General features: G+C 54.3%; 64 protein-coding genes, 1 tRNA gene and 1 riboswitch (2 of these 66 only partly in view). Of the genes, 25 read left to right on the top strand and 40 right to left on the bottom strand.

The genetic code is table 11. The features are described 5' to 3' along the window. The 4 genes from Q8W24_RS07800 to rutR form a co-directional block, all read right to left on the bottom strand. Positions 1–818: the 5' portion of a BMP family ABC transporter substrate-binding protein gene (locus Q8W24_RS07800; protein WP_303434705.1), read on the bottom strand. It extends 277 nt beyond the left edge of the window; the window shows 818 of its 1,095 coding nt (coding positions 1–818); it begins with the start codon at positions 816–818; the stop codon falls past the left edge of the window. Between the two features lie 57 nt (positions 819–875). Then, a complete protein-coding gene (locus Q8W24_RS07805) occupies positions 876–1,262 on the bottom strand; it encodes a VOC family protein (RefSeq protein ID WP_303434704.1) in 387 nt (128 codons plus the stop codon). A gap of 1 nt (position 1,263) precedes the next feature. Further along, the gene (locus Q8W24_RS07810; protein WP_303434703.1) at positions 1,264–2,271 is read right to left on the bottom strand and encodes an isopenicillin N synthase family oxygenase; all 1,008 of its coding nucleotides are present in this window, start codon (positions 2,269–2,271) and stop codon (positions 1,264–1,266) included. 599 nt (positions 2,272–2,870) lie between these two features. After that, the gene (rutR, locus tag Q8W24_RS07815) at positions 2,871–3,566 is read right to left on the bottom strand and encodes an HTH-type transcriptional regulator RutR (RefSeq protein ID WP_303434702.1); all 696 of its coding nucleotides are present in this window, start codon (positions 3,564–3,566) and stop codon (positions 2,871–2,873) included. Between the two features lie 281 nt (positions 3,567–3,847). On the opposite strand from rutR, the gene rutA reads away from it, so the two are divergent. From rutA to Q8W24_RS07845, 6 genes are read left to right on the top strand one after another with little or no spacing between them, the layout of a single operon-like run. Beyond that, positions 3,848–4,939 (top strand): pyrimidine utilization protein A, encoded by a 1,092-nt coding sequence (rutA, locus tag Q8W24_RS07820; RefSeq protein WP_303434701.1) that lies wholly within the window; start codon positions 3,848–3,850, stop codon positions 4,937–4,939. Beyond that, positions 4,936–5,691, top strand: coding sequence for a pyrimidine utilization protein B (gene rutB, locus Q8W24_RS07825; protein ID WP_305474960.1), 756 nt, complete (start codon positions 4,936–4,938; stop codon positions 5,689–5,691). Before rutA ends, rutB begins: the two co-directional genes overlap by 4 nt. Beyond that, positions 5,688–6,071, top strand: a complete 384-nt coding sequence (gene rutC, locus Q8W24_RS07830; RefSeq protein WP_303434699.1) for a pyrimidine utilization protein C — start codon at positions 5,688–5,690, stop codon at positions 6,069–6,071. The genes rutB and rutC overlap by 4 nt, the downstream gene beginning before the upstream one ends. 15 nt (positions 6,072–6,086) lie before the next feature. Beyond that, positions 6,087–6,884 carry a pyrimidine utilization protein D gene (rutD, locus tag Q8W24_RS07835; protein ID WP_303434698.1) on the top strand — a complete coding sequence of 266 codons (798 nt, stop codon included), beginning with the start codon at positions 6,087–6,089 and terminating at the stop codon, positions 6,882–6,884. Positions 6,885–6,895: 11 nt separating this feature from the next. Beyond that, positions 6,896–7,486: a malonic semialdehyde reductase gene (locus tag Q8W24_RS07840; protein WP_305474962.1), complete on the top strand. Its 591-nt coding sequence runs from the start codon at positions 6,896–6,898 to the stop codon at positions 7,484–7,486. Positions 7,487–7,497: 11 nt separating this feature from the next. Next, positions 7,498–8,019 carry a flavin reductase gene (locus Q8W24_RS07845; protein WP_303434696.1) on the top strand — a complete coding sequence of 174 codons (522 nt, stop codon included), beginning with the start codon at positions 7,498–7,500 and terminating at the stop codon, positions 8,017–8,019. Positions 8,020–8,102: 83 nt separating this feature from the next. On the opposite strand, the gene hemW is transcribed toward Q8W24_RS07845, so the two are convergent. From hemW to Q8W24_RS07935, 18 genes are all read right to left on the bottom strand, one after another. Next, the gene (hemW, locus tag Q8W24_RS07850) at positions 8,103–9,248 is read right to left on the bottom strand and encodes a radical SAM family heme chaperone HemW (RefSeq protein WP_305474964.1); all 1,146 of its coding nucleotides are present in this window, start codon (positions 9,246–9,248) and stop codon (positions 8,103–8,105) included. A gap of 2 nt (positions 9,249–9,250) precedes the next feature. After that, positions 9,251–9,724, bottom strand: a complete 474-nt coding sequence (locus tag Q8W24_RS07855; protein WP_305474965.1) for a hypothetical protein — start codon at positions 9,722–9,724, stop codon at positions 9,251–9,253. Between the two features lie 96 nt (positions 9,725–9,820). After that, positions 9,821–10,429, bottom strand: coding sequence for an RdgB/HAM1 family non-canonical purine NTP pyrophosphatase (gene rdgB, locus Q8W24_RS07860; protein WP_305474966.1), 609 nt, complete (start codon positions 10,427–10,429; stop codon positions 9,821–9,823). Positions 10,430–10,516: 87 nt separating this feature from the next. Continuing rightward, positions 10,517–10,963, bottom strand: coding sequence for a DUF4426 domain-containing protein (locus Q8W24_RS07865; protein ID WP_303434692.1), 447 nt, complete (start codon positions 10,961–10,963; stop codon positions 10,517–10,519). Then, on the bottom strand, positions 10,963–11,559 hold the full coding sequence (metW, locus tag Q8W24_RS07870; RefSeq protein WP_303434714.1) for a methionine biosynthesis protein MetW: 597 nt from the start codon (positions 11,557–11,559) through the stop codon (positions 10,963–10,965). The genes Q8W24_RS07865 and metW overlap by 1 nt, the downstream gene beginning before the upstream one ends. A 20-nt stretch (positions 11,560–11,579) precedes the next feature. Further along, positions 11,580–12,734, bottom strand: coding sequence for a homoserine O-acetyltransferase (locus Q8W24_RS07875; RefSeq protein WP_303434691.1), 1,155 nt, complete (start codon positions 12,732–12,734; stop codon positions 11,580–11,582). Between the two features lie 64 nt (positions 12,735–12,798). Then, positions 12,799–13,560, bottom strand: coding sequence for a twin-arginine translocase subunit TatC (tatC, locus tag Q8W24_RS07880; RefSeq protein WP_305415467.1), 762 nt, complete (start codon positions 13,558–13,560; stop codon positions 12,799–12,801). Beyond that, positions 13,557–14,012, bottom strand: a complete 456-nt coding sequence (gene tatB, locus Q8W24_RS07885) for a Sec-independent protein translocase protein TatB (protein ID WP_305474968.1) — start codon at positions 14,010–14,012, stop codon at positions 13,557–13,559. The genes tatC and tatB overlap by 4 nt, the downstream gene beginning before the upstream one ends. Continuing rightward, positions 14,012–14,266, bottom strand: coding sequence for a Sec-independent protein translocase subunit TatA (gene tatA / locus Q8W24_RS07890; RefSeq protein WP_303434688.1), 255 nt, complete (start codon positions 14,264–14,266; stop codon positions 14,012–14,014). Before tatA ends, tatB begins: the two co-directional genes overlap by 1 nt. 21 nt (positions 14,267–14,287) lie before the next feature. Continuing rightward, positions 14,288–14,620, bottom strand: a complete 333-nt coding sequence (locus tag Q8W24_RS07895) for a histidine triad nucleotide-binding protein (RefSeq protein ID WP_303434687.1) — start codon at positions 14,618–14,620, stop codon at positions 14,288–14,290. A gap of 36 nt (positions 14,621–14,656) precedes the next feature. After that, positions 14,657–14,989 carry a phosphoribosyl-ATP diphosphatase gene (locus tag Q8W24_RS07900; protein ID WP_303434686.1) on the bottom strand — a complete coding sequence of 111 codons (333 nt, stop codon included), beginning with the start codon at positions 14,987–14,989 and terminating at the stop codon, positions 14,657–14,659. 41 nt (positions 14,990–15,030) lie between these two features. After that, positions 15,031–15,414 carry a phosphoribosyl-AMP cyclohydrolase gene (gene hisI, locus Q8W24_RS07905; protein ID WP_303434685.1) on the bottom strand — a complete coding sequence of 128 codons (384 nt, stop codon included), beginning with the start codon at positions 15,412–15,414 and terminating at the stop codon, positions 15,031–15,033. A gap of 127 nt (positions 15,415–15,541) precedes the next feature. Continuing rightward, positions 15,542–17,179 (bottom strand): ubiquinone biosynthesis regulatory protein kinase UbiB, encoded by a 1,638-nt coding sequence (gene ubiB, locus Q8W24_RS07910; RefSeq protein ID WP_305474970.1) that lies wholly within the window; start codon positions 17,177–17,179, stop codon positions 15,542–15,544. A gap of 3 nt (positions 17,180–17,182) precedes the next feature. Then, positions 17,183–17,845 (bottom strand): SCP2 domain-containing protein, encoded by a 663-nt coding sequence (locus Q8W24_RS07915; protein ID WP_305474971.1) that lies wholly within the window; start codon positions 17,843–17,845, stop codon positions 17,183–17,185. Continuing rightward, positions 17,845–18,606, bottom strand: coding sequence for a bifunctional demethylmenaquinone methyltransferase/2-methoxy-6-polyprenyl-1,4-benzoquinol methylase UbiE (ubiE, locus tag Q8W24_RS07920; RefSeq protein ID WP_303434682.1), 762 nt, complete (start codon positions 18,604–18,606; stop codon positions 17,845–17,847). The genes Q8W24_RS07915 and ubiE overlap by 1 nt, the downstream gene beginning before the upstream one ends. Positions 18,607–18,798: 192 nt before the next feature. Further along, positions 18,799–19,389 carry a YggT family protein gene (locus tag Q8W24_RS07925; protein WP_303434681.1) on the bottom strand — a complete coding sequence of 197 codons (591 nt, stop codon included), beginning with the start codon at positions 19,387–19,389 and terminating at the stop codon, positions 18,799–18,801. Positions 19,390–19,477: 88 nt separating this feature from the next. Further along, entirely contained in the window at positions 19,478–20,296 is an 819-nt protein-coding gene (gene proC / locus Q8W24_RS07930; RefSeq protein WP_303434680.1) for a pyrroline-5-carboxylate reductase, read from the bottom strand. Continuing rightward, a complete protein-coding gene (locus Q8W24_RS07935) occupies positions 20,293–21,036 on the bottom strand; it encodes a YggS family pyridoxal phosphate-dependent enzyme (RefSeq protein ID WP_305474974.1) in 744 nt (247 codons plus the stop codon). Before Q8W24_RS07935 ends, proC begins: the two co-directional genes overlap by 4 nt. A gap of 149 nt (positions 21,037–21,185) precedes the next feature. Between Q8W24_RS07935 and Q8W24_RS07940 the strand changes: the two genes are divergently transcribed. Both Q8W24_RS07940 and Q8W24_RS07945 read left to right on the top strand, forming a co-directional pair. Beyond that, on the top strand, positions 21,186–22,220 hold the full coding sequence (locus Q8W24_RS07940) for a type IV pilus twitching motility protein PilT (RefSeq protein ID WP_303434678.1): 1,035 nt from the start codon (positions 21,186–21,188) through the stop codon (positions 22,218–22,220). A 34-nt stretch (positions 22,221–22,254) separates the two neighbouring features. Then, complete coding sequence (locus Q8W24_RS07945; protein ID WP_303434677.1) at positions 22,255–23,370, top strand: PilT/PilU family type 4a pilus ATPase; 1,116 nt, start codon at positions 22,255–22,257, stop codon at positions 23,368–23,370. 6 nt (positions 23,371–23,376) lie between these two features. Here Q8W24_RS07945 and Q8W24_RS07950 read toward each other — a convergent pair whose 3' ends face one another. The 9 genes from Q8W24_RS07950 to pyk all read right to left on the bottom strand — a co-directional run bounded on the left by Q8W24_RS07950 (position 23,377) and on the right by pyk (position 30,093). Next, a complete protein-coding gene (locus Q8W24_RS07950) occupies positions 23,377–24,195 on the bottom strand; it encodes a class III extradiol ring-cleavage dioxygenase (RefSeq protein WP_303434676.1) in 819 nt (272 codons plus the stop codon). Between the two features lie 75 nt (positions 24,196–24,270). Then, on the bottom strand, positions 24,271–24,732 hold the full coding sequence (locus Q8W24_RS07955) for an isoprenylcysteine carboxylmethyltransferase family protein (RefSeq protein WP_303434675.1): 462 nt from the start codon (positions 24,730–24,732) through the stop codon (positions 24,271–24,273). Between the two features lie 75 nt (positions 24,733–24,807). Then, positions 24,808–25,305, bottom strand: a complete 498-nt coding sequence (gene moaE / locus Q8W24_RS07960) for a molybdopterin synthase catalytic subunit MoaE (protein ID WP_303434674.1) — start codon at positions 25,303–25,305, stop codon at positions 24,808–24,810. Between the two features lies 1 nt (position 25,306). Further along, a complete protein-coding gene (locus Q8W24_RS07965; RefSeq protein ID WP_303434673.1) occupies positions 25,307–25,558 on the bottom strand; it encodes a MoaD/ThiS family protein in 252 nt (83 codons plus the stop codon). Continuing rightward, positions 25,555–26,070: a cyclic pyranopterin monophosphate synthase MoaC gene (gene moaC / locus Q8W24_RS07970; protein ID WP_305451781.1), complete on the bottom strand. Its 516-nt coding sequence runs from the start codon at positions 26,068–26,070 to the stop codon at positions 25,555–25,557. Before moaC ends, Q8W24_RS07965 begins: the two co-directional genes overlap by 4 nt. A 21-nt stretch (positions 26,071–26,091) precedes the next feature. Beyond that, positions 26,092–26,637 (bottom strand): molybdenum cofactor biosynthesis protein B, encoded by a 546-nt coding sequence (gene moaB / locus Q8W24_RS07975; protein WP_303434671.1) that lies wholly within the window; start codon positions 26,635–26,637, stop codon positions 26,092–26,094. Positions 26,638–26,642: 5 nt separating this feature from the next. Next, positions 26,643–27,269 (bottom strand): molybdenum cofactor guanylyltransferase, encoded by a 627-nt coding sequence (locus tag Q8W24_RS07980; protein WP_303434670.1) that lies wholly within the window; start codon positions 27,267–27,269, stop codon positions 26,643–26,645. Between the two features lie 30 nt (positions 27,270–27,299). Further along, positions 27,300–28,289 carry a GTP 3',8-cyclase MoaA gene (gene moaA, locus Q8W24_RS07985; RefSeq protein WP_305474976.1) on the bottom strand — a complete coding sequence of 330 codons (990 nt, stop codon included), beginning with the start codon at positions 28,287–28,289 and terminating at the stop codon, positions 27,300–27,302. Then, positions 28,277–28,450, bottom strand: a riboswitch (molybdenum cofactor riboswitch). (Overlaps the previous gene by 13 nt.) A 206-nt stretch (positions 28,451–28,656) precedes the next feature. After that, positions 28,657–30,093, bottom strand: coding sequence for a pyruvate kinase (pyk, locus tag Q8W24_RS07990; RefSeq protein ID WP_303434520.1), 1,437 nt, complete (start codon positions 30,091–30,093; stop codon positions 28,657–28,659). A 519-nt stretch (positions 30,094–30,612) separates the two neighbouring features. Here pyk and Q8W24_RS07995 point away from each other — a divergent pair. The 5 genes from Q8W24_RS07995 (at position 30,613) to Q8W24_RS08015 (ending at position 34,864) form a co-directional block, all read left to right on the top strand. Further along, entirely contained in the window at positions 30,613–31,971 is a 1,359-nt protein-coding gene (locus Q8W24_RS07995; protein WP_303434519.1) for an ammonium transporter, read from the top strand. 79 nt (positions 31,972–32,050) lie between these two features. After that, positions 32,051–32,221 carry a hypothetical protein gene (locus Q8W24_RS08000; protein WP_303434518.1) on the top strand — a complete coding sequence of 57 codons (171 nt, stop codon included), beginning with the start codon at positions 32,051–32,053 and terminating at the stop codon, positions 32,219–32,221. Between the two features lie 171 nt (positions 32,222–32,392). Further along, positions 32,393–33,784 (top strand): ethanolamine ammonia-lyase subunit EutB, encoded by a 1,392-nt coding sequence (locus Q8W24_RS08005; protein ID WP_305451779.1) that lies wholly within the window; start codon positions 32,393–32,395, stop codon positions 33,782–33,784. 1 nt (position 33,785) lies between these two features. Beyond that, positions 33,786–34,628, top strand: a complete 843-nt coding sequence (eutC, locus tag Q8W24_RS08010; RefSeq protein ID WP_305415460.1) for an ethanolamine ammonia-lyase subunit EutC — start codon at positions 33,786–33,788, stop codon at positions 34,626–34,628. A gap of 35 nt (positions 34,629–34,663) precedes the next feature. Next, on the top strand, positions 34,664–34,864 hold the full coding sequence (locus Q8W24_RS08015; protein ID WP_303434515.1) for a hypothetical protein: 201 nt from the start codon (positions 34,664–34,666) through the stop codon (positions 34,862–34,864). On the opposite strand, the gene Q8W24_RS08020 is transcribed toward Q8W24_RS08015, so the two are convergent. Then, positions 34,837–35,088, bottom strand: a complete 252-nt coding sequence (locus tag Q8W24_RS08020; protein WP_303434514.1) for an accessory factor UbiK family protein — start codon at positions 35,086–35,088, stop codon at positions 34,837–34,839. The two genes, Q8W24_RS08015 and Q8W24_RS08020, sit on opposite strands and share 28 nt — an antisense overlap. Before the next feature lie 326 nt (positions 35,089–35,414). Here Q8W24_RS08020 and Q8W24_RS08025 point away from each other — a divergent pair, with 326 nt between their 5' ends. The 3 genes from Q8W24_RS08025 (at position 35,415) to Q8W24_RS08035 (ending at position 37,807) form a co-directional block, all read left to right on the top strand. Further along, positions 35,415–36,077 carry a TorF family putative porin gene (locus tag Q8W24_RS08025; protein WP_303434513.1) on the top strand — a complete coding sequence of 221 codons (663 nt, stop codon included), beginning with the start codon at positions 35,415–35,417 and terminating at the stop codon, positions 36,075–36,077. Positions 36,078–36,145: 68 nt separating this feature from the next. Continuing rightward, the gene (gene glnK, locus Q8W24_RS08030) at positions 36,146–36,484 is read left to right on the top strand and encodes a P-II family nitrogen regulator (RefSeq protein WP_303434512.1); all 339 of its coding nucleotides are present in this window, start codon (positions 36,146–36,148) and stop codon (positions 36,482–36,484) included. A gap of 54 nt (positions 36,485–36,538) precedes the next feature. Continuing rightward, positions 36,539–37,807, top strand: a complete 1,269-nt coding sequence (locus Q8W24_RS08035) for an ammonium transporter (RefSeq protein WP_305415458.1) — start codon at positions 36,539–36,541, stop codon at positions 37,805–37,807. Positions 37,808–37,952: 145 nt separating this feature from the next. On the opposite strand, the gene Q8W24_RS08040 is transcribed toward Q8W24_RS08035, so the two are convergent. Together Q8W24_RS08040 and Q8W24_RS08045 are read right to left on the bottom strand one after the other, a co-directional pair. Further along, entirely contained in the window at positions 37,953–38,144 is a 192-nt protein-coding gene (locus Q8W24_RS08040) for a PA3496 family putative envelope integrity protein (RefSeq protein ID WP_303434510.1), read from the bottom strand. 123 nt (positions 38,145–38,267) lie between these two features. Beyond that, the gene (locus Q8W24_RS08045) at positions 38,268–39,155 is read right to left on the bottom strand and encodes a MurR/RpiR family transcriptional regulator (protein ID WP_303434509.1); all 888 of its coding nucleotides are present in this window, start codon (positions 39,153–39,155) and stop codon (positions 38,268–38,270) included. 147 nt (positions 39,156–39,302) lie between these two features. Here Q8W24_RS08045 and uvrD point away from each other — a divergent pair, with 147 nt between their 5' ends. Next, positions 39,303–41,480 carry a DNA helicase II gene (gene uvrD, locus Q8W24_RS08050; RefSeq protein WP_303434508.1) on the top strand — a complete coding sequence of 726 codons (2,178 nt, stop codon included), beginning with the start codon at positions 39,303–39,305 and terminating at the stop codon, positions 41,478–41,480. 95 nt (positions 41,481–41,575) lie between these two features. On the opposite strand, the gene Q8W24_RS08055 is transcribed toward uvrD, so the two are convergent. Next, positions 41,576–41,977, bottom strand: coding sequence for an acyl-CoA thioesterase (locus Q8W24_RS08055; protein WP_303434507.1), 402 nt, complete (start codon positions 41,975–41,977; stop codon positions 41,576–41,578). 301 nt (positions 41,978–42,278) lie between these two features. Between Q8W24_RS08055 and Q8W24_RS08060 the strand changes: the two genes are divergently transcribed. The 7 genes from Q8W24_RS08060 to Q8W24_RS08090 all read left to right on the top strand — a co-directional run bounded on the left by Q8W24_RS08060 (position 42,279) and on the right by Q8W24_RS08090 (position 48,611). After that, a complete protein-coding gene (locus tag Q8W24_RS08060; RefSeq protein WP_303434506.1) occupies positions 42,279–43,319 on the top strand; it encodes a substrate-binding domain-containing protein in 1,041 nt (346 codons plus the stop codon). Positions 43,320–43,417: 98 nt separating this feature from the next. After that, entirely contained in the window at positions 43,418–44,791 is a 1,374-nt protein-coding gene (gene pstC, locus Q8W24_RS08065) for a phosphate ABC transporter permease subunit PstC (protein WP_305474978.1), read from the top strand. Beyond that, complete coding sequence (gene pstA, locus Q8W24_RS08070; RefSeq protein ID WP_305415456.1) at positions 44,784–46,061, top strand: phosphate ABC transporter permease PstA; 1,278 nt, start codon at positions 44,784–44,786, stop codon at positions 46,059–46,061. Before pstC ends, pstA begins: the two co-directional genes overlap by 8 nt. Positions 46,062–46,087: 26 nt before the next feature. Next, positions 46,088–46,891 carry a phosphate ABC transporter ATP-binding protein PstB gene (gene pstB / locus Q8W24_RS08075; protein WP_303434503.1) on the top strand — a complete coding sequence of 268 codons (804 nt, stop codon included), beginning with the start codon at positions 46,088–46,090 and terminating at the stop codon, positions 46,889–46,891. 13 nt (positions 46,892–46,904) lie between these two features. Next, the gene (gene phoU, locus Q8W24_RS08080) at positions 46,905–47,666 is read left to right on the top strand and encodes a phosphate signaling complex protein PhoU (protein ID WP_368501403.1); all 762 of its coding nucleotides are present in this window, start codon (positions 46,905–46,907) and stop codon (positions 47,664–47,666) included. A gap of 105 nt (positions 47,667–47,771) precedes the next feature. Further along, positions 47,772–47,847: transfer RNA gene (locus Q8W24_RS08085), tRNA-Thr, on the top strand. Positions 47,848–48,290: 443 nt separating this feature from the next. Then, complete coding sequence (locus Q8W24_RS08090) at positions 48,291–48,611, top strand: DUF3392 family protein (RefSeq protein ID WP_305474979.1); 321 nt, start codon at positions 48,291–48,293, stop codon at positions 48,609–48,611. A gap of 739 nt (positions 48,612–49,350) precedes the next feature. Here Q8W24_RS08090 and trmH read toward each other — a convergent pair. Next, positions 49,351–50,058, bottom strand: coding sequence for a tRNA (guanosine(18)-2'-O)-methyltransferase TrmH (gene trmH, locus Q8W24_RS08095; protein WP_303434501.1), 708 nt, complete (start codon positions 50,056–50,058; stop codon positions 49,351–49,353). 74 nt (positions 50,059–50,132) lie between these two features. Between trmH and cysZ the strand changes: the two genes are divergently transcribed. Continuing rightward, the gene (gene cysZ / locus Q8W24_RS08100) at positions 50,133–50,852 is read left to right on the top strand and encodes a sulfate transporter CysZ (RefSeq protein ID WP_305474981.1); all 720 of its coding nucleotides are present in this window, start codon (positions 50,133–50,135) and stop codon (positions 50,850–50,852) included. Position 50,853: 1 nt separating this feature from the next. Here the strand turns inward: cysZ and phoR are convergent, their stop codons facing one another. From phoR to Q8W24_RS08120, 4 genes are all read right to left on the bottom strand, one after another. After that, positions 50,854–52,140 carry a phosphate regulon sensor histidine kinase PhoR gene (gene phoR / locus Q8W24_RS08105; RefSeq protein WP_305474983.1) on the bottom strand — a complete coding sequence of 429 codons (1,287 nt, stop codon included), beginning with the start codon at positions 52,138–52,140 and terminating at the stop codon, positions 50,854–50,856. A gap of 30 nt (positions 52,141–52,170) precedes the next feature. Continuing rightward, positions 52,171–52,869, bottom strand: a complete 699-nt coding sequence (phoB, locus tag Q8W24_RS08110) for a phosphate regulon transcriptional regulator PhoB (protein ID WP_303434498.1) — start codon at positions 52,867–52,869, stop codon at positions 52,171–52,173. A 107-nt stretch (positions 52,870–52,976) separates the two neighbouring features. Beyond that, positions 52,977–53,873, bottom strand: coding sequence for a 4-hydroxybenzoate octaprenyltransferase (gene ubiA, locus Q8W24_RS08115; RefSeq protein ID WP_303434497.1), 897 nt, complete (start codon positions 53,871–53,873; stop codon positions 52,977–52,979). 2 nt (positions 53,874–53,875) lie between these two features. After that, a protein-coding gene (locus Q8W24_RS08120) for a chorismate lyase (protein WP_305474984.1) crosses the window boundary here: on the bottom strand, positions 53,876–54,451 show its 3' portion. The gene runs 9 nt beyond the window's last position; 576 of the gene's 585 nt are visible here — the last part of the coding sequence; its start codon lies off the right edge, out of view — the gene reads right to left on this strand; the stop codon is at positions 53,876–53,878.

Consider the following 54,451-nt stretch of genomic DNA (forward strand, 5'->3'; position numbering starts at 1 on the left):
ATGATTTTTTTCAGTTCAGGGGCAAGGAAACGATCCCAGACCCAAACCGAAGAACACACGGTCGCTTTCGGGGCAAACTCGCTCATATCACGGTGGTGACCGGTGCCATAGACGCCACGTTCTTGTGCGACGATCTGTGGGGTCGGGCTGTCCACGTGCTGGCCAATTACATCAGCACCCTGGTCAATCAGCGCTGTTGCCGCTGCGCGTTCCTTGACCGGGTCGTTCCAGGCTCCGGTGTAGATAACGGTGACGGTGGCGTCCGGGTTGATTTGCTGGGCACCCATGGCGAAGGCGTTAACGGTCCAGTTAACCTGGCCAAACGGGTTGGCGGCAACAAATCCGAGCTTGCCGGTCGGTGAAGCGGCACCGGCTGCCATGCCACACAGGTACTGGCTTTCGTAGGTACGGCCGTAGAAGGATTCAAGGTTGTCTGAATTGGTGGTACCGGAACCGTTCAGGAATGCGACATCCGGGTACTTGTCGGCCAGTTCCTTGAAGGTATCGGAGTAACCAAAGGCGGTACCGATAATGATGTTGGAGCCACGCTGGATCAGACGCTCAACGGTGGGTTTGATCGCGGAGGCTGTTTCCGGGACGCTTTCCACGTACTGGATTTTCTGGTCGATATCGTCTTCCAGACGCTGGCGTGCTTCGTCGAAGGCCTGAGTCCAGCCGCCATCGTTACGCGGGCTGATATACAGCATGGCGATTTTCGCCGGGCCTTTCAGGGTAAAACCAGCATCTTCCGCTGACACGGAGGTCGTCATGGCGCATGCGGCCAGGGCACATAATGTGCCCGTGAGCAGTTTCTTCATTGTCACAATCCTTCTTGCGGTGAGTCGTTGGAGGTCGTGCGGTAGGTAGAGCCCTGCTTAAAGCATGTGGTTGATACGGAAGACATTGCCTTCCGGGTCAAGCAAAACGGCCTGATACCAGTTGTAGTACGTGGTATAGGGAGCCTTGATCATGGTCGCGCCTGCAGCACAGGCGATCGGTACCATACGGTCGACCTCTTCGGGACTGTCGACGTCGATGTTCAGTAAAAACTTGCAGCCGGAGGTGTCGGCGTACTCGCTCAGGTGCAGCAGTTCGTAGGCATCCAGCGCATTGAAGCCGATGCAGCAGCTGCCGGCATCGATGCCGCGAAATATCGGCGAGCGGATGGCTTCCACTTCCGGGAAGTCGAAGACGCGCTGATAAAAGCCACTCAGGGCGACGATGTCTTTGGCGAATACGTTGACGTAAGAAAGTGTGCTCATATCAGGCTACCTTGTTGCCGCCAAAGGTGGTTTGGCGGACGAATTTGGATTGCAGATGGTCGCCGGAGCTAACCGGGGCGTAGCGAGGTTCTTCGCCTTCTGGCACACAGCTGGGCAAGCACTCCACCATGACGTCGTAGTTCGGCTGGTGGAAGAACACCAGTGACTGGCGTTGCTGGTCGCCGTCGACGTCTTCCGGAGGATTCACCACCCGGTGCAGGGTTGAGATCCATTGGTCGTTGGTCCACTGCATCATCAGGTCGCCAATGTTGACGACAAAACCGTCTTCCACATAAGGCACATCGACCCATTCGCCTTCGCGGTTGCAAACTTGCAGACCACCCTGGGCGCTGTCGGGTTTGACGATGGTGAGGCTGCCATAATCGGAGTGAGCACCGGCCCGTAACTGACCTTCTTCGATGCCTTCTTTCAGATGCGGATAACGCAGGCTGCGGAACATGCTGATGTGCTTGTCGATCTTGTCGTCGAAAAAGGTCTCTGGCATTTCCAGTGACAGGGCAAAAATACGCATCACGCTGCGGGCCAGGTCGCCCATGGCAGCAAAATATTCCGCGTACGCTTCCTCAAATCCAGGCAGCGTTGTCGGCCAGACATTGGGGGCAAAATGCGGCCCGGCCATGGCTTCGGAGTAATAAGGTTCATCCGGCACATTCAATGGCCCGATGGAGAAGGATTCTTTCAGGTCGCCCGGAGCGGCTTCTTCCATGGAGTACGACAGGCTCTCTTCTGCTACCGCGCTGTAGCCGCGCACCATGTCGGGACGGGGACGGTTGGCTTTGCGTTTTTCTTCCATGGGCAGGTCGAAGAAGCGGCTGGTCAGTTTGCTGACCCGCTCGATCAGCTCTGCAGGGATCTGGTGTTGGGTAATGACCAGGAAACCAATATCCCGGCAAGCCTGATTCACGGCCTTGGCCACGCTGGCCTTGCCTTCGGCCGTGCCATCAAAATAAGGGCCAAGATCGATGATAGGAACATATTGAAGCGTCATACGATTGCATCCTCCGACTGAAATTCAGGTACTGATTTGATCAGTTACCTGATCTGAAGAATCCGCAGGCGATACCAATCGCCCACCGTTTCCGAACAAAGAAACAAAAGCAGCAACTATGCCAATAAGAAATTTATGTTAGATAACAATGATTTATGTCTTTTTTGATACTTAGTTTTTATCAAATGGTCTGAATTAGAGCACTCGGTTTGTGCGGGAGGCCCGAAAACAGGGCGAGATAATCGTGACTTTGGCAGGAGTTCAGAAGATCGGGATAAATAACCATTTAAAAATAAAGGTTAATGGGTAAAAAACAGCCAGTGGGAATAATAGAAAGGCATTGTGACACCGGTATTATGGGCATGGATGCCTTGGAATTGGCAGCACAAACGGCCATGAAAATAACCAGCAAGACACAGTTGCCACTTTGATCCATGTCATTGATTTATAAAAAGTTATCTATTAAGCAATAAGGAAAAACAGCCAAGGCAGGAGCGCAGTGACAGCATGCTGTCTGACCCATACGGGTTTTGGGTCAGACTCTGCACCGTGATTGGACAGGGCAAGGATAAAAGGAGACAGCGGGATCTTGGCTGGTCTCAGGGGCGTGGACAGATCCCTTGCAGCACCAGCATTTTGAGATTGGCGAGGGTTTCCGCAAAAAAGTCGGGATCATCCAGGGTGTGACCCGCCACGGCTTCTACCTGTACGCGGAAGTCGGCGTAATGCTGTGTGGTTGCCCACAGGGAAAAAATCAGATGATGCGGTTCTATCGGGGCCAGTTTGCCCGCTTCTATCCAGGCATTAATCACCGCGACCCGGGATTCGACGGTGTCCCGCAGGGAAGAGCTCAGCTCATTCAGCAATAGAGGGGCACCTTGAATCATTTCCAGACAAAACAGGCGGGACTCTGCCGGATGATCCCGTGACAGCTCCAGCTTGACCTGAAGATAGGCGCCAATGGCTTCCACCGGGTCCTGTTCGATGTGGAACTCCTGCAAGGGCCGCAACCAGATATCCATCAACTGACGCAATACATTCAGGTACAGGTCTTCTTTGGAGGCGAAGTAATACAGTAGGTTGGTTTTGGATACATCGGCCTGGCTGGCCACTTTATCGAGGCTGGTACCGTGCAGGCCATAGCGTGAAAACACATCCAGGGCAGCGTCCATAATAGCGGCTCGTTTGGTTTCCATCAGGCGTTTGCGCCTGCTCAAGGTTGCTTCACTCGGGACCCGGCTACGGGCTTTCGGCTTCTTTGCGGGCGTTGCCGTCCGCTGTATCTGCTTGTTCACTCTGCTTACCGTTTGTTCCTTGGTTGCCGCATTCTACCCCATTGTGCTGCCTGCAGCTCAAGCGCTTGATTTGTGCCCCAATTCGGACCGGAGCGCACAAACCAAGTGCTCTAAATCAGACTATTTGGTCTGAACTAAAACACAAAAAATAACTAAGTAATTGATATATATCAACAATATCAAAATGGCACACTTGATGCTTTGGTCTTATTACAGCCAAGCCGCAAAGCAACATAACAGGCGCCAAGGCAAATCTATTACCAAACCCTGAGGGCAGAGCAATGAATGTAGGCATCTTCATACCTATCGGCAACAACGGTTGGCTGATCTCCAAGAACGCTCCGCAGTACATGCCAACGTTTGACCTGAACAAGACCATCGTCCAGCGCGCCGAGCATTATGGCTTTGAATTTGCTCTGTCGATGATCAAGTTGCGCGGCTTCGGTGGCGAGACCGAATTCTGGGAACACAACATGGAATCGTTCACGCTGATGGCCGGTCTGGCTGCCGTCACCGACAAGATCCAGCTGTTTGCTACCGCCGCAACCCTGACCATTCCGCCAGCCATTGTGGCACGTATGGCCTCAACGATTGATTCCATTTCCCACGGCCGCTTTGGCGTTAACCTAGTTACTGGCTGGCAGAAGCCGGAGTACTCGCAAATGGGGTTGTGGCCTGGTGATGAGTTCTTCGCCAATCGTTACGACTACCTCAGTGAATACGCCACGGTATTGCGCGACCTGTGGACAACCGGCACGTGCGATATGAAAGGCGAGTACTTCCAGATGGACGACTGCCGCGTCAGCCCCAAACCCCAGGCCGACATGAAAATTATCTGCGCTGGCCAGAGTGAAGCGGGAATGGCCTTTACCGCCAAATACGCCGACTACAACTTCTGTTTTGGTAAAGGGGTCAACACGCCAAAAGCCTTTGCTCCAACGGTTGAGCGACTGGAAAAAGCCACCGCCGACAGTGGCCGGGATGTGACCTCCGTGGCGCTGTTTATGGTGATTGCTGCGGATACCGACGACGAAGCCCGCGCCCGTTGGGAATCCTATAAAGACGGTGTCGACGAAGAAGCCGTTGCCTGGCTTGGTCAGCAAGGGGCCGCCGATACCAAATCCAAAGGCGATACCAATATTCGCCAGATGGCCGACCCGACGTCTGCGGTCAATATCAACATGGGCACGCTGGTGGGTTCGTTTGCAACCGTCGCCGGCATGCTCGATGAAATTGCTGAAATCCCCGCCACCAGTGGTGTGATGCTGACGTTTGATGATTTTGTTCAGGGCATCGAAGATTTTGGCCAGAAGATTCAGCCATTAATGAAAAGCCGCAAACACGTTGTGGATATGTTGGAGAATGCGTCATGAGCAGTATTGATAATCCGGTTGTGGGTTATGCCCCCGACCAGCAAGGTGATGTCAGCATGGTGCTGCTCGCCAGCCCGGAATCGTTGGCAATCAATGTCAAAGAAACGGCGCTGATTGTGGTCGATATGCAGAACGCCTATTCCACCAAGGGCGGTTATCTCGACCTGGCCGGTTTTGATGTGTCGACCACCGGGCCGGTGATTGAATCCATCACCAAAGCCATCAAGGCCGCTCGTGCGGCGGGTGTGCAAGTGGTGTTCTTCCAGAACGGCTGGGATGCGGAATACACCGAAGCCGGCGGCCCTGGCTCGCCTAACTGGCACAAGTCCAACGCTCTGAAAGCGATCCGCAAGAACCCGGAACTGATGGGCACGTTGCTGGCCAAGGGCACCTGGGATTACGATCTGGTGGATGAACTCAAGCCTCTGCCCGGCGATCTGGTGATACCCAAACCACGTTACAGCGGCTTCTTTAATACCGCTCTCGACAGCATGTTGCGCAGCCGCGGCATCCGTAATCTGGTGTTTACCGGGATCGCCACCAATGTCTGTGTGGAATCAACCCTGCGCGACGGCTTTTTCCTCGAATACTTTGGCGTTGTACTGGCCGATGCCACCCATCAGGCCGGGCCGGACTACGTCCAGCAAGCCGCCCTGTACAACATTGAAACCTTTTTTGGCTGGGTCAGCACTGTCGATGACTTCTGCACCACCCTGGCCGCCTCTACCCCAACCCAAGGAGCAACCGCATGAGCAAGCAAACAGTCCTTCCTGCCGGTACCGGCAAACCGTTAGCACCGTACGTTCCTGGCTCCATGGCCGATGGCGTGTTGTACGTATCCGGCACCTTGCCGTTTGATAAAGACAACAACGTCGTACACGTCGGGGATGCCACTGCGCAAACCCGTCACGTGCTGGAAACCATCAAGGGTGTGGTGGAAGAAGCGGGGGGCACCATGGATGACGTCACCTTCAATATGATCATGATCCGTGACTGGAGTGACTACCCGGCGGTTAACGAAGTCTACGCATCGTACTTTCCGGGTGAAAAACCGGCGCGTTACTGCATCCAGTGTGGTCTGGTAAAACCGGATGCCCTGATCGAAATCGCCAGCATCGCGCATGTTGGCTAACCGATGAGCAATGTCATGCATATTGAAATTCATGGCCGGCAAGACGCCGATGCCCCGACGCTGGTTTTCAGCTCGGGGCTAGGTGGCGCTGCCCATTTTTGGGCACCGCAGCTGAGCAGCCTGGGCAAAGACTTCCGCATTGTCCTCTATGATCAACTCGGCACCGGGCATAGCCCGGCCGAATTGCCTGAAGGTTACGCAATTGGCGATATGGCCAATGAGCTGCAACGCCTGTTAGCCGAGTATCACATTGGCGACTACCATCTGGTGGGGCATGCGCTGGGCGGTTTGGTTGGTCTGGAACTGGCACTGCAAAAAGCCCCCGGACTCAAAAGCCTGACGCTGATGAACGCCTGGGCCAAGGCCAGTCCTCACACCGCTCGCTGCTTCTCGGTACGCAAGCAGCTGTTGGCGGGTGCCGGTGCGGCTGCCTATATCGAAGCCCAGGCGCTGTTTCTTTATCCGCCGACCTGGATTGCCGAACATATCGAGCATCTGGAAGTGGAAGAATGCAAACAGCTGGCAGGGTTTCCTCCGGTCGAGAACCTGCTACGACGCATTCAGGCGCTGCTGACGTTTAACCCGGGAGAAGCATTGGCCAAGGTTGAACAGCCCACTTTACTGCTCGCCAACAGTGATGATTCGCTGGTGCCCTGGACCTGCTCCCAGGAGCTGCAACGGGTACTGCCCAACGCCACTCTGAAAGTCTTTGATTACGGCGGCCATGCTTCCAGCATCACCTGCGCCGAGACCATTAATACAACGCTGGCCGATTTTATTCACAGTGTTGCACCTACTACTCCAGCGGCCTGAGCGAGGGCTTTATGAACGAACCACTTGATCCTGGCGCTCTGGCGCAATTGTTTACCGAAGCCCGCAGCCACAACGGCTGGCAGGACCAGCCTGTGCCAGACAGCCTGCTGGAGCAGCTGTACGACCTGGTCAAAATGGGCCCGACCTCTGCCAACTGCAGCCCGGCACGTTTTGTGTTTGTCCGTACCGCAGCAGGCAAGGAGCGTCTGAAACCTTGCCTGTCATCCGGCAACCTCGACAAAACCATGACCGCGCCCGTTACCGTCATTGTTGCTTACGACAGCGAATTCTACGACGAGCTGCCAGCACTCTTTCCCCATGGTGACGCCCGCAGCTGGTTTACCGGCACGCCAGAACTGATTTACGAAACCGCTTTCCGTAACAGCTCGATGCAAGCGGCCTACCTGGTGTTTGCCGCCCGCAGCCTGGGTCTGGATACCGGGCCGATGTCCGGCTTTGATAACGCCGCCCTGGATCAGGAGTTTTTCAGTGACGGTCAGTGGAAGTCGAACCTGTTGATCAACCTGGGCTACGGCGACAGCAGCAAGGTCTACGACCGTCTGCCGCGTCTGGACCTTTCCAAAGCCTGTCTGTTTTCCTGAAGGAGCCTGCTATGTTGGCCGTCAAAACCCCAGAAACCGCGCCGCAGACTGTTAGCCGCGACGTATTCCGTAGCGCCATGTCGATATTGGCTGCCGCCGTTAACGTCGTGACCACCGAAGGCCCGGATGGCCGTGCGGGTTTTACCGCAACCGCGGTGTGCAGTGTCTCGGATGAACCCGCCAGCTTGCTGGTATGCCTGAACCGCAATGCCTCGGTCTACCCGGCATTTCGCGACAGCGATTACTTGTGTGTGAATACCCTGAGCGCCGATCAACAGGCGTTGTCGAATACCTTTGGTGGCAAATCCCCCATGGCCGAACGTTTTGCGGCAGCGCAGTGGAGCACCGACGTTACCGGCTCACCAATGCTGGACGGCGCGCTGGTCAACTTCGACTGCCGCATCAGCAATCGTGTTGCCGCTGGCAGTCACGATATCCTGATCTGTGAGATTGTCGGTATTCGCCAGCAGGAAAGTGGTGATGGCCTGATTTATTTCCAGCGTGGTTATTGCAACGCCACACCGTTGGGTTAAAGCGCGGATACGCAATACGGCCATAACCGTGGGGATGTTCTCTGCGGTTGTCCGTATGAACAGGACACGCGCCACGGACGGCCCTAGAGAAATAACCCCAGTAATTCATTCAGGTACTGTTGGCCGCGTTCGGTGGCCCGGATGTCTTGTCCTACTTCCAGCAGCCCCATGGCTTTGGCTTTGGCGATGGGGTCGGCAACGCTGGCCAGTGTTTGGCCGGTACGTTGCTCAAAGCATGCGACGCTGATGCCCTGGCGCAGTCGCAGGGCATTCATCAGGCATTCCAGCCCCATGTCGTGGGCGGCAATTGGCTGGCTACCGGCAAGGAATGGCTTGTCGGGGTTGAGGTAATCACTGGGCTGGCGGGTTTTCCAGCGCCGGGCGCTGTGGATCTGGCCTCGGCTGTCGAGCCAGCTGACTTTGCCGTGCGCACCGGCACCAATGCCGAGGTAGTCGCCAAACTGCCAGTAGTTGAGGTTATGCCGCGCTTGTTTTCCGGGTTGGGCAAAGGCGGAAATTTCATAGTGGGCAAATCCGGCGTCGGCCAGGCGTTGTTGGCCGGCGTCCTGAATATCCCAGAGGGTATCGTCTTCGGGCAGCACTGGCGGGCGTTTGTAAAATTCGGTGTTGGGTTCGATGGTGAGCTGATACCAGGAGAGATGTGGCGGGTCAAAGCTCAGGGCGGTGTTGAGGTCGTCCATGGCGTCGACTAACGACTGTCCGGGAAGGCCATGCATCAGGTCGAGGTTGAGGTTGTCGAACCCGGCAGTCCGGGCAGCCGTGATGGCGGCTTTGGCCTGGTCGCTGTCGTGGATGCGGCCGAGTTTCTGCAAGTGCAGGTCGTTAAAGCTCTGGATGCCCATCGACAGGCGGTTGATGCCGAGTGCACGGTAGGCGGCAAAACGGTCGGCTTCGAAGGTGCCAGGGTTGGCTTCCAGCGTGATTTCGATATCGTCGGCAAACGTTAGCCGTTGGCGCAAGCCGTTGAACAAGCTGGCGTAAGCCTGCGCCGATAACAGGCTGGGGGTGCCTCCACCAATAAAAATGGTCTGGATGACACGCCCATGGCGGTGTTCCAGCTCGCTGTCGAGGTCATTTAACAGCGCTGCCACATAGTCTGTTTCCGGTAATTCGGTGCTGGCTGTGTGCGAGTTGAAGTCGCAGTACGGACATTTGCGAATGCACCAGGGCACATGGATGTACAGACTGAGTGGCGGCAGCTGGCGCATGCTCAGTTCCAGTTGTTGTCGTGGTGCTCGCCGTGGTGTTCACCTTCATGATGCTCACCGTGATGTTCACCTTCATGGTGCTCGTGGTGCTCACCGTCATGACCCTGTTCATGGCCACCTTCGTGTTCACCTTCACCTTCGCCTGCGTGTTCGCCATCGGAGTATTCACTGGCGTTTTCGTCGTCTACTGCCTCGTTTTCTTTGGCGGGCAGCAGTTCTGCAACCGCGACATCAAGAGTCTGCAGCAAGGCCTGAACCTGGGCTTCCATTTGGTGTTGCTGGTGGGAAAGGCGGGTTTGCTCCTTGTCCAGTTCATCGTTCTGTTGCATCAATTCGGTATTTTTTTGCTCGGCAGCGGCCAGAGCTTGCTGGGTTTGTTCCAGGTCTTCCTGCAGTTGCAGGTTTTCCAGTTGCAGGTTTTCCAGGGTTTGAATGGTCTGGGTGATCTTTTGCTGTAACTGCTCAAGTATTTCCACGATGTGCTCCTTTTCTCGATTAACAATGCACCACATGGTGTGCAGAAAACCCCTCACCGCATAACAACAGAGTGTGACGGGGTAAAACAATAATAGTCAGGGTTGCCAGCGTTGCAGCAGTTGCCGCATGGCCTGGCCCCGGTGTGACAGGGCATTCTTACGGGCCTTGTCGAGATCCGCCGCGGCACATTGCTCCGCCGCGACATAAAACAGGGGATCGTAACCAAAGCCGTTGCTGCCGGATGGCGAGGTTAATATGGTGCCTTCCCAGTGGCCTTGAAAGACTTGGGGGGTCGGATCTTCGCCATGGCGCATGTAGACCAGTACACATTGGAATCGTGCCGTGCGCTGTGCTGCCGGAACGTCGGCCAGGCGTTGTAATAGCAGGTGATTGTTGTCGTGATCGCCGCTACCTGCCTGGTTCATGCTGGCAAACCGGGCGGAATAAATACCTGGCTGCCCTTGCAGGGCATCTACTTCGAGACCGGAGTCGTCGGCCAAGGCGGGCAAGCCGGTGATGGTCGCGGCGTGGCGGGCTTTGAGAATGGCGTTTTCGACAAAGCTGAGGCCGGTTTCGTCCGCGTCGCTGACACCAAGGTCACTCTGGGGGATAAGAGTGATGTGGCGGTCGGCAAAGTGGCTGTCGAACAGCTGGGAAAATTCCCGTAATTTGCCAGCGTTGCCGCTGGCGAGAACGATTTTCATAGCAGAGCCTTATGGCGCATCGCAAGGTATCCGGGCATACCGGGCCGCGTTGGCGTTACCCGGTGTGCTGCTGGCGACACGGGTGGATTATTCTTCTTCGTAAAAACGTTGGCTGAAACGGACATCGAAGTGCTTGTTGATGCCATCGGGGGCAACGTCGAGCCGGATTCGATAGGTTTCTTCTTCATCAAAGCGGAACGTCGCAATGTAATAGACGGCGTTGGTTTCCTTGATTTCCTTGAACTGCAGTTCGTTTTCCTGGCCGATCAGGTTTTTTAATGTGCCTTGAATCTGTGCTGTCACTGGCTTGGGCAGGACGTCATCGCCGGGGTTGTTCAGTACCGAAATACTGAGGAATCCCAAGCTGCGCGAGCGTTCTATGCCATAGGCGCTGGCCACGTCTTCACTGAGGAAGCTGCTGGTCAGGCCGATGTAGTGGACTTCATAGTCGCCAAATACCTTTTTTTGTTCACCGCGATCGGCCAGGGCCGTCAGGCTCAATAGCATCAGACAGGTGGTTAGTAGTGCTTTCATCAGCGTCTCCGGGTCAGGTGATAGATGGCAATTTCTCCTAACAGTGCAGGCCAGAAGTTGATCGACCAGTGTTCCTGGTGGTGATCATCCAGCACGGTTTTACGGAGAATCCGAATGTGTTTTTCCGCACACAGTGCTTCAAAGTCGGCCACGGTACACAGGTGAATATTGGGAGTGTTGTACCAGGCATGGGGCAAGGTTTCCGACATTGGCATCCGGCCCTTGAGCGCCAGGTATAGCCGGGTGCGCCAGTGGCCAAAATTGGGGAAGGTGACAATGGCTTCATCACCGATGCGCAGCATTTCGTCGAGCAGGGCATCGGGCCGTTCAACCGCTTGTAACGCCTGGGTCATGATGACGGTATCAATGCTGTTGTCTTTGTAATTACTCAAGCCTTCGTTCAGGTCCTGCTCGATCACGTTGATGCCATTGGCAATGCAGGCGGAGATATTGTCCGGGTTGATCTCCAGCCCATAACCTCGCACGTTTTTGTGCTCTTGCAGGTAGTGTAACAGTTGGCCTTCGCCACAACCGAGATCCAGTACCTGACTGTTGGGTTGCACCCACTGCTGGATAATGGACAGATCGGCTCGCAGGTTGGCCAAAGATGTCTGACTCATGAGTGTTTCTCCACGTCGTTGGCAATGCGGCCCATATAGGCGCGGAGGACCTGGTGGTAGCGGGCGCTGGGCAGCAGGAAGGCATCGTGGCCACCGTCGGAATCAATGCAGGCGTAGCTGACGTTCTTGTCGGCTTCGATCAGGGCGTTGACGATTTCTTCGGAGCGCTCCGGGGCAAAACGCCAGTCGCTGGTAAAGGAGACGACCAGGAAGTGGCAGTGCGCCTGACTCAGGCATTTGACCAGGTCGTTATCGTAATCGCCGGCGGGGTCGAAGTAGTCGAGAGCCTTGGTCATCAACATATAGGTGTTGGCATCAAAGCGGGTGCTGAATTTCTCGCCCTGGTAATGCAGGTAACTTTCGACCTGAAACTCTGGGCTGAAGCTGTAGTTCAGCTTGCCTTCCCGTAGCTCGCGACCAAACTTCTGCCGCATGGCGTCATCCGACAGATAGGTCAGATGGCCCAGCATCCGCGCCTGGGTGAGGCCGACTTTGGGAATGGTGTTGTGTTCCAGATAGTTGCCGTCGTGGAAGTCCGGGTCTTTGGCTATGGCCTGACGGGCGACTTCGTTAAAGGCAATGTTCTGTGCCGACAGTTTGGAGGCTGAGGCAATCACTACGGCGTGACGTAACCGTTCCGGGAATTGAATCGACCAGCGGATAACCTGCATGCCGCCGAGGCTGCCACCGACAACGGCAGCCCATTGCTGGATTCCCAGATGGTCGGCCAGTTGCGCCTGACTGGCAACCCAGTCACGCACGGCAACAATCGGGAAGTCGGGGCCATAGGGCTTGCCGGTTTCCGGGTTTGGGCTGACAGGGCCGGTGGAACCGGAGCAGCCACCCAGATTGTTCAGTGAAACAATAAAAAACTGGCTGGTATCGATCGGTTTGCCCGGCCCGATGGCGTTGTCCCACCAGCCGGGTTTGGCATCATCCATATGATGATAACCGGCAGCATGATGGTCGCCGCTGAGGGCATGACACAGCAGTATGGCGTTGGAACGTTCGGCGTTGAGTTCGCCGTAGGTTTCATAAACGAGGTCGTATTCTGGCAGCACGCGACCACTACGAAGTGTCAGTGGTACATCGGAATGAAATTGCTGGGGAGTAACCAGACCGACGGAATCGTCAGGGATAACTTCCGGCATGGTGGGCGTATTCCTGGAGTATAGAAGCTGGGTAAAAGGCGAGTGTAGCAGTAATCGCGGGGAATCACAGGGTGTCTGTGGCGTCCTGCGGCTCGTCTTCATCGACGGGTTGGCGGATCAGGCGAGCGGCCAGTATTCCCCCTTCAAACAGGGCGTACATGGGCAGCGCCAGAATGGTTTGAGAGATAATGTCGGGAGGTGTCACCAGCATGCCGACAACAAAACAGCCAAGGAAAATATACGGCCGTTTTTCACTCAGGGAGGCAACGGTGGTGATGCCGCTCAAGACCATCAGAAAGGTGGCCACGGGTATCTCGAAGGCAAAACCAAAGGCAAAAAAGATCTTCAGAATAAAGTCGAGTACGTTGGCGATGTCGGGCATAAACGAAATGCCATCCGGCCCGGCCATGGTGAAAAAACCAAACGCCAGCGGCAGGACCACGTAGTAGGCAAACAGAATGCCGGTGTAAAACAGGATGGTGCTGGACAGCAACAGCGGTACGGCAAAGCGCTTTTCATTTTGATACAGGCCCGGTGAGATAAACCCCCAGAGCTGGTGCAGCATAAAGGGCATGGCGATCAGTACCGCCAGTACCAGTGTCAGCTTGAACGGCACCAGAAAGGGTGAGGCAACGCCGATGGCGATCATTTGTCCCTGGGTTTCAGGGAGCAGGACCGAGAGCGGCTGAACCAGTATCAGGTACAGGTCGTTGGCAAAATAGAACATGCCAAGAAACAGTGCCAATACCACCAGCACCGACTTCAGCAAGCGGTTGCGCAGTTCGACCAGATGGGCAATAAGGGGTTGTTCCTGATCCTGGCTCATGATTCGGGCTTGATGTCCTTGGCAGGTGGTGTCGGTATATCGGGCAATATACGGGGTTGGTCGCCGGTACCAGACGGGTATTCAGGGTCGATGGCTGCCGGTGATACGGCTTCCCGGCTGTCGATGGCTGGTCTGGCTGTGGTTGCTGCTGCGGTCGCCGGTTCTGCCACAGGGGGCTGGCCGTGGTCTGTACCCTTTGCGCTGTCCCGCACGGCGGCTGGCCGACGGTCGTCGTCATCGAGAAACGTGGCGTAGGGGTCCTTGAGTTTTTCCCGCAGTTCATCGGCCCGTACCTGGCGCTCCAGTTCATCCTGGAAGCCACTCATGGTACGGCGCACACGGCCAATCATCAGGCCAACGGTACGGGCTGCCTTGGGCAGACGCTCCGGGCCAAGCACCAACAAACCAAGGACGCCGACAACCACAAGCTCCAGAAAGCCGATATCAAACATCAGTGCTTGTCTTTCTGCTCGCTGAAGTCAGCATCTTTTTCCACGCTGCCAGACTGGTCAGACATCAGCGGTTTGGGTTTGGCCGGGGCGGCAGCGTCGTCGTCCTTGTCGGCACCTTCGTTCATTGCACTTTTGAAGTTTTTGATGGCTCCGCCAAGATCACCGCCCATATTGCGCAGTTTCTTGGTGCCAAAAATCACGATCACGATGACCAGGATGATAACCAATTGCCAGATGCTGATACCGCCAAGCATAAGTGTGTCCTCGTTGAGTGCTCAGAATCCGGGCAGCGCAGAGCCGCCCAGAATATGAAAATGCATATGAAATACTTCTTGTCCGCCTTCGACACCGGTATTGGTGATGGTGCGATAGCCGGTCAGGTTCTGGGTGGCGGCAATACGCGGAATAGTCAGCATCAATTTGCCCATCAAGGCGCTGTCTGTGTCGTTGAGGTCGTTGAGATTGACGATATGGCGTTTGGGAATCACCAGCAAGTGAGTCTCTGCCTTGGGGGCAATATCGTGGAACGCCAGAAAATCATCGTCTTCGTAGACCTTGTTGGCCGGAATCTCGCCTGCCACTATTTTGCAAAAAATACAGTCAGTCATCTTGATGTCCTTACGGATAAACGTATGGCAGCGGGGTTATTGGTCGCCGCGTGACGCTTTTTCTTCCAGCCCGGACATATTGAAGCGACGGGCCAGTTCGTTAATCACGGCTTCCGGGCGTTCACCCAGATGCGCCAGCGCTACCAGGCTGTGAAACCAGAGGTCGGCGGTTTCGTAGATAACGTCCTGGTTATCACCACTGCGCTCGGCGTCCTTGGCGGCGATAATGGTTTCGGTGGCTTCTTCGCCCACTTTTTCCAGAATCTTGTTCAGGCCCTTGGTGTACAGACTGGCCACGTAAGAGGAATCTGCCGACGCGCCTTTGCGTTCGTCGAGGATGTCACCCAGGGAGGAGAGAATATCACTCATTTTTATAACAGCTCTGTGAATTATGGAAGATCAGACCCGATCTAGTAGATTTCTTGCGGATCTTTTAATACCGGGTCAACTGCGACCCATTCGCCGTCCTGCCACACTTGATAAAAGCAGCTTTCGCGGCCGGTGTGACAGGCAATGCCGCCTAATTGTTCGACCTGTAACACAATGACATCGGCATCGCAGTCGAGGCGGACTTCATGCAAGGGCTGGATATGGCCCGACTCTTCGCCTTTGCGCCACAGCTTCTGGCGTGAGCGAGAGTAATAAATGGCGCGATTTTCCTCAATGGTCAGAGCGAGGGCTTCGCGATTCATCCAGGCCATCATCAGGATGCGACCGGTTTTGTAATCCTGGGCGATGGCGGGTACCAGACCCTTGTCATCCCATTTTACGGCATCTAGCCAGTTGCTGTTCATGTTGCGTATTACCTGCTGGTCGACACGCTGAAGCCGTGTCGAAAATTCAAACGGTGCCGCCAATGGTGTGGTGACTGGCGCGGTGGTGTTATCCGGGCTGTGAGCATACCGCAAGCGGTTACAGTCGTCAGGCCTTGAGTAATATCCATAACAACCCTAGCAAGCTGATGCTGATACCAAGGGCGTCGGTGATGCCCAGTGCAAAGGCTTGCCACCACAGAAACAGGCCGCCGACGGTCATCAGGCTGGCCAGAATATGATGGCGTTTTTGCTGGTTCTGATATTCCAGTGCCTGACGCAGGGCGGTGATTTCGCGTTGCAACTGCTGCTGGTTTTCGTCCATATGGTTGATGCGAGTGAGCGCACCATGCAGCAGCCCTGGCATTTTCGGGGCTTTTTCGATCCAGGTCGGCAGTTGCCGTTTGAGTTCCTGAAACGCCGCCTTGGGGCCAAAACGGTCACGCACCCAGCGCTCCAGGTAGGGCTTGGCGGTGCTCCACAAATCCAGCTCGGGATACAGTTGACGACCCAGCCCTTCGATATTGAGCAGGGTTTTTTGTAGCAGTACCAGTTGGGGCTGTACTTCCATATTGAAGCGGCGAGCGGTGCTGAACAGCTGGATCAGTACCTGGCCAAAGGAAATCTCCGCCAGTGGTTTTTCAAAGATGGGTTCGCAGACACTGCGAATGGCCGCGGCCAGGTCATGCACCTTGGTGGTCGCGGGTACCCAGCCAGAATCGACGTGTAACTGGGCAACCTGATGATAGTCCTGATTAAAAAAGGCCAGCAGGTTCATGGCCAGATAATGCTGGTCTTCGTCGGTCAGGCTACCGACGATGCCGCAGTCGATACCGATGTATTGTGGCGATTCGGGGTGCTCGCGGGAGACAAAAATATTACCGGGGTGCATATCGGCATGGAAAAAGCTGTCGCGGAATACCTGGGTAAAGAAGATCTCAACGCCGCGTTCGGCGAGCAACTTCATATTGGTGCCCTGGGCCCGCAGCTCATCGATATTGGCCACCGGAATACCGTAAATACGTTCACTGACCATCACGCTGGTGCGGGTGTAATCCCAGTATACTTCCGGAATATAGAGATCGTCGGAGTCGGCAAAGTTGCGGCGCAACTGCGTGGCGTTGGAGGCTTCAATCTGCAGGTTCAGCTCGCCGTAAATGGTGTGGCGGTAATCTTCGACCACTTCCATCGGCTTCAGGCGGCGGGCGTCGGCGGAATAGGTCACGGCCAGTTTTGCCATGGTTTCGAGCAGCTGCAAATCCCGTTCTATCGTATGTTCGATGTTGGGACGAACCACCTTGACTACCACGTCCTTGCCATCAAACAGGCGGGCGGTGTGTACCTGGGCAATGGAAGCCGAGGCCAATGGCGTCGGAGAGAATTCGGCAAACAGCTGCTCGACGGACTGGCCCAGCTGGGCTTCGATCAAGGCGATGGCCTGATCTTCCGGAAAGGGCGGTACCTTGTCTTGCAGGCGTTTCAGTTCCTGCACCATATCGTCGGGCACAAGATCGGGCCGGGTCGAGAGGATCTGGCCAAACTTGATGAAAATCGGTCCCAGTGCTTCCAGCGCCAGTCGCAAGCGGGCACCACGACTGAGGTTGGGCGGTACCGGACTCAGACGCCAGGGTGCTATCCACAGCAGAATCCTCAAACTGAACGGCAGGTGCTGCAGCGGAATCAGGCCATCGAGGCGGTACTTGCTGAAAACAAACAGGATTTTCCATAAACGCCAGAGTCGGGACACGATTTATTTCTCTCCCTTACCTGGTTGCGTCGAACGGCTTGCTTCCAATAACTGGATGCGAGCGGCCAGGCGGTCGGTTGCTAGCTTGAGTTGGTCGATCTGGTCGGCAACCTGATCCATTTCAGTCTGGGAGACCAGTAATCCGGCTTCTTCCACTGCGTAGTCCCGGGCGGCGGCGGACATGGTTTTGGCGGTGGCTTGCCCCCAACTCATCAGGCCCCGCAGGCCTGCGCCGATCTGGTGGGCTATCAGGCCTCCGGTGGCCGGGCTGATCATGGCTTCCCAGTCGATATCGAGTTGATCCATCAGGCGGCTGAGTGCCATGGCCAGTTCGGTGTCACCTTCGATGGCGACAGCGCCTGACATCAGTACACTGGCCTTGTTGTTGGCACGGGCAAGGCTGATAAAGTCGGGCAAGGTACCTGTGAGGGTGACATCCGCCATGGCCAGCTCGTCAGGGTCCTGTTGGGACAGCCCCAGTTCGATGCCCTGGTCGAGAATACGCAGCGACAGGGTTCCGGTCGCCACCAGACGAATATGCACCAGTCGGCCGTTATAGCGGCCCAGCTGTTGCAGGGTGGCAGGATCGTAGCGCAAGGCGTGATTGATTGCCGCTTCCCATGGCAAACACAGGGCATGGGTCAGTTCTGCTGGCAGAGAAAACATCAGGGTTTGATTCCCCGGTGCAAGGCGACCACGCCGCTGGTGAGGTTATGGTAGGAACAACGTACCAGTCCGGCGTTTTCCATCATGCCTTTGAGGGTTTCCTGATCCGGGTGCATGCGGATGGATTCGGCCAGGTAACGATAGCTGTCGGCATCGTTGGTCACCAGTTTGCCCATAAACGGCAGTGCCGAGAATGAGTAGAGGTCGTAGGCCTTGCTCATCAAGGGGTTGGTGGGCTTGGAAAACTCCAGAACCAGCAGGCGACCGCCGGGCTTGAGTACCCGGGTGATGGACGCCAGTGCGCCATCCTTGTCGGTGACATTCCGCAAGCCAAAGGCAATCGTCACCACATCAAAACTGTTGTCTTCGAATGGCAGGCATTCGGCATTGGCCTGGACGTACTCGATATTGCCAACGTAACCCTGATCGGTCAGACGGTCGCGGCCGACATTCAGCATGGAGGAATTGATGTCGGCCAGTACTACCTTGCCTTGAGGGCCAACAATACGGGCGAATTTCTTGGTCAGGTCGCCAGTGCCCCCGGCCAGGTCGAGTACCTGATTGCCTGGGCGAACACCGCTCATTTCGATGGTGATGCGTTTCCACAAACGATGCACTCCGAACGACATCAGGTCGTTCATCAGATCGTACTTGGCGGCGACCGAGTGGAAGACATCGGCAACCATTGCCTGTTTCTCGTCAGTAGCGACGGTTTTGTAGCCAAAATGAGTGGTTTTTTGATCCGGCGGTTGTTGCGACATTAGGCACCTCCAAATGTGGTCGGTCATTTTAGCCATGCGCGCGGCGAATGTCTTGCGCTGTGCCTGTTTGTCGTATGCCGACGGGTAAATCAAGGCGGAGGCAGGTTCTGGATTTGCAGGCCGGAGGAAAGCCGGTGGCGATTGTGCGGGAGAATGGCATGGGCAATCGTTGCCCATGCCACATGGTTGGCATTATATGCCGATGGCGATGCCTGTTGGCATACTGGAGAGTGTGGCCAGTTGGCCAATGACCATGATTTCGAGTACCTGGATCAACAGGAAAGCGATAATCGGCGACAGGTCCAGGCCACCCAGGTCGGGCATGGCATTACGGATCGGACGAATGGCGGGTTCCAGAATCTGGTTGATCAGAATCAGCGCCGGGTTGTAGCTGTTGGGAGCTACCCAGGAGGCGATGACGGTAATCAGCAAGCCCCAGAAGTAGATGTTGAGCCAGAGTGACAGCACACCAATCAGCGCCCATACCAGCAGATAACCCCATGGCAGCATAAATTGACCGGCAATCATCAGAATGGCGACCATTAACAGCAGCTGGGCAAGATAGGTCAGCACCAGTGAGGCGATGTCCAAGCCACCAAAACCGGGAATGACCCGACGCAGCGGCACCAGTAGCGGATTGGAAAAACGCAGAATGAATTGGGAAATCGGATTATAAAAATCCGCCCGTACCAGCTGCAGCAAGAAGCGCAGCAAGAAAATCAGCAATACCATGCTGCCGATGGTGTTCACCAACAGCATTCCAACTTGTGACAGGGGAGACATGATTACTCCGTTTATAGCTTAAAAAAACGCTGTGTGTTCTGGATCAGAAAGTCAGCTGGCTGGCGACATCCCACAGGGTATGCCGATGCTATTCGCTGAGTTCCCGGTTCATTGCTGCCGCACGGTTCTGGGCTGCGGACATGGCTGCCTGAACAATGTCACGAATCCCGGCTTCTTCAAAGGTCAAAACCGCTTGTTCCGTGGTGCCTTTGGGAGATGTAACCCGGCGACGTAATTCATCTGGGCCAACATCGGATTGTGAGGCCATCATGCCAGCGCCGAGTGCCGTTTGGACGGTCAGGGCGCGAGCGGTGTCTTCACTCAGACCGAGTCGGGTTCCGGCCGCGATCATGGCTTCCATCAACAGGAAGTAATAGGCCGGGCCACTGCCTGAGAGTGCCGTTACGATGTCGAGTTCCTGCTCGTCTTTCAGCCAGACGGTGGTGCCGGTGGCCTGCAGCAGCCGGTCGGCACCATTACGCTGGTCGATACTGACGCCGGGGCTGGCCATCAGGCCGGTCGCGCCGGCACTGAGTAATGCCGGGGTATTGGGCATGCAGCGGACAATGGCAGAGCAACCGCTCCACTGTGCCAGGTTCTCCAGGGTGATACCGGCAGCGATGGATACGACCAGTGGCTGGCGTGCCTTGAGGGTTTCCCGCAATGGCTCCAGCACGCTTTTCATCATTTGCGGCTTGACCGCCAGAATCACGGTATTGGCGTTGCGAATGGCTTCCAGGTTGTCGGCAAAAGTCTGGATGCCAAATTGGCTGGCCAGTGCCTGGCGCTTGTCTTCTCCGGGGTCGCTGACCTGAATCATCTGGGCTGACAGGTCGCCCTGGCGTAACAAGCCGCCGATAATGGCGGTGGCCATATTACCGCCACCAATAAATGCGATATGCGTCATAGGGAATCCTCGTGTTTGTCGTGGCCGTCCGTATCAGAGTGGCTCTGCTGTCCGGGACGTGCGCCAAAAATATCTGTGCCGATTCGTACCTGGGTAGCGCCATGGCGTATGGCCAGCTCCAGGTCGTTCGACATGCCCATCGACAGTGTGTCGACGCCGGGGTACTGCTGTTGCAAGGCTTCAAACAGATGTCGCATTTGCTGGAAATGTGCGACCACAACAGCCTCATCTTCACTGGCTTGCGGAATGCACATCAGCCCGCGCAGTTGTAACCGGGGTAATGAGTTTATCATAGCCGCCAGACGGGTGATGTCTGCGGGGGGCAGGCCGGCCTTTTGTGGTTCGGCGCTGATATTCACCTGAATCAGAACATTCAGGGGCGGCAAATGGGGTGGCCGCTGTTCGTTCAGACGCTGGGCGATCTTGTCGCGATCCAGGGTTTCCATCCACTGGAAGTGTTCGGCTACTGCGCGGGTCTTGTTGGATTGTAATGGTCCGATAAAATGCCACTCGATATCGCTCAGACCAGCCAGTGCGGTGATCTTCTCGACCGCATCCTGCAGATAGTTTTCGCCAAAGCGACGCTGACCCAGCTGGTAACAGCTTTCGACCATACTGGCGGGTTTGGTTTTACTGACGGCCAGCAAGCTGACCTCTTCGGGTATCCGGCCGCTGTTCTGGCAGGCCTGCCGGATGCGGTCGCAGACGCTCTGGTAGTGTTCGGCAAGTGTTGTAGACATTAGTTACGCTTTGGTTAGGATTGAGTGGTCGTGCAGAGCATTACACGCTCTGGTATATGATGATCGTATAAAAGGTTGATCCATGCCATCACCTGGCTCAGATATCAGCTGTACGAATAAAATGTTGTGCCTACAGAGGAAAACAGGCGATGGATATTACCGAATTGCTGGCTTTTAGTGCCAAGCAAGGTGCTTCGGATTTGCATTTGTCGGCAGGCTTGCCGCCGATGATTCGTGTTGATGGTGATGTACGCCGGATCAATGTACCGGCACTGGAACATAAAGAAGTGCACTCGCTGGTGTACGACATCATGAATGACAAGCAACGCAAGGATTTCGAGGAATTTCTCGAAACCGACTTTTCGTTTGAAGTGCCAGGGGTCGCCCGCTTCCGGGTCAATGCTTTTAACCAGAACCGGGGTGCCGGTGCGGTATTCCGGACGATTCCGTCCAAGGTTCTGAACATGGACCAGCTTGGTATGGGCGAAGTGTTCAAGGATCTGGCCAGAATCCCCCGTGGCATTGTACTGGTGACTGGCCCGACCGGTTCCGGTAAGTCGACGACCCTGGCAGCCATGATTGATTACATCAATGAAACCAAGCACGACCATATTCTGACCATTGAAGACCCGATTGAATTTGTTCATGAATCGAAAAAAAGCCTGATCAACCAGCGTGAAGTTCACCGCGATACCCTGGGCTTTAACGAATCCCTGCGTTCGGCGTTGCGGGAAGACCCGGACGTGATTCTGGTGGGTGAGATGCGAGATCTGGAAACCATCCGGCTGGCATTGACCGCTGCCGAAACCGGCCACGTGGTGTTTGGTACGCTGCACACCACCTCGGCTGCCAAAACCATTGACCGGATCGTCGACGTGTTTCCCGCGGAAGAAAAATCCATGGTGCGGTCGATGTTGTCGGAATCCTTGCAAGGGGTTATTTCCCAGGCGCTGTTAAAACGCACCGGCGGTGGCCGGGTTGCGTCCCATGAAATCATGATTGGTACACCGGCGATTCGTAACCTGATCCGGGAAGATAAAGTCGCACAAATGTACTCGGCCATTCAGACCGGGGCGTCCTACGGCATGGTGACCATGGACCAGTCGCTCAAAACCTTGCTGTCACGTGGCCTGATTTCCCGTGAAGCTGCGCAGGAAAAAGCCAAAAACCCGGATGCTTTCTAGGCCGGAGTATTGTGACGACATGGAGTAAGCTGTTATGTCGATGGACAAGTTTTTACGTTTGATGGTCGATAAAGGCGCGTCGGATCTGTTTATTACAGCCGGTGTTGCCCCATCGATGAAGGTCAACGGCCAGATTTTGCCACTGAGCAAATCGCCGTTAGCCGCTGAACAGACCCGGGATATTGTTCTGGGTTTGATGAACAGCAAGCAGCAGGATGAGTTTGAAAGTACCAAGGAACTCAACTTTGCGATCAACGCTCGAGGAATCGGGCGGTTCCGGGCCAGTGCATTTTATCAGCGTAACGTCGCCGGTATGGTGTTGCGGCGTATCGAGACCCGGATTCCCAGTGTTGATCAGCTCGGTTTGCCCGAGATTATCAAAGAGCTGGCGATGACCAAGCGGGGTCTGATTCTGTTTGTGGGAGCGACCGGTACGGGTAAGTCCACCTCGCTGGCGTCGATGATTGGTTTTCGCAACCATAACAGCAAGGGTCATATTCTCAGTATTGAAGACCCGATTGAATATATTCATCAGCATGACGGCTGCATCATCACCCAGCGTGAAGTGGGTCTGGATACCGAAAGCTTTGAAGTGGCATTGCGGAACTGCCTGAGGCAGGCCCCGGACGTGATTATGATTGGTGAGGTACGTTCGCCGGAAATTATGGAAAATGCGGTGACCTTTGCCGAGACCGGGCACTTGTGTCTGGCCACGCTACACGCCAACAACGCCAACCAGGCACTGGAACGGGTGATTCACTTTTTCCCACCGGAGCGGCACGGTCAGGTGTGGATGGATTTGTCACTTAACCTGAAGGCGATTATTGCCCAGCAACTGATTCCAACGCCGGATGGTCGTTCACGTCGGGCGGTCATTGAGGTGCTGATCAATACACCGTTGGCATCGGACCTGATTCGCAAGGGCGAAGTTCATGCCCTTAAGCCTTTGATGAGAAAATCCACCGAAGCGGGGATGCAAACCTTCGATCAGGCCTTGTACCACTTGTATGAACAAGGCGAGATTACTTACGAAGATGCGCTGGCCCATGCGGACTCTGCCAACGATCTGCGCTTGATGATCAAGCTGGCATCCGAAAGTGATGCCGAGCATCTGACCGGTATGAGCAAAAGCTTCAAACTCGAAAACTAACGCATGTCATGCCCGGCTGTATTCGATAGCGGATATCCAGGCACCACCAAAGCAGCCGTTATAAACAATGTGGCCAGGGTCCTGGCCAGCGGCTCCGGCAATCACCATCATCGGCAGCAGATGCTCTTCCCTTGGATGCACCAGCCGGGCGTTGGGAGCCGATACCCAGTCGGCCAGTTTGCGTTCCCGTTCGGTGGGCGCTTGCAGGGCAATTTCCTGCAACCATTCATCAAATGGCCGGGACAGTTGCTGGCTGGTTGGGGTGCACAGCTGGCGCAGGTTGTGAAACGACATGCCACTGCCAATAATCAGTACACCTTCGTCCCGCAATGGCTGTAATGCCTTGCCAATCTGGATGTGATGGGCCGGATTCAGGCTGCCCAGCATCGACATCTGCAGTACCGGAATATCTGCTTCCGGGAACATCACTTTCAGTGGCACAAAGGTGCCGTGGTCGTAACCGCGCTGATCATCGCTATCGGTGGCAAAGCCAGCCTGGTGAAGCAGTTCGGCGACCCGTGGTGCCAGTTGTGGGGCGCCGGGAGCGGGCCATTGGATATGATAGGACGCGGGTGGAAAATTGTAATAGTCATACAGCATGGGCGGATGGGGTGCGGTTGCCAGGGTGATAACCGGTGCTTCCCAGTGCGCTGAAATGACCAGCAAGGCCTTGGGTCGTTGTGGCAGGGTAGCAGGGTAGTGTCGCAGGAACTGGCGCAGTGCCTGCATTTCGTTGTCACCAAATTGCCCGCCCAGATCCACAAAAGGCCACGGGCCTCCGCCATGAGGAATAAAAACCGTGGGCATGGTTAGTGGCGACGACATAGTGAGCTCCAGCGAGTAATTCTGAGGAAAAGCGGGTAGTGCGAAAGCAGTTGCCCGAAAGACTTGTCAGTTTACTCACAGCCAGCGTGGGACAGTATCCCGATAGCTGGTGAACTCTGTTCCAAAATGTTCGGCCAAGCGTTGCTCTTCCGGCTCGATCTGGAAGCGGTTGAGGTAATAGACAAACACCGGTAACAGCAACAGGGGCAATACGTGAGTCAGGTAAATAGCCCAGCCCGCAAGGTTCAGTAACAGGCCAACGTACATGGGGTTACGGGTATGGCGATAGATACCGGAGGTTACCAGGAACGCGGTGTTTTCCGGTTTCATCGGGTTGATGGTGGTGCGTCGACGGATAAAACTGATCAGTGCGATCAGGTCCAGCCCCAGCCCGGCACCCACACAGCAACCCACCAGAATCTTGTCCATCAGTCCAAGCTGGCTCAGTGTTGGCAGGTTAGGGGATATCAGCCACATGGCGGCGGCAAAAATAATGGCTACCAGTGGCGGGGGTATCATGAGTTCCAGTCGTTTCAAACGTATTGTCCTTTTGGTCGGATCAAGGGTGCGTCAGACTGACCGCAGTGTGTTGTCACGGCTGTTCGTGTCTGGCTATGGTAACGAATCCGGCGTGGCAGGGTTATCCCACTTCTGTCGGGCTTGCGTGTCGCTGCTGCGAGTGTCGACCCAACGCTCCGACAGCGTCTCGCCTGTTGGCCCGATCAAGGTCTCCTTTTTCCAGAACGGGGCCTGGCTTTTGAGAAAGTCCATGATATACGCCGCCGCATCAAAGGCGTTTTGGCGATGGCCACTGGAGACTCCGATAAAGATAATCTGGTCTTCAATATCGAGCGCACCGATACGATGAATCAGCCGCACCCGGCCCAGTGACCAGCGTTTCCTGGCGGCGGCAACGATGTCGGCCAGAGCACGCTCAGTCATGCCGGGATAATGTTCCAGAAACAGACGTGAGATGGTGTCACCCTGATTCTGTTCTCTGACCCGGCCGACAAAAAAGACCACGGCACCATCATCGCGATTGTCCTGACAGAGCTGCTGATATTCGTCGGCAACGGAAAAATCATCACGCTGTACCCGGATATCATCCATATCAACCTCCCGTCATGGGCGGAAACAAGGCGACCTCATCGCCGCTATTGATCACCATGGTTTCATCATTACAAAGCGACTGGTTGATGGCGACCAGAGCCTGTCCGGCTGCGAGGGAGTCCGCGTGCTCGGTAAACTGCTGTTGCAGCGCCAGACGCATGGCCTGCACTGTGGTTGGTGCTGCCAGTGTCAGATTGATCGCTCCGGTACCAAGCTGGTCTCGCAAGCGGGCAAACAGTAATACCTGAATCATGGTGATACCTCCTGGGGGGCATCAACCTGCCAGTGACCGGTTTTGCCTCCGAGTTTTTCCAGCACCCGGATGCCACCGAGCGTCATGCCGGGGTCGACGGCCTTGCACATATCAAACAGGGTCAGGGCGGCGACACTGACGGCGGTAAGGGCTTCCATTTCGACGCCGGTTTGACCCGTGAGTTTGCAGTAGCTGGTAATGCGAATGCGGTTTTGTTCTGGCTGGGGGGCGAAATCGACGGCTACCTTGCTCAGCATCAGCGGATGACAAAGCGGAATCAGCTGGCTGGTCTGTTTGGCCGCCTGAATCCCGGCGATACGGGCAACGGCAAAGACGTCGCCCTTGTGGTGATCCCCGGCCAGAATTTGTTCCAGGGTAGCCGCCTGCATGGTGACAAAACCTTCGGCCCGGGCTTCCCGGACGGTTGGCTGTTTGTTGCTGACGTCGACCATATTGGCTTCGCCACGGGCGTTGACGTGGGAAAACCCGGTTACTTCGTTGGGTTCAGACATGGATAAATAGCCTCGTACGTATCAGCCGCGGCTGTCACACAGCTGGTTGGCGGTGTTTTTCAGGCGCAAGACAAAGTTGCAGGGCTTGAAACGGCTGTCCAGCTGGCTGGCAATAATCTCGTCCCAGGCGGTACGACAGGCATTGGTGGAACCCGGCATACAGAAAATCAGGGTGCTGTTGGCCAATCCGGCAACGGCCCGGCTCTGAATGGTGGAGGTGCCGATTTGCTGATAGGAAATATGGCGGAACAGTTCACCAAAACCGTCGATGGTCTGGTCAAACAGCGGAATCATGGCATCTGGTGTGGTGTCGCGTTCGGTGAAGCCGGTGCCACCGGTAATCAGTACCACCTGGGTGGTGGCGTCGGCTATCCAGTTAGAGACAGTGGCCCGCAGCAGGTATTTGTCATCAACGACAATGCGTTTGTCGGCCAGCTGGTGGCCGGCATCGGTCAGTTTGTCGATTAACAGTTTGCCGCTGGTGTCGTTTTCCTCGGTACGACTGTCGGAAACCGTTAGTACGGCAATGTTCAGCGGCATGAATTGATCGGTAAAAGTCTTGGACATCAGAGTTACTCGCGTTCGATAACGTTGGGATAAGCACCGACTTGCTGGCTGGCAAGCCATTCGTCATGGGTGTTGGTATTGGTCAGTGCGGTAGGATTGGCGGGTTGCAGAGACAAGGCCTGGCAAAAGCTCAGCAGCCCGCGGATCGATTTGTCGGCGGTCGCCAGCGTCAGCTGGTCTTCCAGATATTGCCGTACGTTGGCAGATAGTGGCAGGTACAGCGGTAGATATTCCTGCAGAAAATAAACGGCTCGATGATCACTATGGCCGGTAGTGAGCAGGTAACGCAGCGTGGGCAAGTCCATCAACGGCAGATCGACGGGCATCACCAGCAAGGCGGTTGCCTTGGGGCAGGCATTGGCAATGCTGAACAGTCCGGCCAGTGGGCCATCGTGGTGTTCGTCATTGACATCACAGACCACCAGGTGTTGCAGGTCGTCCGGGGTGGACAGGGAAGCATGGCGGCTGATAAACAGTTGTTGCAGCCCAAGCTGCTGCATCAGATCGACTTGGTGGTGCAGCAAGCTGGCATGTTCTCTGGCGGGAAGCATGGCCTTGTCTTGCCCCATGCGACGGGACGCCCCGCCTGCCAGAATCACCCCGATGGTTGTTGCCTTTGCGTGTGTATCCATATCGCCTCCGCTGTCGGGTTTATCCCGGTGTTAGCCACCCAGCATGGCAAAATGACGGGTAGCGCCCGTATTGCCGCTTTGCAGGTAATGGGTTTCGTCTTTCAGGCCCAGGCGCTGCTCCAGCTCTGCTACCAGCAGTTCGGGGTCTACGCCGGGCTGTAGTAGCGATCGTATGTCATAACCCTGTTCGCCAAACAGACAGAGATGCAATTTCCCCAGCGACGAAATACGCAGACGATTGCAGCTGGAACAAAAGTCTTTGCTATAGGGCATGATCAATCCCAGTTTGCCACGATAATCCGGATGGGAAAATTCTTCTGCCGGGCCATCATGCTGGTGGCGCATGGCGAGCTGCCAGCCGGTGTCTCGCAGCTGTTGCCGGATGGATTCGCCACTGACGTGATGCTCGGCAAAAAAGACCGGGTGATCACCAGTTTCCATCAGTTCGATAAAACGCAAGGTCACCGGGGTGTGTTTGATCCAGTCGAGAAACTGTTGCAAACGCTCGCTGTTAAAGCCACGCAACAACACGGCGTTGATTTTGACATCCAGCCCGAGGCTTAACGCCCGTTCCAGCCCCGCCATGATACGGTCGAGATGTGAGTAGCCCGTGATGGCGGCAAATTGCTGTGGGTCGAGGCTGTCGATGCTGAGATTCAGGCGTTGCAGGCCGGCTTGCTGCCAGTCGTCAACCTGGTCTGCCAGGCGGTAACCATTGGTAGTTAACGCCACTTGCTCGATGCCAGGTGTCTGGGCCGCCAGACTGATGATGTCGGTGAGGTCCTTGCGGACACTGGGTTCACCGCCGGTAATACGTATTTTACGGGTGCCAAGATGGGCAAAGGTTTGCAGCAGTGGTGTCATTTCTGCCAGCGTCAGTGGTTCTGGCTGATCGGTTTTCTGATAGCCATCGGGTAAACAGTAGTGGCAGCGAAAATTGCACACGTCGGTAATCGACAGGCGCAAATAGCTGAAGCGGCGACCATAACGGTCGCTCAGCTCGGGCTTGAAGCGGGTCATATACACCTTTCCAAATAAGGGAGGCCCAATGGTTTCCCATCGAACCCTGGTGGCTGGGGCGTTATGCCTTCAGGCGTCAGCCTGTGCCACGGCAGAGGCTTCATCACAGGATGGCTTGCCACCCTTGTCTTAGAAGCAACTGCTCGGCGTTTGTCAGCGCCCAGTGTAGGCGGTTTGAGTGCAAAAATGTAGCGACGCCCAATCAGGTTCAAAAAATATTGAATGACTGTTCAGAGTGGCGAGAATAGTGTGAGTCAAAGCAGTGCCATGACAGTGTTACAGGGTTGGGGTCAGGAGTGGGATCAGGAGTGGGATCAGGAGGGATGGAAAACACCCGGCCGGAGAGAGTACCCGGCCGGTGTCTGGGTCAGTCTACACGCACAATTTTCATGGTGTTGGTGCCGCCCTGGGCGTTGAGATAATCACCCCGGGTAATCACAACGTAATCGCCGCTGCTGATTTCACCCGATTCTTTCAGGATGGCGATGGCAGAGGGGTTGATGGCATCCGGTTCCAGCTGGTCGGCGTAGAATGGCACGGTTTGCACACCACGATACAGTGCCACCCGGGATTGGGTATCTTCCCGGCGACAGAAGGCAAAGATCGGCAGGGCTGAACGCAGTCGCGACATCAGGCGTGGTGTTGCACCGGTTTCGGTCAGCGAGATAATTGCGGTCACGCCAACCAGGTGATTGGCGGCATACATGGCCGACAGTGCGATGGTCTCTTCGATGCTGTGCATGTCTTCATACAGACGATGCTTGGAACGTTTGGCCAATGGGTGACGCTCAGCTCCCATAATAATGCGGGTCATGGCGGCAACGGCTTCAACCGGGTAGTCACCGGCAGCAGTTTCGGCTGACAGCATAACGGCATCGGTGTAGTCGAGAACGGCGTTGGCAACGTCAGAGACTTCAGCGCGGGTTGGCATTGGGCTGTCGATCATGGATTCCATCATCTGGGTCGCCGTGATCACCGGCTTGTTCAGCTGACGGGAGCGGGAGATGATTTTTTTCTGTACGCCGACCAGTTCGGCATCACCGATTTCTACGGCCAGGTCGCCACGAGCCACCATAACGGCATCGGAAGCGCGAATAATGCCATCCAGTACGGCATCGTCGGCAACACATTCTGCCCGTTCAATCTTGGAGACCAGCCCGGCATGACCACCTGCGGCCGTCAGTAGCTCGCGAGCTTCGATCATGTCGTGTTCGTCACGGGGGAAAGAAACGGCGAGGTAATCGACCAGCAGTTCTGAAGCCAGCTTGATGTCAACCTTGTCCTTGTCGGTCAGGGCTTTGGCGGACAGGCCACCCCCCAGTCGGTTGATGCCCTTGTTGTTCGACAACCAGCCACCAATACGAACACGGGTGTTCAGCTTTGAAGGAAAGGTTTCGGTGACTTCCAGTTCAACACGGCCATCATCCAGCAGCAGGATATCGCCCACGTGGGCATCTTCGATCAGTGCTTTATAGTCGATGCCGACCTGTTCTTTATTACCGGCGTCACGGTCGAGAGTGGCGTCCAGTACAAAGGATTGGCCAACATCCAGATGGACTTTTTGTTCAGCAAAACGGGATATGCGGATTTTCGGGCCTTGCAGATCACCCAGGATGGCGACGTGACGTCCCAGTTTTTTGGCTGCTCGTCGCACCATGGCGGCACGGTCGCGGTGATCGTCAGCGTCACCATGGGAGAAATTGAGACGGAATACATCAGCGCCCGCTTCGATCAGTTGTTCGATTTTTTCATCGGTGTTGGTAGCGGGCCCAAGGGTGGCCACAATTTTGGTGCGTCTTAACATGAAGAATCTCCTGGCGGACGGTGGAGTGCAGGGTGTGATACGAAAGTATTATCTACCAAGCATGAGACGGAGTCTTTACACATGGGTAACAACGGCTGGAATTTCTGTTGTTTCCCTGATTTGGCGTGACCTTATCCTGAGTACTTGTGACTGCTGGGCAGAAAAATAGGCGTTGCTCTGTCGCAGGGCGTTTTCGGGAGGTTTTTGCCTGTTTTTGGTGCGCGCAACACCATGCGCCGATTGTGTTGGCAAACAAAATCGGTCTCGATCTCAATGCCAGGCCAAACAGGTGTTGGCAATGTGGACATTGATTGCAAGCTTATACCTCTATCTACCCATTCTAAAGCGGACAAATCTGTCATTGTCTGAATATTTGAACTTGCGACAGGCTTGGCACCGGCCATGCAATATTCCCTCTGAGAATATTTTTGTCTGGTCAGTATTCCCGTACCCAGTACGACCCTGACCAGTCTGAATTGGTTTAGCTAAAAACTTACTCAATCAGAGAGGGGAAATCCCATGACTCCAGAAGAATTGGAAGCCTTTAAAGCGGCTTTCGAAATGCATCAGGCGATGAATGTCGAGGTGTTCTATTGGTGGTGTACTGCCATCATGTTCATGATCCACGCCGGTTTCCTTGCGTATGAAATTGGTGCGTCGCGCGTCAAAAACGCGTTGGCATCCGGTATGAAAAATATTCTGACTTTGGCCGTTGTTGTGCCTACTTTCTACTTCTTCGGCTGGTGGATCTATAACGCATTCCCTGGTGGTCTGATTCCTATTGATGCTTCTGGTGCCCTGCCATGGGCTGCCAGTATGGGTCCTGATGTCTCTGATATGGGCACTGGTATCTTCTGGGCTGCTTTCGCCATGTTTGGTGCCACAACCGGTTCCATTCTGTCGGGTGCGGTGATCGAGCGTATTCGCATGAGTGCGTACCTGATTCTGACCATTGTGGTGGGTTCTGGTGTCTGGATTCTGGCCGGTGCCTGGGGATGGCATCCTGATGGCTGGTTGCTGCTGGATCTGGGCTACCACGATGTGGGTGCATCAGGTGTGGTTCACGCCATCGCCGGTTTCTTTGCGCTGGGTGTGCTGATCAATCTGGGGCCTCGTTTGGGCAAATTCGTCGACGGCAAGGCGATGGCCATTGTGCCTCACAACCTGCCAATGGCGTTGATTGGTCTGATGATGATTATTGTCGGCTTCTTTGGCTTCCTGGGTGGCTGCATCATCTTTAACGGTGGTGAAACTGGCTGGACAACTATTTACGGTAACCCAACCAACTTGTCTGCTTTTGCATTCAACACACTGATGGGTTTTGCCGGTGGCGTGATTGGTGCTTATCTGTCTTCTCGTGAGCCGTTCATGACCATGTCCGGTGGCCTGGCTGGCATCATTACTGTTGCGGCCGGTCTGGATCTTTACTATCCGGGACTGACCTTCTTCTTGGCGGTTGTTGGTGGTATTTCCATGCCAATCGTTGGCAAGTTCGTTGAGAAGTGCGGTATCGATGACGCAGTTGGCGCGGTAGCGGTACACGGCTGGTGTGGCTTCCTGGGTGTGGTTCTGGTTGGTGTCTTCGCCTCCGGTTACCCAAGTGTTCCAGAAGGTGCTCCAGACATTACTTTCTTCGGTCAGCTGTTGGGCGCCGTGGTTATGTGTGTCACTGGTTTTGTACCTGGCTATGGCATCTCCTTGCTGTTGAAGAAAATGAACATGCTGCGTGTTCCTGCCAAGGCAGAAGCTGCAGGTCTGGATCTGGTTGAAATTCCAGCCATTCCTTACCCAGAGCGTGTGCCTTCCCGCGACATCATTGAAGGTACTGTTCCTGCGGATGCCGCTGGTCTGCCTGCGAATGGTGTGCTGGGTAGCTGATCGACCGCTTGATTCTCAAACGGGCGGGGCGCTGCTGCCCCGCTTGTCTTAACTTGCTGTTAGTAAAGAGGAATACATTATGGATACTTCACCGATTGATAGCTGGGAAGGCGTAGGCGCTTACTTTACCTTCGCAGACCAACCTGGCGTTGTGGCTTTTCTGTGTGGTTTGGCTGTCGTAACCTTTGTTGGTTTTATGTACGCCCTGATCAAGCACGAGAACGACGCGTTTGATAAGCACGAAGGCTGATTCGTCAGTCTGCATGACGGAAGCGTCCGTTACATCCGACTTGTACGCCCGGCTTGTTCCGGGCGCTTTCTGTTTATCCCTTTGGGAATGTACAACGGATTCCGGTGGTACTGACAAGAGCGACAGCAACCCGGCGCTGGAATCCATTATCTTTGGCAAAGGCCCGTCGATATGAGTTATCAGATTTCACTTGGCCAGAAAAGCTGGCAATTTAATGACCTGAAAAGCTTGCTGGCAAAAGCATCACCGTTGCGTTCTGGGGATTGCCTGGCGGGTGTGGCTGCTCTGGATGAGCAGGAACGGGTCGCTGCACAATTGGCGTTGGCTGATGTGCCGCTCAAAACTTTCCTGAATGAACTGGTGATTCCTTACGAAGCCGATGAGATATCCCGACTGATTATTGACCGGCATGATGCCTTGGCCTTTGCGCCGATCGCGCATTTGACGGTAGGGGATTTCCGTAACTGGTTGTTGAGTGAACAAGCCTCAACCGCGATGCTGGCACGTATTGCACCGGGTGTGACGCCGGAAATGGCTGCCGCGGTGAGCAAGATCATGCGACTGCAGGATCTGGTGCTGGTGGCTTCCAAATGTCAGGTGGTCACCCGGTTTCGTAATACCATTGGCTTGCCGGGCCGCATGTCGACACGGTTACAGCCCAATCACCCGACCGATGATCCGGCCGGTGTTGCCGCCTCTGTTCTGGATGGCTTGCTGTATGGCAGTGGTGATGCGGTCATTGGCATTAACCCGGCCAGCGACAATACCGAAGCGGTGATCACCCTGATGAAAATGCTGGATGATGTGATTCAGCATTACGATATTCCTACCCAGAGCTGTGTCCTGACACACGTGACCACCCATATTGAAGCGATAAACCGGGGTGCTCCGGTCGATCTGATTTTCCAGTCCATTGCCGGTACCGAGAAAGCCAACGACAGTTTTGGCATCAATCTGGCTTTACTCAAAGAAGCTTACGCTGCCGGACAAACCCTGGGGCGTGGCAGTGTTGGCCAGAATTGCATGTATTTTGAAACCGGACAGGGCAGTGCCCTGTCCGCCGATGCCAATTTTGGTCTGGATCAACAAACCTGTGAAACCCGTGCCTATGCCGTTGCCCGGGAATTCAAACCGCTGTTGGTGAATACCGTGGTTGGGTTTATTGGCCCTGAATACTTATACAACGGTAAACAGATTATTCGGGCGGGTCTGGAAGATCATTTTTGCGGCAAGCTGATGGGTGTTCCGATGGGTTGCGACATTTGTTACACCAATCACGCGGAAGCTGATCAGGATGATATGGATGCGTTGCTCACCCTGTTCGCCGCCGCTGGCGGTAGCTTTATTATGGGTATTCCTGGTTCGGACGACATCATGCTGAATTATCAGACGACGTCGTTCCATGATGCCTTGTATGCCCGTGAATTATTGGGTTTGAAACCGGCACCGGAGTTTGAAGCCTGGCTGCAGACCATTGGTATTTTTGATCAACAGAATCATCTGGCGTATGGCAACCAGTCTCTGCCGGCACCGTTTGAACATGTGATCCGGGGAGGTCACTGATATGGCTGATAAACCCGATACCATTCTGGTAGAAAACCCATGGCAGACCTTGCGTGAATACACCGATGCCCGCATTGGTCTCGGCCGGGCAGGGATCAGTTTACCGACCCGGGCACATCTGGAGTTTCAGCTGGCCCATGCCAGAGCCAGGGATGCCGTGCATCTGCCGCTGGGTTTTGTGCAGTTGCAACAGGATCTGGAACAGGTGCTGGCGCAAGCCGGATTGCCGGGGCCGGTCTTGAAGCTGGCCAGTCAGGCCGATGGACGGCCGCAGTATTTACAACGACCCGATTACGGTCGCCAGCTTTCATCAAGTAGCCAGGAAGCACTGACACAGTGGATGGCAGACAGTCCTCCGGCCGCTTTTGATATTGCTGTGGTGGTGGCTGATGGCTTGTCATCATTGGCGGTGCAGCGGCATGCCGCCCCGATGTTGGACTGCTTGCTGACATCACTGGCTGATACTTCATTGAAGGTGGGGCCGGTTGTCATGGTGGAACAAGGGCGAGTAGCCATTGGCGACCCGATTGGTGAAACCCTCAAGGCCAGGATGCTGGTGATGTTGATTGGTGAGCGGCCAGGATTAAGCTCGCCAGACTCGCTGGGCATTTATTTCACGTGGGAGCCTGCCAGCGGCAAGCACGATGCAAATCGTAACTGTATCTCCAATGTGCGCCACGAAGGACTGCGTTATGAAGAGGCGACTCATAAATTGATGTATCTGCTGTTGGAGGCTGACCGCCGGGCGTTGTCCGGGGTGGCCCTGAAAGATGAATCAGACAATGGTCAGCCGTCGCTGGCCAGCAAGTCGGGCAATTTGCTCTTGAAAACACCCAACACCTAATGACGTTATTTGCTGCTATTTGATGGAGAAACACTATGAATAAACTGCAACTTGTTCTTAAGCGGACACTTTTTTATCCCAGTTTCCTGATGCTTTCTAGTGGCTTTTTCTTGCTGGAATTTCGTGGCCTCACCGCCATTGCTACCGCTGCCGGGTTGGCTCTGGGTTTACACCTGGCGGTGAATGGCTATGACGTCTGGAAAGAGCGTCAGGCGTCCTTATCATCAGAAGGCTGAGCTTCCAGTTTGGCAAGCCGGTTTTCCAGAGTGGCCAGTAGTGCGCGGTATTCTTCCAGAACGCGCTGCTGGGCATCAAATTCTTTTCGTGTGACCAAATCGGCACTACTGAACAGCAACTGCAGCTGGGATGCCATATTCTTGTGCGCTTCTTGTGAGAGGGATGCAAAGGGTGACTGTGCCAGTAACTGTTCGATTTTAAAGCGTATTTCATCTGCATTCATTTTTTGGCTCTCATTGCGTGGGTTGTTGTTGCGCCATTGAGGGGCTTTAAGGGCTTATTGGCACCAATCTGGAGCCAAGTGTTTTTTAAAGGTGGTAAAAATTGATGCATTTTGTTTATTCGCGCACAAAATTGGAGCGATCAGGATCTCTGGATCCTGAAGATTATATCAGGAAAGCCGCTAATATCGGGGGTTTTCAAAGTTGGCACGGTCACTGCTAACTCTCTCTCACAGAATTACAACGATGCTCAAGGTGCAGTTCCTGGCCCCAAAGCATCGAACATGTTTAATGACTAGCTTCGCTAACCGATGAAGGAAAAAAAACGATGAAAAAACTGTCTCAAGCAATCGTTCTCGCTGGTGCCATGACGGCAGGACTGACTGCTGTTCAAACTGCTCAAGCAGAAATCTCTGCATCTGTTGATCTGGCCAGCGTGTACTTGTGGCACGGTCAGGATCTGGGCGGCGGCGCTCCTGTTGTTTCCGGTTCTTTGGATTACAGCCACGAGTCTGGCTTGTACGCTGGTGTTTGGACTTCTTCAGGTGATACCAGCCTGGGTACAGAAACTGACCTGTACATTGGTTATGCTGGTGCCGTTGGTGATCTGGGTTACGACATTGGTTACGCAACTTACCTGTACCCAGAAACAGATGAATACGATCAATTCGACGATTCTGCCAACTTCTCTCTGGGCTTCTCTTACAGCATGGCCAGCATTCGCTTCGATAAAAGCAGCGATTCCGATGCTGATGGTTTCTACTTCGTAGTAGGTGCTGATATTCCTGACACGTCTTTCTCCGCTTCTCTGGGTGGCGAAGTCGATAAAGGCAATGACTTCATGCACCTTGACGTAACTTACGCTTACAACGATACCGTTGCTTTCACTATCTCGAAAATCCTGGATCAGGACATCGAGATGAATGAAGCCGGTCACATCGATGAGTCTGCAAAATACGTTGTGTCTTACAGCCTGCCTATCGAGATGTAAAAAGCATACAATGGCCTGTGCCCTCGCATAGGCCATTCCCATCCCTTTAGCTCAAAAAGGAGTTTTCTATGAAGCTCATTACTGCTGTTGTGAAGCCATTCAAGCTGGACGATGTGCGTGAAGCATTGTCCGAGATCGGCGTACAAGGCATCACTGTTACCGAAGTCAAAGGTTTTGGTCGTCAGAAAGGACACACCGAGTTGTATCGTGGTGCCGAGTATGTGGTTGATTTCCTGCCTAAAGTAAAAATAGAAGTAGCGGTTGATGATGACCTGACTGACAAGGTTATTGAAGCGATCACCAAGGCTGCCAACACTGGCAAAATTGGCGATGGCAAGATTTTTGTTACAACTCTGGAGCAGGTTGTTCGTATTCGTACTGGTGAAACCGGTGCCGACGCGCTCTGATCCTTTTCAGTTCTAACTAATAGATAAAATCTGGCCTGATGCGGGGGGCTTAGAATGGAAAATAATATTTACGAATTGCAGTACGCCATGGATACCTTTTATTTCCTGGTATGTGGCGCGTTGGTTATGTGGATGGCTGCTGGCTTTTCCATGCTGGAAGCAGGTCTGGTTCGTGCCAAAAACACAACTGAAATCCTGACCAAAAACATCGCGTTGTTTGCAATCGCTTGTACCATGTATCTGGTTTGCGGTTATGAATTGATGTACGGCGGTGGTTACTTCCTGGCTGGTATTGCAGATGTCGATACAGCCGCTGTACTGGGTGATTTTGCAGCACGTGAAGACGGTTTCCAGGGTGGTTCAATCTACTCCGGTGCGTCTGACTTCTTTTTCCAGGTTGTGTTCGTAGCTACCGCCATGTCGATTGTATCTGGTGCGGTTGCTGAGCGCATGAAGCTGGGTGCTTTCTTGGTTTTCGCTGTCATTATGACTGGCTTCATCTATCCGATGGAAGGCAGCTGGACTTGGGGCGGTGCGTCCGTCTTCGGTATGTTCAGCCTGGGCGATGACTTCGGTTTCTCTGACTTTGCCGGTTCCGGTATTGTTCACATGGCAGGTGCTGCTGCAGCTCTGGCTGGTGTGATACTGCTGGGTGCACGTAAAGGCAAGTACGGTGCAAACGGTGAAATCCGTGCAATCCCTGGCGCTAACCTGCCACTGGCTACACTGGGTTGTTTCATCCTGTGGATGGGCTGGTTCGGTTTCAACGGTGGTTCTGTTCTGAAACTGGGCGATATCGCCAATGCCAATGCGGTTGCTGTTGTGTTCACTAACACAAATGCTGCGGCTGCTGGTGGTCTGATTGGTGCCTTGTTGCTGGCTTATGTGTTGTTCCGCAAAGCGGATCTGACCATGTGTCTGAACGGTGCACTGGCTGGCCTGGTAGCAATTACTGCTGAGCCTTCTACGCCGACGCCTTTCGCTGCAACCATCATCGGCTTTATCGGTGGTCTGATTGTTGTTGTCTCCATCCTGACTCTCGACAAAATGAAGATTGATGATCCGGTTGGCGCGATCTCTGTTCACGGTGTTGTTGGTCTGTTTGGTCTGATCGTTGTTCCGTTCACTAATGACGGCGCTTCTATCGGTGGCCAGCTGATGGGTGCAATCACTATCTTCGTCTGGGTCTTTATCACATCACTGATCGCTTGGGGCGCTATCAAAGCCGTCATGGGTCTGCGTGTGAGCGAAGAAGCTGAATACGAAGGTGTTGATATTTCAGAATGTGGTATGGAAGCGTACCCTGAATTTACTGGCAAGTAAGTTCGTCTGAGACAGTAATCTGCGGTAACGGATTCCCGCTAAAAACCCGGCAATGATTTGCCGGGTTTTTTTATGTCTGTTATTTGGGTTACTGATCAATGTAGCGACAGAGTGTTACTGGTCGGGCTGGCAAAATAACAAGAGTTTAGAGGTCGAGCAGGTTGTCGTAGTAGCGGTCAAAGTCCTGTTCCAGATGCTTGCGTTCGCTATGGGCTTCAATTGCCCGCCGGGCAATGACTTTGGAAGACACCTTGCTGGTCTTGTTAACAACGACCTTGCCCTGACTATCAAACGTCACAACCTGTTCATGAGATTCAAGTTTGGTTATTGCTGACATCGTCACTCTCCTTGGATTGATTTGGCTATGACGATGTTTGATGCTCGAAGTTGCATTCCAATGACAGTGACAAGACAGATTGATGTTTCCATGACCTAGTTGCTGCTGCGGGCAGGTGAGAGGCTAGCGGGTGATGTTTTTGGGATCAAACGGCTCGTTGCCCTGCTCCAATCGTAGCGATTTGATGCTGCGCTTGATGTTGGTGAGGTGGCGGGCAAATTCAGGGCCGCGACGCTGGGTAACAGCAACCGCCAGCATGTCGATCACCATCAGGTGAGCAATGCGGGATGTCATTGGCGTAAACTGATCGGTATCTTCTTCAATATTGATATGAATCGGATAGTCGGCCTGTTTGCTGACCGCAGTATTGGCGGGTGCCAGGCTCACTACCTTGGCGCCATGATGCTGGGCCAGGGCAATCGAGTTAAGCAAATCCTTGGTGCGACCACTTTGGGAAATGGCCACTGCGACATCTTCAGGCCCGAGGGTGACCGCAGACATGGCTTGCATATGCGGGTCACTGTAGGCTGCGGTGGCCACCTGAAGACGGAAAAACTTGTGCTGGGCATCGATCGCTACCGCACCGGAGGCACCATAGCCGTAGAATTCGACTCGGGTTGCCATGCTGATGGCATTGGCGGCGACGCCAACCTGCTCAGGCTTCAGTTGTGATTTGACCTGATGCAGCCGCTGAATGGTGGTATCGGCAATTTTGCTGCAAATATTGTCGATGCTGTCGTCTGTGGCGATAGCAAATTGACCAATATTGTTGGTGATGGCCATTTCCTGAGCCACTCGCACCTTGAATTCCTGAAAACTGTTGCAGCCGATGCCCCGGCAAAAGCGCACAATCGTTGGCTCGCTGACCTGGGCTTCTTGAGCCAGATCGACGATGCGCATATGCATCACTTGCTGTGGCGACCGCAGTACGTATTCAGCCACCTTGACTTCAGATTTACGTAAGTTGGGGATGGCTGCGGATATTTCGGCCAGAATCGGGCTATTTCTCACTCTAATGAGTCCGAATAATTAAAATTTGGTCACGGATTATAGAGTGCCTCACTGTCATCGTCCTGTTAAATCTCCCGCTGTACGGATAAACAGGGTGATTGTCGATCAGAATCTGCCGTGACGGTTGCAATCTGGTAAACTCGCGACATGGATACTTCACTGATAATTGATCAATTAAATGACGGCCAGCGCAACGCGGTGGCTGCCCAATCTCCTCACCAGCTGGTATTGGCCGGTGCCGGCTCGGGTAAAACACGGGTATTGGTGCACCGGATTGCCTGGTTGCTCAAGGTGGAAAACGTCTCACCCTTTGCTGTGCTGGCGGTAACCTTTACCAACAAGGCGGCCAGGGAAATGCGTGGCCGGCTGGAGCAACTGCTGGATGTACCTGCCAGTGGCATGTGGGTCGGTACCTTTCACGGCCTGGCGCATCGATTGCTGAAGCATCACTGGCGTGAAGCCCGCTTGCCCCAGTACTTCCAGATTCTGGATAGCGATGACCAGTTGCGCCTGATCAAGCGACTGATGAAAGCCAACAACATCGACGACAGTCGTTACCCGCCAAGACAATTGCAGTGGTTTATCAACGAACAGAAAGACGAAGGGCGCCGTGCGGCGCATGTTATCCCGTCGGCCGATAACTTTACTCGCACCCTGCAGCAGTTTTATCAAATCTATGAAGACAACTGTCAGCAAAATGGCATGGTCGATTTTGGTGAAATCCTGCTGCGTGCCCACGAGCTCTGGTTGCATAACCCCGATTTGCTGCAACATTACCAGCAACGCTTCAGCCATATTCTGGTGGACGAATTCCAGGATACCAACAATATCCAATATGCCTGGATTCGTTTGCTGGCCGGTAACACCGTATCAGTTATGGCAGTGGGGGATGACGATCAGTCGATTTACGGCTGGCGTGGCGCGAATGTAGGCAATATCCGCAACTTCCAACAGGACTTTGCGGGTGCAGAAATGATCAAGCTGGAGCAAAACTACCGCTCCACGGCGACGATTCTGGATGCTGCCAATGCCGTCATCAAGAACAACAGTGGCCGCCTGGGCAAGGAGTTACATACCACCGGTGCCAAGGGTGATCCGATTCGTCTGTACCGTGCGTTTAATGAGCAGGACGAAGCACGTTATATCGCCGATCTGGTGGATGTCTGGGCCAAGCAGGGGCGTGCCCGGGTCGATATGGCCATTCTCTATCGCTCCAATGCGCAATCCAGAACGCTGGAAGAAGCCATGCTGCGGGCAGGGATTCCGTATCGCATCTATGGTGGCCAGCGTTTTTACGAGCGTCTGGAAATCAAGAACGCCATGGCCTATCTGCGCTTGCTGCTCAACCGCCAGGATGATGCAGCCATTGAGCGGGTGATTAATATTCCAGCCCGGGCCATTGGCGAAAAAACCCTCGATACCTTGCGCTCAGTGGCGCGGGATCAGGGTTGTTCACTGTGGGATGCCTGTGCTTCGGTGGTAGCGGCCGGCGGCCTGTCAAAACGGGCTGGTACGGCTGTCGCTGGTTTTATGACGCTGGTTGATGAAATGAGTGTCGGCATTGACGACCTTGAATTGCATGAGCTGGTGGAGCAGGTACTTGCCCAAACCAACCTGATTGAGCATCACCGCAAGGAAAAAGGTGAGAAAGGCCAGGCCCGAGTCGAAAACCTGGAAGAGCTGGTGAATGCCGCCAAGGTGTTTGAAGGTGGTGATGATGAGGATATCAGCCTGTTGGCGCAGTTCCTCGATAGCGCCGCGCTGGATGCCGGAGAGGGGCAGGCGGATGAACATGAAGATGCGGTGCAGATGATGACGCTGCACTCTGCCAAAGGACTGGAGTTTCCCCAGGTGGTATTAACCGGTCTGGAAGATGGCTTGTTTCCTCACAAGATGTCGATGGATGATGCCGATGGACTGGAAGAAGAACGGCGTCTGGCTTACGTCGGTATCACCCGGGCGATGGATCAGTTGGTGATCACATACGCCGAGAGCCGACGTTTGCATGGGCAAGAAAATTTTAGTACTCCTTCGCGATTTATTCGTGAAATCCCGACAGAACTGATGGATGAAGTGCGTTTGAAAAATACAGTATCACGACCTCTGAGTGCCCGACGATCAAGAACGGGGAATCACAGACTGCAAGCAGATATATCGGCGGACTGGCCTTTTGGCCTGAGCAGTCGGGTCTACCATGAGATGTTTGGGGAAGGCACGGTAATGCAGTTCGAAGGCCAGGGGCCGGGGTTGCGGGTACAGGTGAACTTTGAAGATGTCGGCAGCAAATGGCTGGTGCTCAGTTTTGCCAAGTTACAGGCGCTGTAGACATTGATACAACTGGCGGCTGACCGGTCTGGTGTGACGAGGCCGGTCAGGCTGCTGCATACGTTGCTCTGGAATCGAGGAGCGACGAATCCTGGTCAGCGAGGGACCCGGCGAATACGCCCGGTGTCATCAATGGCCACATAAACAAAGACGGCATCCACGACCTTTCTGCGCTCGTTTTCATTCGGGTTCTGGGTCCATACTTCGATGCCAATCCGGATCGACGATGAGCCGATCTCCAGCACGCGGGTATAAAAACACACCGCCGCTCCGATACGTATCGGAGACATAAAGACAACGGATTCCAGCGCCACATTGGCAATACGCCCCTGGGCCAGACGATTGGCAACGGTTTCGGCCGCGTGGTCCATTTGTGCGACGACCCAACCACCACTGATATCCCCATGAGTATTGGTGTCACCTCTTGACGGGATCAGCCGTAACGTCAGTTCTCCATCCGGTTTCGGCTCACAATCGTCTTTTGGTCTGGCTTTCATAGGGATTCCTGATTTTGAAATTATTTTTAGGAAGTTTACTTCTTTTTTAGCGCGGGCAATACAGACGCACTCGAGATCAATGATGTCAAAAAATATTTAAGACAATACGACAAAAGTAATGCCTCGACCGGGGTATGACTGTTCTGTTGTCTGGTAAAAAAAAGGCCCCTGTAACCAAAATGCAACATATTTGTAATAAACAAGGGGGCGTCACGTAGATGTAACACAGCTCCGGGACAATTCCTCCTTTCGACAACGATTTGCCTGCTGGACATCATCAGGTCACATTGAAGGATATCGCATGAAACATTCTCTCGCTGCCGGTGTGGTTTTATTGGCATCAGTTTTCAGCCAAAGTGCTTTTGCTGAGCGTAATTACATCAGCATAGTCGGTTCATCGACGGTTTATCCATTTTCTACAGTTGTTGCTGAACGTTTTGGCAAATCGAGCAAGTTTCGTACTCCTAAAGTTGAATCCACGGGTTCTGGTGGTGGTTTGAAGTTGTTTTGTAGCGGTGTTGGCGACACAACCCCTGACATTACGAACTCATCGCGCCGTATCAAGGCATCCGAGGTTGCGCTGTGCGCAAAAAATGGCGTTAAAGAGATCGTTGAAGTGACCATCGGCTTTGACGGTATTGTGTTTGCCAATGCCGCCGAACACGCCCAGGCTTCCTTTTCTACCAAGGAAATCTTCCTGGCACTGGCCAAAATGGTACCGGCTGCGAATGGCTCGGAAAAACTGATCGCCAACCCTTATAAAACCTGGCAGCAAATAAATCCTGCTCTGGATAACACGCCAATCAAGGTACTGGGGCCGCCACCGACATCCGGTACCCGTGATGCGTTTGTGGAGCTGGCGATGGAAGGGGGTTGTTCTGCCTTCCCGTTTATCAAGGCGCTGAAAAAATCCGATCCAGACAAATACAAGGCCATTTGCCACGGTCTGCGTGAAGATGGTGGCTACGTTGAAGCCGGTGAAAACGATAACCTGATTGTTCAGAAACTGGCGGCCAGCCCGGATTCCTACGGTATTTTTGGCTACAGCTTCCTGGAACAGAATGAAGACAAGGTTCAGGGCTCCCTGATTGATGGGATTGAACCAACCTTCGACAATATTTCCAGTAGTGAGTATCCGGTCAGTCGGTCACTGCACTTTTATGTTAAAAAAGCCCACGTAGGGGTGATTCCGGGGATTGAAGAATTTCTGGCTGAGTTCACCTCCTCGCGTGCCATTGGTGAAGATGGCTATCTCGCCGACAAAGGCATGATTCCGATGGATGAATCCCGTCGCCGGGCCATGGCTGCGGATGTCAAGGCACTGACCCTGCTGGGTCAGTAAGCCTGAATGCAGGGTGCTGCCCTGCTGCGTGTCACATGGATGTATTCTCCGGCCGGTAAACTCACCGGCTGTTTCTTGTTCTGTTCAGGCTAGTCATTATGACCTTCAGCATTTTGCTACTTGTCATCGCGGTATTATTTGTTATCGCATACGTGAGTGGTGCCCGCCGCGCGCGTTCTCTGGTCACTCCTGGTGTGACCCTGAATTCACTGCCTGGCCATTATGGTTCGCTGGTCGCCCTCTGGACCTGCTTGCCCCCGCTGTTGTTAATGCTGTGTTGGGGGGTGCTCGAAACCCCGGTGATCGATCGCTTGTTGGCGGCGCAGTTACCCGCAGAAGTACAGGCAGAAGGGGGCAATCGTATCAGTCTGGCACTGAGCAAGGTGCGTAACCTGGCCGGTGGTGCCAATGTACAAGCCGACCCGGAACTGGCTCCTGTGGTGCTGCATCTGAAAGACCTGCAGTCGCGTAACAGCATGCTGAGTACAACGCTGGTGCTGGCTCTGGCCCTGGCTGGTTTTGGCTTCGGCTTGCGGCGTCTCGCTCCTGCGTTACGGGCTCGTAATGAAGTGGAAAGCATTGTCAAAGTGCTGCTGTTCTGCAGCTCGGGTGTCGCGGTACTGACAACTGTCGGTATTCTGAGCAGTGTGTTGTATGAAGCCTGGATGTTTTTTGGCCGGGTGCCCGTGTTTGACTTCCTGTTTGGTACTACCTGGTCGCCACAGGTCGCCTTGCGCGCTGACCAGTCTGGCTCCTCTGGCAGTTTTGGGGCGGTACCGCTGTTTGCCGGTACCCTGATGATTTCCATGATTGCCATGTTTATCGCGGTTCCGATCGGCCTGATGTCGGCCATTTATTTGTCGGAATATGCCACCCCTCGGGTGCGTAGCTATGCCAAGCCTGCACTCGAAGTGCTGGCGGGCATTCCAACCGTTGTGTACGGCTTTTTTGCGGCCCTGACTGTTGCCCCGATACTGAAAAGCCTGGGGGCTGATGTTGGCCTCGAGGTATCGTCTGAAAGTGCGTTGGCTGCTGGTCTGGTCATGGGGGTGATGATCATCCCGTTTGTCTCATCCCTGTCGGATGACGTAATCAATGCTGTACCACAAGCCTTGCGTGATGGCAGTTACGGGCTGGGAGCGACCCAGAGCGAGACCATTCGGCAAGTGGTTATCCCGGCTGCATTACCCGGTATTGTGGGGGCCGTTATGCTGGCGGTTTCCCGGGCGATTGGTGAAACCATGATTGTCGCCATGGCGGCGGGTCTGGCAGCCAACCTGACAGCCAACCCGCTCGACAGTGTGACCACCGTGACTGTGCAGATTGTGACCTTGCTGGTGGGAGACCAGGAGTTTGATTCCTCCAAAACACTGGCTGCCTTTGCATTGGGACTGGTGTTGTTCCTGGTGACTCTGATTCTTAACTACGTGGCGCTGAAAGTGGTACAGAAGTACCGGGAGCAATATGACTGATCAACTCACAACGACTCGCTCCAAAGTAGAACAGGGCATGGCGCGTCGTCGCCGTGCCGAAGGGCGATTCCGCTTGTATGGCGTGTTATCCGTCGGATTTGGCCTGTTATGCCTGGTGGTGCTGTTTGGCAATATTCTGTCTCAGGGCAGTTCGGCTTTCCGGCAAACCGTGTTGCAAGCAGAGATCCTGCTCGATCAGGAGTATCTGGGACTGAATAACCAGTCGCCGGTTAATGAGCTGCGTAATGGCAATTACGAGGGCCTGATCAAACAGTATCTGAGAAACACGGCTGAGGTTTCCAGTCGCAGCGAGCGCCGGGCGTTGTACGGCCTCGTCAGCGTCGGTGCCCATTGGCAGTTGCAGGATGCGGTATTGGCCAACCCGGATTTGTTGGGTAGTACATTAAGCATTGAACTGATCATGGACGATAACGTGGATCAGTGGTTCAAGCATGAGCGGGACGAGGGCGGTGCCGGACGGTTGAATGAATTACAGCTGGGCTGGCTCGAACAATGGGTGGCGGAAGGGCGCTTGAAGAGCCGTTTCAGTACTACCTTCTTTACCAATGGTGATTCAAGGGAGCCTGAGCTGGCGGGTGTTCATGGTGCCATTATGGGTACGTTGCTGACCCTGATGGTGACCTTCCTGTTGTCGTTCCCGATCGGGGTTGCGGCAGCGATCTATCTGGAAGAGTTTGCACCTAAAAATCGCATCACAGAAATTGTTGAAATCAACATCAACAACCTGGCGGCAGTGCCCAGTATTACGTTTGGTTTGCTGGGCCTGGCGATCTTTATCAATATTTTTGGGGTCTCCCGTTCCACCCCTTTGATTGGTGGCCTGGTGCTGACCCTGATGACCTTGCCGACCATTATTATTTCCGGTCGCGCGGCGATCAAGTCGGTACCGCCTTCCATACGGGAAGCTGCTTTTGGTCTCGGTGCCTCAAAAATGCAGGTGGTTTTTCACCACGTCTTGCCTCTGGCAATGCCGGGTATGCTGACGGGAACCATTATTGGTATGGCACAGGCTCTGGGTGAAACCGCACCGCTCCTGATGATCGGGATGATCGCCTTTGTGGTGGATGTGCCCGGATTTATTACTGATCCATCGACGGTTTTGCCGGTTCAAATCTTTCTCTGGTCTGACAGCCCGGAGCAGGCTTTCACCGAGCGTACATCAGGAGCCATTATTGTATTGCTGACCTTCCTGATTATGATGAACACTGTCGCTGTCTGGCTGCGTCGTCGTCTTGAGCGACGCTGGTAAACGCTAAACTATTCGGATTCCTTGTTATGAGTATTATCGAAAACCACCAAACCGACGGCGAACCGTTTTGCGACTCACCCAAGCTGAAGGCGCGTGGTGTTGGCGTTTTTTATGGGGACAAACAGGCGATTTTTGACGTCAGCCTGGATATTGGTGCCAATGAAGTCATTGCCCTGATTGGCCCATCCGGCTGCGGTAAGTCGACCTTTCTGCGTTGCTTGAATCGCATGAATGATACGATTGATATCTGTCGCATTACTGGCGAGATCCTGCTGGATGATGAAGACATTTATGCCCCCAAGATCGATGTTGTGCCGCTGCGGGCGCGGGTCGGTATGGTGTTCCAGAAGCCCAACCCGTTTCCAAAAACCATCTTTGATAACGTTGCCTACGGGCCACGTATTCACGGGCTGGTGAACCACCGCCATGAACTGGAAGAAATCGTGGAGCAAAGTTTGCGTCGCGCTGGGTTGTGGTCTGAAGTAAAAGACCGGCTGGATGCACCGGGCACCGGCCTGTCGGGTGGCCAACAACAGCGATTGTGTATTGCCCGCACGATTGCTGTTGATCCGGAAGTAATCCTGATGGATGAACCTTGTTCTGCACTGGATCCGATTGCAACTGCTAGAATTGAAGAGTTGATTGACGAGTTGCGCGATAACTACACCATCGCTATCGTTACCCACTCGATGCAGCAGGCTGCTCGGGTATCCCAGCGTACGGCGTATTTTCACCTGGGTCAGCTGATAGAAGTAAACCCGACTGACCTCGTGTTTACCAAACCCCAACATGCGTTGACCGAGGCTTATATTACAGGCCGTTTCGGCTAAAAGGAGAGCTCCAGTGGCAAACAAGGGCATACCGGTTGAAATGAATTTCAGCCAACACATATCCGGACAGTTCAACTCAGACCTCGAAGCCATTCGCAGTCAAATGATGGAAATGGGTGGCTTGGTTGAACGTCAGGTGGCTAATGCCATTGAAGCAATCACGACCGGTGATACCACCCCGGCTGATGACATTATTCGTCGTGAAGATGATGTTGACCGGATGGAAGTGGCTATCGACCAGGAGTGCACCCAGATTCTTGTACGTCGGCAGCCGGCCGCTTCTGATTTGCGTATGGTGTTGGCGGTTTCCCGTGTTGTGCGTGACCTGGAGCGTATCGGAGATGAAGCGACCAAAATTGCGGTTCACGCTCTGGAAGTGAGTGGCTCCACCAACGGCGGTTACTGCCAGCAATCGATACGTTACATGGGCACTGAAGTTGGCAAAATGATTTCAGGGGCGTTGAACGCCTTTGCCCGTAACGATGTGGATGGCGCACTGGATGTGGTGCGTAATGACAAACTGGTCGACCAGCAGTACTCCGCGGCGCTGCGGGAACTGATTACCTATATGATGGAAGACCCGCGATCTATCAGCCAGGCGATCAATATTCTCTGGATTCTGCGCGCCATTGAACGGATTGGCGACCATGCCCGTAATATCTCCGAACAGGTGATTTACGTGGTCAGTGGAGCCGATGTACGGCACAGCTCGATCTCCGAAATGGAAGAGCGAGCCCATAAAGACAAAGATGATTCGTCATCTACAGGAGCGTAACGCGTACTGGAGTGGAAATTTCACAGAAAGAGTGATTTTTCAGTATGTTAGGGGAAAAAGATATTGACGGATGCCAGCGGCATCTATAGTATTCCCGCCCACTTAGCCGGTATAGCTCAGTTGGTAGAGCAACTGACTTGTAATCAGTAGGTCCCGAGTTCGACTCTTGGTGCCGGCACCAGTAAAATGATTAAGGGCTTCCAGAGCAATCTGGAGGCCCTTTTTCTTTTCTGCTGGTACGCTTTAGTTCTGTTCTGGGTGCTTATTCCAGTTATCCCCAATCTTCATAAATCAAGCGCTGTGGCTTTTTGTCCGTGGTCTGTCGTGTAGCTTTTAGCTGCTCAACGGCATTGGCATGCCAAACCTGCGTTTCACAACGATGGTTAATGTGCCTCAGGGATTGATACTTCCCAAACCGTTTGTGGTGTATATCATCGCTCGTAGTAACTGATAGCGGCTCATACAATTATTCAGTCAACAGGCGTCACGCCATTCTCTGTGCTGCTGCAACTTGTCGGAAATTTTTCCGAATGTGAGCCTTGCCGGTACATACCATCCGTGATTTATGTAGGTTGTCGGGTGTGAGATCCATCGGGGTGGCGAAAGAGTGGGAGTGAGTGGTTGATGACGTTATTGGTGTCGGTATCCGGTTGGCTGCGGCCTTACAATGATGAAATCGCGCTGGCGATTATTGCCACGCTGCTGGTGGTCTTTGGTGACCGGATCAATTGGCTGGTGCGCAAGCTGGTCAGGCCGTATTGGGTGGGATTTCGGGTGCTGGCCTTTGTTGCTCTGTGTACCTTTGGCTATGGCACGTTGACGGTCTGGTTGGTGCCTGTTCTGGCGGGAGTACTGATAAGTCTGGCTGCGCCGGTTTATGTGGCGTCGATTGTTGGCAGCTTTGTGGTGTTGGGAATTCTGGCAGAGGGCTACCACAAGAAGTAGTTGTCCTGGCGGCTGTCAGGCTGTGGGACGTCTATCTGGGGTGGAGAAGGGGGGTTGGGTAAATTGGACGGCAGGTACATCCTGTACAAGCCGCCACAGCACCCTGGAACAATCCTGGTTCCGTATACATCATCCTTGCCACAATCCGTCGTGTTGGTCATCCCTGTGCTGTCCGTTGCTTACTGTCCATTTGCCTTCCTGGCAAGCCTCCTGGCCATCTTCCCTGGGCAATCCATTTGCCGTGCCGTCCTGGCAGGTCATCCACTGATGAATATCCTTGTACCTCATCCTGAGGCATGTCCTGACATTCCATTGTGTTGCTCGTCTGAGCCGTCCTGCTCCCTTATAACCCTTCCCTGGCGTGTTCCTGCGGTACGTCATGTACCGTGTCCCTTTCCTTTGCCGTCCTGGCTGCACTCCTGTGCCTTTCCTGTTACCACTTCATCCTGAAGTGGTTGCCATCCTGGCAATCTTCCGTTGATCTCCTGTCCGTGTGGTCACACTTTACCAAAAAAGCTGGTGGTCAGGATGGAGGCAGGACGGCGGTATGCTTGCAACAGAAATGAAATGAAAAATAAACTTCATACAAAACAACAGGTTGTGTTTTATGTAGCATGAAAGTGAACAGAAACGGGTAGTCCAGACTACGTATTTCCCACAGGCTTGTGAGATATCTCGCACAAGCAGGTGGGCGAATGTCTCTGGCAGAGGCATTGGGTATCAAAAGCGCGGGAGAGTATTAGCGGGCAATACCTTGGCTACGAGCGTTCACTTGTCGGGAAAATGCTTGCGGGTCGGCGATTTCACCGTCTTCGCGCAGTGCCGGATAGGGCAGGTCATGTTTTTGGCAGAGCTTGGCTGCGGAGGGCTGGCACCACTCAAACAGCAAGGTATTGAAGCGGTCGTCATCCAGATGGCGCTGCTCGAACAGGCCTGCCTGCTGGCGTTGACGTGCGGCCTCGCAGAGAATAATCGCGGCAGCCACGGAGACGTTGAAAGAATGCACCATGCCGAGCATGGGGATGATCAGGTGTTCGTCCGCCAGTTCGGAGGCGATGTCGCTGACGCCTTCTTTTTCGGTGCCCATCAGGATGGCGGTGGGTTGAGTGAAGTCATATTCCCGAAAGTCGATCGCTCTGTCTGTCAGATGAGCTGCGCAGACCTTGATACCGCGTTGCTGGTGCGTGCGGATGGCGGTTTCGATGTCGGCATGGGTGCTAACGCTGACCCAGCTCTCTGAGCCAGCTGCAGCGGCGCTGGTGACGGTATTAAGGCGGAAAGTGTCAGTTGGCCATACGCAGTGGATGTCTTGCACGCCAAAGGCGTCACAGGAGCGGGCAATGGCGGCCAGATTGTGCGATTTGTAAACTTCATCGGTAATGACCGACAGGTCTGGCTGGCGTCGGTTGAGGGTGTTGATCACACAACTCAGGCGTTCTGGCGTCATGTTCGGTTACGTCTCTCTGGCTCAAAACGGAGCGGCATTGTATAAAACCTTCCGGTTTTATGCACGGAACAGGTATGAAAGACAATTTATTGATAGGAGCCGGCTATTTGTGGCGTGGCTTTACACTACTGAATGAACCGGGAATACGCCGTTATGTCTGGTTGCCCATTCTGATTAATCTGCTGGTGTTGTCGTTTGGAACCTATTGGCTGATTGATGTCGTCAGCCAGTGGGATGGCTTTGATTCCAGCTGGATCAGTTGGCTGGCCTGGCTGGTGGTGCCTCTGTTGCTGTTACTGTCGACCTTGATCTCGGGGTATTTTTTCAGTGCGGTGTTGTTGCTGTTGGCGAGTCCGTTTTATGGCTTGCTGGCGGGCAAGATCGAGCAGCGTCTGGGGCATGAGGTCGAGGACGAATCCATTGCCGCGTTGATCCCGCGTACGGTGATACGGGAGCTGGTCAAGATGGGTTATTACCTGCCGCGTTATCTGTTGCTGCTGTTGTTGTCGTTTGTGCCGGGCGTCAACTTGCTGATGCCCTTCGTCTGGTTCTGGTTTGGCAGCTGGGTGATGGCGTTGCAATACAGTGATTATACTCTGGATAACCAGCAGCAGAATTTCCGCGACAGCCGAGAGCAGGTGGCTACCCAGCGCTGGACGGCCTGGGGATTTGGTGGGGCGGTGTCGGTGCTGATGGCAGTACCATTACTGAACTGTCTGGTGCCCCCGGCGGCGGTGATCGGGGCTACGCTGTGGCAATTGCAACGGCAGGCCGATCAGTCACGGGCCGGTTGATCTATTGGTCGGCCTCATCACGGTTGTCAGATAAGCAGGCTGCGGGGAAAACACAGGTGAATGTACTGCCCTTGCCTTCGATGCTGCTGATTTTCAGCTCGCCGTCATGGTGCAGCAAGACGTGTTTGACAATAGCCAGTCCCAGTCCGGTACCACCAGTGGCGATGCTGCGGCTGGGGTCGGCGCGATAGAAGCGCTCGGTCAGGCGGGGGATGTGATGCTGGGCAATACCGATGCCGTTATCCGAGACGCTGAAATGCCCTTTGCCGCCTTCGGTATACCAGCGCAGTGTGACGTCACCCCCTTCCGGGGTGTATTTGACGGCGTTGAATACCAGGTTGGAAAATGCACTGCGCAGCTCATTATAAAAGCCCATCATTTTTTGATCCTGATCGATGGTCAGGGTAATGGTGTGCTTGCTGCTGCTGAGTGATGCGGCATCGCGACGGATGGCTTCCAGCAGCGGCTGCAGCTCGATAGGCTGAGGCTGTTCCGTCTTGCCGGTTTCCAGCCGTGACAGCATCAGCAAATCCTTGAGCAGGTTTTCCATACGATGACTTTGTTCGCTCATTTGCTGCAGCATGCGGCCCCAGCGTGGTGGCAGCATCTCGGAGGCGGCTTGCATGGTTTCGACGTAACCGGCAATCACGGTCAGCGGTGTACGTAATTCATGGCTGACGTTGGCAACAAAATCCTTGCGCATTTCTTCCAGTTGTTTCAAACGGGTGATGTCATGAATCAGGATCAGGCGATCCTTGCGGCCAAACAGGGTGATATTGAACTGCAGGTAAATGCGCGGATTGATGGGCGATCGAATCGTGAGCGGTTCCTGATAATCGGCCTTGTCGAAGTAGGCCTTGAATTCTGGCGTGCGGATCAGGTTGGTGATGGGTTGGCCAATGTCTACCGGGTTGCGTAACCCCAGGTAGTTTTGTGCGGCCTGGTTCCAGAATTCCAGCGCGCCGCTGGCATCCACCATCAAGACAGAATCCTGCAGGGCCGCGGTTGAGTCCTGGATACGATTGATAATGGCCTGCAGGCGCTGCTGGTGTTTGATATTGCTTTGCTGCAAGCGCTGGTTCTCGGTAAAAATCGCTCCCCAGATGCCCAGTGTTCGCGGTAATACGGTGGTTTGCCCCTGATCCAGCCAGCGGTGCAGGCGGTACAGTTGCAGCCATTGCCAGGTGATATAGGCCCCCATCATCAAACACAATGCTTCCAGCGGCCGGTCAAAAAAGACGTAACCACAACCAACGGCCAGAATCAGCAAGTAGACAAGGCGGCGCAATTCTCTGCGCCAGACGGGGGACATCAAAATTCAGGAGGCTTTGGTCGAAAAGCGGTAGCCGGTGCCACGCACGGTTTGGATCAGTTGTTCGTGAGACTCACCGAGTGCTTTGCGCAGACGACGAATATGCACGTCAACGGTGCGCTCTTCAACGTACACATTACCACCCCAGACTTGATCGAGCAGCTGGGCTCGGGAGTAGGCCCGTTCCTGGTGGGTCATGAAAAACTGCAACAAACGATACTCCGTAGGGCCGATGTCAATCGGGTCGCCATGAGCGGTAACGCGATGGCAGACCGGGTCCAGCATCAGGCCGCTGACTTCAATGGGCTCTTCGATGCCTTGTGGGGTGGAACGGCGCAAGACGGCTTTCAGTCGTGCGACCAGTTCTCGAGGGGAAAACGGTTTGGTGATGTAGTCATCTGCCCCCGCTTCCAGCCCTTGTACTTTGTTATCTTCTTCGCCCTTGGCCGTCAGCATGATGATTGGCAACTCAGCGGTGCGGTCTTCACGCTTGAGGCGCCGGGCAAATTCGACGCCACTGGTGCCTGGCAGCATCCAGTCGAGTAAAATCATATCAGGCTTTCGATCGATAATCTGCGCATGTGCTTCCTGTACATTGGCAGCCTCAAGGCATTCATACCCGGCCATTTCCAGGGCCACGGCGATCATTTCCCGGATAGGGGCTTCATCGTCCACAATAAGAACGGTCTTGCCAGCTTTGGTCATAAGGCTCGTCACGCAAATGTCACAATAGGAATAATGCGGAGGTATTACACTGACCTAGTGTTACAAGCATGTGACACTGTTGGCATTGGCGTCAAGCCTGACACCAATTACGCGCTGGACAGGGCGTAGTGTGACAGGAGTCCGGCCCAGATCAGCGTGCCATACCAATGGGCTGCCAGAAACACTTTCATGCAGGCTTCCCGGCGGCGACTGCGGATAGACCATAATTGCCAGACCAGATACCCTCCGGCGACGCACCAGGCCAGATAAAACGGCCAGCTTGCTTCCAGCTGATTGCCCGTCAGTAACAGACAAAAATGCGCCATTCCGTAAAGAATGGCGATCATGGTGACATCCAGGTCGCCAAACAGGATCGCCGTGCTTTTGACACCAATCAGCAGATCATCGTCGCGGTCGACCATGGCGTAAATTGTGTCGTAACCGACCGTCCAGCAAACATTGGCAATAAACAATAACCAGCAGACAGCGGTCAGCTCATTGGCCTGTGCGGCAAAGGCCATTGGAATCGCCCAGGAAAATGCAGCACCGAGAAACACCTGTGGCAAATGGGTATGGCGTTTCATAAAGGGATAAAGTGCTGCCAGAGCGACCCCGCCGAGGGATAACCAGATGGTCAGGGCATTGGTCAACAGCACCAGCGCCAGACTGATCAGGCACAGCACAATAAAGCCGGATAATGCTTCGCGGTCAGAGATACGTCCTTGAGTCAGGGGACGGTCCTGGGTGCGTTTGACATGGCGGTCGATATGGCGGTCGGCGTAGTCGTTAATAACACAACCGGCCGACCGCATAAGAAATACGCCCAGAGTAAAAATCACCAGATTGGCAATGGAGGGAATGCCCTCGGCTGCAATCCACAGCGCCCACAAGGTCGGCCAGAGCAGCAGATAAGAGCCAATCGGCCGGTTCAGGCGTGTCAGCTGCACCCACTGATACCAGTTGGGCCAGAGTTTGTTGAGTGAGGCGGACAGAGGTGATTGCATAATCAACGCCTTGTGTCGTCTGACAAAGGAAAGGAGGCGGATACCAGCAAGGACGAGAAGGCTTCCGTTACCAGCAGTGGTGCACCATGAATTGTAAATACCGAACGCCTGGCCCAGCCAAACGGGTTGGGCTGGTTGACTGTTGACGCCCCTGTGCGGCTGAATTTCAGCGGTTGGCGGCGCAAACTGGGCTGGCGGAACAGATAGCTGCCAAGCGAGCGGTTACCAAGATGGCGAATCTGTTGTCCTACCCGTGCAAGGCTGGTCAACGGAATGGCAGTGCGGGCTCGCACCAGTTCCGTTTGTCCCAGGCACAAGGAAACCTCGCGTACCCAAACGGGTTGGCGTCCGTGCAGCTTCAGGTCTGCCTGTTCGGTTGGTAAAGCCGGGCCGCAATATTGTCGGATAACCTTGACCGAAAATGTGCTTGGGTCCAGTGCCTGCAAACGCTTGGTCAGTGACCCGGCGTCATTGAGCCAGTGACGCCACTCGCGGGGAATGCTCGCCGGTGTTACACAAAAGCGCCCGCTCCAGCGTGGTGTTGTGGCCAGAAGTTGCGCATGGTATCTGGGTATAGT

It is taken from the genome of Oceanobacter sp. 4_MG-2023 (assembly GCF_030689165.1).
Classification (GTDB): domain Bacteria; phylum Pseudomonadota; class Gammaproteobacteria; order Pseudomonadales; family Oceanobacteraceae; genus Oceanobacter.

What these genes read in the sequence shown, in the direction of transcription:
- Q8W24_RS07805 (WP_303434704.1), bottom strand. Translation starts at nt 1,262, where the DNA reads ATGAGCACACTTTCTTACGTCAACGTATTCGCCAAAGACATCGTCGCC.
- Q8W24_RS07810 (WP_303434703.1), bottom strand. Translation starts at nt 2,271, where the DNA reads ATGACGCTTCAATATGTTCCTATCATCGATCTTGGCCCTTATTTTGAT.
- rutA (WP_303434701.1), top strand. Translation starts at nt 3,848, where the DNA reads ATGAATGTAGGCATCTTCATACCTATCGGCAACAACGGTTGGCTGATC.
- rutB (WP_305474960.1), top strand. Translation starts at nt 4,936, where the DNA reads ATGAGCAGTATTGATAATCCGGTTGTGGGTTATGCCCCCGACCAGCAA.
- rutC (WP_303434699.1), top strand. Translation starts at nt 5,688, where the DNA reads ATGAGCAAGCAAACAGTCCTTCCTGCCGGTACCGGCAAACCGTTAGCA.
- rutD (WP_303434698.1), top strand. Translation starts at nt 6,087, where the DNA reads ATGCATATTGAAATTCATGGCCGGCAAGACGCCGATGCCCCGACGCTG.
- Q8W24_RS07840 (WP_305474962.1), top strand. Translation starts at nt 6,896, where the DNA reads ATGAACGAACCACTTGATCCTGGCGCTCTGGCGCAATTGTTTACCGAA.
- Q8W24_RS07845 (WP_303434696.1), top strand. Translation starts at nt 7,498, where the DNA reads ATGTTGGCCGTCAAAACCCCAGAAACCGCGCCGCAGACTGTTAGCCGC.
- hemW (WP_305474964.1), bottom strand. Translation starts at nt 9,248, where the DNA reads ATGCGCCAGCTGCCGCCACTCAGTCTGTACATCCATGTGCCCTGGTGC.
- rdgB (WP_305474966.1), bottom strand. Translation starts at nt 10,429, where the DNA reads ATGAAAATCGTTCTCGCCAGCGGCAACGCTGGCAAATTACGGGAATTT.
- Q8W24_RS07865 (WP_303434692.1), bottom strand. Translation starts at nt 10,963, where the DNA reads ATGAAAGCACTACTAACCACCTGTCTGATGCTATTGAGCCTGACGGCC.
- Q8W24_RS07875 (WP_303434691.1), bottom strand. Translation starts at nt 12,734, where the DNA reads ATGCCGGAAGTTATCCCTGACGATTCCGTCGGTCTGGTTACTCCCCAG.
- tatC (WP_305415467.1), bottom strand. Translation starts at nt 13,560, where the DNA reads ATGAGCCAGGATCAGGAACAACCCCTTATTGCCCATCTGGTCGAACTG.
- tatB (WP_305474968.1), bottom strand. Translation starts at nt 14,012, where the DNA reads ATGTTTGATATCGGCTTTCTGGAGCTTGTGGTTGTCGGCGTCCTTGGT.
- tatA (WP_303434688.1), bottom strand. Translation starts at nt 14,266, where the DNA reads ATGCTTGGCGGTATCAGCATCTGGCAATTGGTTATCATCCTGGTCATC.
- Q8W24_RS07895 (WP_303434687.1), bottom strand. Translation starts at nt 14,620, where the DNA reads ATGACTGACTGTATTTTTTGCAAAATAGTGGCAGGCGAGATTCCGGCC.
- Q8W24_RS07900 (WP_303434686.1), bottom strand. Translation starts at nt 14,989, where the DNA reads ATGAGTGATATTCTCTCCTCCCTGGGTGACATCCTCGACGAACGCAAA.
- hisI (WP_303434685.1), bottom strand. Translation starts at nt 15,414, where the DNA reads ATGAACAGCAACTGGCTAGATGCCGTAAAATGGGATGACAAGGGTCTG.
- Q8W24_RS07915 (WP_305474971.1), bottom strand. Translation starts at nt 17,845, where the DNA reads ATGTTTTCTCTGCCAGCAGAACTGACCCATGCCCTGTGTTTGCCATGG.
- ubiE (WP_303434682.1), bottom strand. Translation starts at nt 18,606, where the DNA reads ATGTCGCAACAACCGCCGGATCAAAAAACCACTCATTTTGGCTACAAA.
- Q8W24_RS07925 (WP_303434681.1), bottom strand. Translation starts at nt 19,389, where the DNA reads ATGTCTCCCCTGTCACAAGTTGGAATGCTGTTGGTGAACACCATCGGC.
- proC (WP_303434680.1), bottom strand. Translation starts at nt 20,296, where the DNA reads ATGACGCATATCGCATTTATTGGTGGCGGTAATATGGCCACCGCCATT.
- Q8W24_RS07935 (WP_305474974.1), bottom strand. Translation starts at nt 21,036, where the DNA reads ATGTCTACAACACTTGCCGAACACTACCAGAGCGTCTGCGACCGCATC.
- Q8W24_RS07940 (WP_303434678.1), top strand. Translation starts at nt 21,186, where the DNA reads ATGGATATTACCGAATTGCTGGCTTTTAGTGCCAAGCAAGGTGCTTCG.
- Q8W24_RS07945 (WP_303434677.1), top strand. Translation starts at nt 22,255, where the DNA reads ATGTCGATGGACAAGTTTTTACGTTTGATGGTCGATAAAGGCGCGTCG.
- Q8W24_RS07950 (WP_303434676.1), bottom strand. Translation starts at nt 24,195, where the DNA reads ATGTCGTCGCCACTAACCATGCCCACGGTTTTTATTCCTCATGGCGGA.
- moaE (WP_303434674.1), bottom strand. Translation starts at nt 25,305, where the DNA reads ATGGATGATATCCGGGTACAGCGTGATGATTTTTCCGTTGCCGACGAA.
- Q8W24_RS07965 (WP_303434673.1), bottom strand. Translation starts at nt 25,558, where the DNA reads ATGATTCAGGTATTACTGTTTGCCCGCTTGCGAGACCAGCTTGGTACC.
- moaC (WP_305451781.1), bottom strand. Translation starts at nt 26,070, where the DNA reads ATGTCTGAACCCAACGAAGTAACCGGGTTTTCCCACGTCAACGCCCGT.
- moaB (WP_303434671.1), bottom strand. Translation starts at nt 26,637, where the DNA reads ATGTCCAAGACTTTTACCGATCAATTCATGCCGCTGAACATTGCCGTA.
- Q8W24_RS07980 (WP_303434670.1), bottom strand. Translation starts at nt 27,269, where the DNA reads ATGGATACACACGCAAAGGCAACAACCATCGGGGTGATTCTGGCAGGC.
- moaA (WP_305474976.1), bottom strand. Translation starts at nt 28,289, where the DNA reads ATGACCCGCTTCAAGCCCGAGCTGAGCGACCGTTATGGTCGCCGCTTC.
- pyk (WP_303434520.1), bottom strand. Translation starts at nt 30,093, where the DNA reads ATGTTAAGACGCACCAAAATTGTGGCCACCCTTGGGCCCGCTACCAAC.
- Q8W24_RS07995 (WP_303434519.1), top strand. Translation starts at nt 30,613, where the DNA reads ATGACTCCAGAAGAATTGGAAGCCTTTAAAGCGGCTTTCGAAATGCAT.
- Q8W24_RS08000 (WP_303434518.1), top strand. Translation starts at nt 32,051, where the DNA reads ATGGATACTTCACCGATTGATAGCTGGGAAGGCGTAGGCGCTTACTTT.
- Q8W24_RS08005 (WP_305451779.1), top strand. Translation starts at nt 32,393, where the DNA reads ATGAGTTATCAGATTTCACTTGGCCAGAAAAGCTGGCAATTTAATGAC.
- eutC (WP_305415460.1), top strand. Translation starts at nt 33,786, where the DNA reads ATGGCTGATAAACCCGATACCATTCTGGTAGAAAACCCATGGCAGACC.
- Q8W24_RS08015 (WP_303434515.1), top strand. Translation starts at nt 34,664, where the DNA reads ATGAATAAACTGCAACTTGTTCTTAAGCGGACACTTTTTTATCCCAGT.
- Q8W24_RS08020 (WP_303434514.1), bottom strand. Translation starts at nt 35,088, where the DNA reads ATGAATGCAGATGAAATACGCTTTAAAATCGAACAGTTACTGGCACAG.
- Q8W24_RS08025 (WP_303434513.1), top strand. Translation starts at nt 35,415, where the DNA reads ATGAAAAAACTGTCTCAAGCAATCGTTCTCGCTGGTGCCATGACGGCA.
- glnK (WP_303434512.1), top strand. Translation starts at nt 36,146, where the DNA reads ATGAAGCTCATTACTGCTGTTGTGAAGCCATTCAAGCTGGACGATGTG.
- Q8W24_RS08035 (WP_305415458.1), top strand. Translation starts at nt 36,539, where the DNA reads ATGGAAAATAATATTTACGAATTGCAGTACGCCATGGATACCTTTTAT.
- Q8W24_RS08040 (WP_303434510.1), bottom strand. Translation starts at nt 38,144, where the DNA reads ATGTCAGCAATAACCAAACTTGAATCTCATGAACAGGTTGTGACGTTT.
- uvrD (WP_303434508.1), top strand. Translation starts at nt 39,303, where the DNA reads ATGGATACTTCACTGATAATTGATCAATTAAATGACGGCCAGCGCAAC.
- Q8W24_RS08055 (WP_303434507.1), bottom strand. Translation starts at nt 41,977, where the DNA reads ATGAAAGCCAGACCAAAAGACGATTGTGAGCCGAAACCGGATGGAGAA.
- Q8W24_RS08060 (WP_303434506.1), top strand. Translation starts at nt 42,279, where the DNA reads ATGAAACATTCTCTCGCTGCCGGTGTGGTTTTATTGGCATCAGTTTTC.
- pstC (WP_305474978.1), top strand. Translation starts at nt 43,418, where the DNA reads ATGACCTTCAGCATTTTGCTACTTGTCATCGCGGTATTATTTGTTATC.
- pstA (WP_305415456.1), top strand. Translation starts at nt 44,784, where the DNA reads ATGACTGATCAACTCACAACGACTCGCTCCAAAGTAGAACAGGGCATG.
- pstB (WP_303434503.1), top strand. Translation starts at nt 46,088, where the DNA reads ATGAGTATTATCGAAAACCACCAAACCGACGGCGAACCGTTTTGCGAC.
- Q8W24_RS08090 (WP_305474979.1), top strand. Translation starts at nt 48,291, where the DNA reads ATGACGTTATTGGTGTCGGTATCCGGTTGGCTGCGGCCTTACAATGAT.
- trmH (WP_303434501.1), bottom strand. Translation starts at nt 50,058, where the DNA reads ATGACGCCAGAACGCCTGAGTTGTGTGATCAACACCCTCAACCGACGC.
- cysZ (WP_305474981.1), top strand. Translation starts at nt 50,133, where the DNA reads ATGAAAGACAATTTATTGATAGGAGCCGGCTATTTGTGGCGTGGCTTT.
- phoB (WP_303434498.1), bottom strand. Translation starts at nt 52,869, where the DNA reads ATGACCAAAGCTGGCAAGACCGTTCTTATTGTGGACGATGAAGCCCCT.
- ubiA (WP_303434497.1), bottom strand. Translation starts at nt 53,873, where the DNA reads ATGCAATCACCTCTGTCCGCCTCACTCAACAAACTCTGGCCCAACTGG.